This window comes from Microbacterium sp. B24 (genome assembly GCF_000333415.1).
Lineage (GTDB): Bacteria > Actinomycetota > Actinomycetes > Actinomycetales > Microbacteriaceae > Microbacterium.
Window position 1 is genome coordinate 1 of the sequence record NZ_BADB01000384.1, and the last position, 50227, is coordinate 50227.

A 50227-nucleotide genomic window follows, 5' to 3' on the forward strand; every position below is an offset into this window, starting at 1 on the left:
CCGCGCCGCGTTGCGGGTGGCACGCGCGAAGCTGGACCGTCTCCAGCCCGAGCGTGCGATCGGTCGCGCGAGCCCCGGAGACGTCGCCGCGGCGCGGCGGCAGCTCGACCGCGCCACCGACGAGGTCCGTGTGGCGAGCGCGACTGCACGGTCGCGGCGGGCGCATGTGGTCGCCGCGCGCGCGGCGCTGCCGGCGGCCGGAGACGACAGCCGCCTGCCGGTCACTCGCGTGATGGCCGCACACGACGAGATCATCGCGCGGTGGATGACCTATGAGACCGACCCGGCGCGGCTCATCGCCTTCCCCGCGATGACCGACGCGCGCCAACCGGCGACCGCCGCTTTCCTCGCGGCCGACAAGGCGGCCCGGGAGCTTCGTCCGAGCTCCCCGCACGCCCGCGTCACTCCCGCGCAGTTCACCGCATACCGAGATGCGGTGGCGGCAGCCGAACGAGCCTTCGCCGTCGCCGAGGCCGAGGCGTGGAAGCAGGCGCGCGCCGCGGGCGACGCTCCCCCGCGCCCCCAGCCCGGAGACCCGGATGCCGGGATCACGGGCACGCCGGTGCGGGACCAGTGGACGATCATCGCGCAGAGCCTGACGCAGACGGCCCTCGCGCGCGGAACCGAGGCGCTGGCCCGCGTGGTGTCGGCACGCACGCCGCCCGGCTCCCGGCATCCGGGTGAACCGCCGATGCCGGGGCGGGGAGAGCCGGGACCCGACGACGACGAGAGCGGGGGCGGGGCTCGTCGCGTGTGGCCCGTGCCCGGTCGACCCCGCGCGTAAGGTAAGCCCGTGGATCAGTTCTGGGAGTTCGCGCAGCACTACTGGTGGCTGGTGTTTCCCCTCATGGGCATCGCCGGCGGCTTCGTGCGCCGCTGGGACGTGCTGGCGCAGCGCCGCCACGCGCGCCGGCTCGAGGTCATGCGGGCGAAGGCCGAGCTGAAGACAATCACCGCGTCCACACGGGTCACGGGCGCCGGCGAACCACAACCGATCACGAAGCCGTCACCGCTGCCCGACCAGCTCGAGAAACTCTTCGCGGTGCACGACGACGTCACCGCGCGCTGGCTGGAGTACGAGCTCGACGTCGCTCGCATGATCGCCTTTCCCACCATGAGCGACGGGCGGCAGCCCCTGACCGCCGCGTTCCTGCGCGCCAAGAAGATCGCCGACCGGCTGCGCCCGGCGTCGGCGGATGCGCGGGTCAGCGCGGAACAGGTCGCCGAGTACCGCGGCGCCGTCACCGATTACGAGGTCGCGTTCGATCTCGCCGAGCGTGACGCCCGGCGCGTGCGTGACTCCCAGTTCAGCGATGCCGAGCGCAAGCGTCTGGCCACGGCGCAGCAACTGCTGGCCGTCGCGCTCGACCAGTCCGCGACCCCGGCGGAGCGTCAGGTCGCCTATCGCCGGGTGCGGGAGGAGGTCGACGGCCTGCTGGCCCTCTCCGACGAGGCCGTCGAGCGCCTCGAGACCAAGGTCGCCCTGCAGCTCGAGCGTCCGCAGCCCACCCCCGACGACGAACGGGGCCCGGCAGACGCCGGACCCCGTTCCTGACCGCGATCGTCAGGACGTGAGGCTGTCGACCCACTCCTGATTCTCGGCGATCCACTTCTTGATCACCGGCGCGTAGTCGTCACCGCTGTACTCGTTGAACATCGCGTTCTCGAGCGAGGCGAGCGTGTCGGTGGGCATCGTGAAGTTCGAGATCCAGCCGTGCACCTCGGGGTGGTCCTTCGCGAACGAGCTCGCCGCCACCGAGTGGATGCTCTCGGCATCGCCCAGCAGGCCCTTCGGGTCGGCGAGGTCCTTCACCGGGAACGCGTTGTACGCCCAGTGCGGCCGCCACAGCGTCACCGCGATGTTCTGCCCGGCATCCGTCGCCTTCTTGAGCTCGGCGAGCATGGCCGGCGTGGACGACTCCACGAGTTCCATCCCCTCGAGCCCGTAGCCGGGAACGACATCGTCGCCGGTGATGCGCATGAGCCCCGAGCCCGGTTCGATGCCGACGATGCGACCGCCGAACTGGTCGGATGCCGCGGCCAGCTGATCGAGCGAGTCGATCGGCGCGTCGGCGTTGACGGCGACGGTGAGTCGCGCGTCGTCGTTCCAGGCCCCGAGGTCGTCGACCTTGTCGCCGTAGCGCTCCATGTAGTCGGCGTGCGTGGTGGGCAGCCAGGTGTCCAGCACGAGGTCGAAGTCGCCGCGAGCGAGGCCCTGGTAGACGGGCGCGACGTCGGCGAACGTGAGCTTCACGTCATAGCCCTTGTCCTCGAGGATCGACTGCCACAGGTACGACGCGGCGATGCCCTCGTCCCACCCGTTGAACACGGCGATCTCGATCGACTTCGCGTCGGAACCGCCCGCGCCTCCCGTGCCGCCGGCACAGCCGCTCAGGGTGAGCGCTGCGGCGGCGCTCAGGGCGATACCGCCCAGGATGCTCTTGGTCTTGTTCATGCTGACGTCCTCTCCATCCGCGTGCTGTCCGCGGATCGGTCGGTGTCAGCCGCGGACTCTCCGCGGCTGGGGCGGGCCGTCGACCCGCCGTTGCGGGTGCGGCGAACCGCGCCCGCCCGGCGCGGGGCACGAGGCCGGCCCAGCGCCGAAGTCAGACGGTCGAGGATCATCGCGATCATGACGACCGACAGGCCGGCTTCGAAGCCCAGGCCCACGTTGATGCGCCCGATGGCGCGAACGATCTCGCCGCCGAGTCCGCCGGCGCCGACCATGCCCGCGATGACGACCATCGAGAGACTCAGCATGATCACCTGGTTGACGCCGGCCATGATCGACGGCAGCGCCAGCGGGATCTGAATCTGCCGCAGCACACGCGCCGGCGAAGCCCCGAACGCGTACCCCGCCTCCACGACCTCGCTGTCGACGCCCCGGATGCCGAGTTCGGTCAGCCGCACGCCGGGGGCGATCGCGAAGAGGATCGTCGCGATCATGCCCGGCACCGCCCCGACGCCGAAGAAGATGATCGCGGGGATGAGGTAGACGAAGGCGGGCATCGTCTGCAGGAAGTCGAGCACGGGGCGCACGATGCGCGAGACGGCGTCGCTGCGGGCGGCCCAGATGCCGACGGGGATCGCGATCACGATCGCGACGAGCGCCGCGACGATGACCAGGGCGAGGGTGTCCATCGCGTTGTCCCACTGATCGACGCCCACGATCACGAGCAGGCCGAGGGCGGTGCCCAGCGCCAGGCGCCAGCCGCTCACGGCGAACGCCGCCGCGGCGAGCACGACGATCAGCAGCCAGAACGGCGGCGCCATGAGCACGGCGTCCACCGCGTCGTAGACGGCGCCCAGAACGAGCGCCACCGCGTCGAACAGTCCGCGCAGCGCGTCGCCGACGACATCGACGACCGTCTCGGCCCACTGGCCCACCGGAATGCGGAACCCGTCCATCAGCGCTCTCCCTCCGTCGCGGCATCCACCAGCGGCGTGAACTCGGCCACCATCTCCAGCGGGGTCTGCACGACCGCCATCTCGCGCGTCGTCGCCGGAACGTTGCCGAGAGCGGCGAGCAGTGTGATGCGCGGGATCACTCCACGCAGGCGTCCCTGATCGTCGACGACGGCCAGGGGAACGGACGCCTCCACGGCGGTCTCGACGATGTCGGTGAGCAGGTCGTCGGGACCGACCGTCGGCACGCGGGTGTCGACGATGCGCCGCAGGTCGCTCTCGCCCGACTTCACCGCTCGGATCACGGCCCGGTCGGTGACCACGCCCACGAGGCGGCGGTTCTCGGTCGCGAACACGGCACCGGCCTGGTTCTCACGCATCGTGCGCAGTGCCCCGCGCACGCCCGCCGTGATCGGCGTCGACAGCGACGGCGGCTCCATGACGGCGGATGCCGTGAGCACGCGCGCCCGGTCGACGTCCTGAACGAACTGCGCCACGTAGTCGTTGGCGGGATCGGTCAGGATCTCTTCCGGTGTGCCGTTCTGCACGATGCGACCGTCACGCATCACGGCGATGCGGTCGCCGAGGAACATCGCCTCGTTGAGGTCGTGCGTGATGAACACGATCGTGCGGCCGAGCTCGCGCTGCAGCTCCACCAGCTGCTCCTGCATCTCGCGGCGGATGAGCGGGTCGAGCGCCGAGAAGGCCTCGTCCATCAGCAGGATGTCGGTGCCGGCCGTCAGGGCGCGCGCGATGCCGACCCGCTGACGCATGCCGCCGGAGAGCTGGTCGGGAAGCGCATCGGCGCGATCGCCGAGGCCCACGCGCCCGAGGATGTCACGCGCACGTTCGCGGCGCTCGGTCTTGCCGACGCCCTGGATCTCCAGCGCGTACGCCGCGTTGTCGAGCACGCTCAGGTGCGGCAGCAGGGCGAAGTGCTGGAACACCATCGACACCGACTCGCGGCGGATGGTGCGCAGCTGTGCCGGCGAGGCCGTGGTGACGTTGCGGCCGGCGATGGTCACCTCGCCGGCGGTGGGGGTCAGCAGGCCGTTGAGCATGCGGATGATCGTGGACTTGCCCGACCCGGACAACCCCATGATGACGAAGATCTCGCCACGGTTCACCGTGAAGCTCGCGTCCACCACGGCCGCGGTGCCGGCATCGGCCACGTCGGCGCGGGAGTGACCCGCGCGCAGGCGCGCCACGGCATCCTTCGGATCGCGCCCGAAGACTTTGAACAGATGCCGCGCCTCCAAGAGGGGCGCAGCGGAAACAGCGTCGGTCACAGAACACCTCGGCAGCCCGGTGCACAGGCTGCATCGGTCACGCCCGGGTGACGGCCACTCGCGCTCGGGCAGAGCGCTCGGCACCGGACATCGGATCCGGGCACAGGCCGCCGACCTTACGTCCGCCGGTGCCAACGGGCACGACAGCGGTCGCGGACTGGTCTGGGGGTCGACCCCGCGTGGGGCCGCCACCACCGTTTCATCCGGGTGAATGCGCACGCAAATTGGACGCGCCGCCGACTTCTCGCTATCGCGCGCACGCGGAGACCGCGGCGCTCCGGCAGCGCTTGACGTCGCCAGCGTTATGTGGTTACTTAGTCAAGTAACTAACCAATTCACTGGATGCCGGGAGGCCACGTGATCGATGAGGGACGAGCGCTCTTCGTGCAGATCGCCGAGAGCGTCGAGGACTCCATCGTGGACGGGAGCCTCCCCGAAGACACACGCGCGCCGTCGACCAACGAACTGGCGGCGTTCTACCGCATCAACCCGGCCACGGCCGCGAAAGGAGTGAACATGCTCGTGGAGAAGGGCGTGCTCGTCAAGCGCCGTGGAATCGGCATGTTCGTGGCCGTCGGTGCCCGCGAGAGCCTGCGGGCCGAGCGGCGTGCCGCCTTCGCCGCCCGGTTCATCGAGCCTCTGCTCGCAGAAGCTCACACGCTCGGCCTCAGTGCCGACGAACTCGCCACGATGGTCCGCGACCGCGCGGCCGCCCACATCACATCGACCACGGAAGGAGGCGCCCGATGACCGTCGTCCAGGTGACCGATCTCGTCAAGCGCTATAGGAACGCCGCCGCCCTGGATGGGGTGTCGCTGACGCTCGAAGCCAACGTCATCTACGGCCTGCTGGGCCGCAACGGCGCCGGCAAGACAACCCTGATGTCGATCCTGACCGCCCAGAACTTCGCGACGAGCGGCGAGGTCAGCGTCTTCGGCGAGAACCCGTACGAGAACAGCCGCGTGCTGGGCCGGATCTGCTTCGTGCGCGAGAGTCAGCGCTATCCCGACGACGCCCGACCCGTCCACGCCTTCCGGATGGCGGCGATGTTCTTCCCGCACTGGAATCAGGATCTCGCGGACGAGCTCATCGATGCGTTCCAGCTGCCCATGAAGACGCGGATCAAGAAGCTCTCCCGCGGGCAGCTGTCGGCGGTCGGTGTCATCATCGGACTCGCCTCGCGCGCCGAGCTGACGTTCTTCGACGAGCCCTACCTCGGACTGGATGCCGTCGCGCGCCAGATCTTCTACGACCGCCTCCTGGCCGACTACGCCGACCATCCCCGCACCATCGTGCTGTCCAGTCACCTCATCGACGAGGTCGCCGACCTCATCGAACGGGTGATCGTCATCGATCGCGGGCGCATCATCCTCGACGAGGAGACCGATGCCGTCCGCGGCCGGGCCTCGACGATCATCGGCGACGCCGTCGCCGTCGACGCCTTCACCGCGGGACGCGAGGTGCTGCACCGCGAGAGCCTCGGGCGCGTGGCCAGCGCGACGGTTCTCGGCGAACTCGGCATCCAGGACCGGGCGCAGCTCGCGGCATCCGGGCTCGAGGTGGGTGCGGTCTCTCTGCAGCAGCTGATCGTCCGCCTGACCCAGCACGATGCCGAATCCTCGGCCACGGCGAACGCCGCCGCAGCCACCACCGCCGAAGGAGCACGCCGATGAATCGGGTCTTCACCGTCACCCGGATGCAGTTCGTCAACAAGTACACGTTCGTATGGCTGCCGCTGCTCATCCTCGTCGTCAGCCTCGTGCTCTCGATCGCGATCTTCGCGCTCATCCCCTACGGCGGGGCGAAGTACGGCGGCGGAAGCCAGGCTCCGATCTGGTATTTCTTCGGCCTGGGCATCATGTCGCTGAGCTACACCTTCCCGTTCTCGCAGGCCCTCAGCATCACGCGCCGGGAGTTCTTCTTCGGCACGATGCTCGCGGCACTGGTGACGGCCGTCCTGCTGGGCGCCGTCTTCGCCGTCGGCGGCGCGATCGAACGCGCCACGGGCGGCTGGGGTGTCAACGGCTACTTCTTCTCGCTGGACTGGGTGTGGACCGCCGGCCCCGGGGGCGCCGGGCTCTTCTTCGCCGTAGTGGCGATGGTGCTCTTCGTGGCCGGGTTCTGGGGCGCGACGCTCTACCGCCGCTTCGGCGCTCTCGGGCTGACGCTCACGCTGTCGGGCGTGGGGGTGCTGCTGATCGCCGCCCTGTGGCTCGTCGGGCGGATGGATGCCTGGGCGACGGTGTGGACGTGGCTCGCCGACCTGGGGCCGATCGGGCTGACCGCGGTGCTGGCCGTGCTGACGTGCGTGCTGGGTGCCGCGTCGTTCCTCACGCTGCGCCGCGCCATCCCCTGACGCATCGAGGCCGCCGGACGGGCGCCGGAATCAGTCGGCGGCGGCCGCCGCGGTGTGGTGTCGGATGACCTCGGCGACGACGAAGTTGAACCACTTCTCGGCGAACTCGGGATCGAGGTCGGCCTCGAGAGCGAGGCGACGCAGACGCGCGATCTGCTGCTCTTCACGAGCGGGGTCGGATGCCGGCATCCGATGCTCCGCTTTGAGCACCCCGACCTGCTGCGTGCAGCGGAAGCGTTCGGCGAGCATGAAGATCAGCGCCGCGTCGATGTTGTCGATGCTGGCACGCAGGCGCTGCAGGTGAACGGCGGCGTCGGTCATGGGCTTCCTCTCGTCCTCGCCGACATTACCGCCTCTCCCAGCGACATCCGCTGACAGCCCTAGAGTGTGACCATGGCAGCAGCATCCAACGAGTCCCGGCCGCGTTCCCTCCGGCGTGGGGCGAAGACCGCGGCGGACTCCGACCGGGCGAGAACGACCGACGGTGCGGTGTCGGCCGAGGCTGCTGCGCATCGCTCACACACGGGACGCGCGGTGTGGACGACCCTGAACCGCCCCTTCGTCGTGGGCTTCTTCCTGACGCTCGGCGGCCTGGTGGCGATCCTGCTGGGCATGGCCGTCACCAGCTTGGTCACGGTGTGGATCTACGTCGCCTTCGCCCTGTTCGTCGCTCTCGGACTCAACCCCGTCGTGCAGCGCCTGCAGCGGCACGGCGTCGGCAGAGCCTGGGCGATCGTGATCGTGTACTTCGCCCTGGCGCTGCTGCTCGTGGCCGTGCTGTGGCTCATCGTGCCCACGGTGGTGCGCCAGATCGCCCAGTTCATCACGGACGTCCCGACTCTCGTGACGTCGTTCCAGCAGACCGACCTCTACCACTGGGCACGTGATCAGTTCGGCGACCAGGTGCCCGCGATCGTCGCCGAGGTGCAGAAGTTCCTCACCGATCCGGGCCATCTGGCGGCGATCGGCGGGGGCGTGCTGCAGATCGGCATCTCCATCGGCACGACGATCTCCGGGATGATCATCATCATCGTGCTGAGCCTGTACTTCCTCGCGTCATTGCCGGAGATCAAGCAGGCGTTCTACCGCATGGTGCCCGCCCGCAGTCGCGCACTCACGGCCGATCTGACCGAGCAGATCACGGAGTCGGTCGGCGGCTACCTGGGCGGCATGGTCGTGCTCGCCTTCTTCAACGCGGTCGTGAGCTTCATCCTGTACACGGTTCTCGGCCTCCCCTTCCCCGCACTGATGGCGGTCGTCGCCTTCTGCCTCACGATCATTCCGCTCGTCGGAACCGTGCTGTTCTGGGGCATCGCCTCGGTGGTCGCCCTCTTCGCCAGCCCCCTGTCGGCGCTCATCTTCGCCGTCGCGTATCTGGTCTACATGCAGCTCGAGGCATACGTGCTCACGCCGAAGGTGATGAACAAGGCCATCGCGGTGCCGGGAGCCCTCGTCGTGATCGGCGCGCTCGTCGGGGGGACGCTCATGGGCCTGCTCGGCGCGCTCGTCGCGATTCCCGTGACCGCCTCCATCCTGCTGATCATCAAGAAGGTCTTCATCCCCAAGCAGGACGCCGCACTCTGAGCCCCAGTAAGTGCTGGGCTTATTTTAAGTCCTTGACAAAGTAGACGTCGTCTCGCGATGCTGACCAGCGACGGAGCGCAGCCATGCTCCGCACTGATCAAGGAGGATCGTGAAACGACGTGTTCTCGCCGCGCTGGTGACAGCTGCGGCCGTGGCGGCCACTGCCGTCCTACCCGTGACGGCGGCGCATGCCGCCGCCCTCACCTCCGCCGACTTCCTCAAAGCCAGCGGCAACGTCCTGAAGAAATCGTCGGGGACCGGCGCCGCGGTGAACCTCCGCGGCACGAACATCGGCGGATGGCTCACCCAGGAGGACTGGATGTCGCCCCTCGGCGAGTTCGCCGCCGACCGCACCGGCTGGAGTGCAACCGCGTCCGCGGGAGCACCGGCCAACGCCCTCGACGGATCGGGAACCAGCCGGTGGACGACCGGCGCGAATCAGGCCGGCGGGGAGTGGATTCGTCTCGACCTGGGGGCGCCCACTCTCTTCAACCGGCTCACCATCGACAACACCGCCAACGCGGGCCAGTGGCCGCGAGCACTCAACATCGAGACATCGTCCAACGGCTCGACCTGGACCAGCGTGGCGACCCAGCCCGGCACGGACGGTCTCACGACGGTGAAGTTCGCCCCGCAGGTCGCGCGTTACGTGCGGGTGACACAGACCGGCGCCGCGGCCGCCCCGTGGTCGGTCGGTGAGATCAACCTCTACAGCGACCCGGTCCTGTTCAACGGCACGCATACCGCGACGGCGACCTCCAACGCCCCCGGCACGAACGCCCAGATGACGCTCGACGGCAACGTCTCCACGGTGTGGCAGAGCGGTGCCCCGCAGGTGCCCGGGCAGTCGTTGACGATCGATCTCGGGCGCAACGTGGACATGGACAAAGTCCTGTTCGATGCGGGCGCGACCACCGCGAACGACTACCCGCGGGTCTACGACGTCTTCACGTCATACGACAATGCGAACTGGACGAAGGTCGCGAGCGGCTACGGCGCGAATCGCGTCGTGCAGGCCGACTTCCAAGGGACCAAGAACGGTCGCTATCTTCGGATCACCTCGAACGGCACCTCGTCGCAGTGGTGGTCGGTGGCCGAGGTCGCGATCTCGAGCGGAACCTCCCTCGATCGCGGCGGATGGGTCGTCACCTCCTCGCTGGGCGCCTCCCCGTCGAACATGATCGACGGCACCACCTCGACGCGGTGGACCACCGGTGCGGCCCAGGCGCCGGGTCAGGCCGTCACCGTGGACATGGGCGCGCTCATCACGCTGAACAACGTCACGACCGACACCGCGAAGAACACCACCGACGAGGACGACTGGCCGCGCGGGTACACGCTCCAGCTCTCACGCGACGGGTCCTCCTGGAGCACTGTCGCAACCGGGGCGGGAACCAAGAAGGCGTCGACCATCGGGTTCACGGCTCAGGCAGCACGGTACTTCCGCCTCACCCAGACCGGCTCCGCAGGCAACTGGTGGTCGATCGGCGAGCTCACCGCCGGGCTCTACAACGACGACTACTCGCTGACGAACACGATGACCGCACGCTTCGGCGCGACGACGACCGCCTCGGTCGTCGGCACGCATCAGGACACATGGTTCACGGCGAACGACCTCGACGCGATCCAGGCCACGGGAATGAACTTCATCCGTGTGCCGATCGGGTGGAACGTGTTCCTCAATCTCGACGGCACCTGGAAGTCGAATCCGTGGTCGAAGATCGACTGGGTCGTGAACGAAGCCGCGGCGCGCGGAATCTATGTCCTCATCGACCTCCACACGGTGCCGGGCGGCGGCTGCCCGTGGGGCTCGTGCGGTCGCATCGGACCCAACCCCAACGGGTTCTGGGGCAGCGCGACCTATCAGAACTGGGTGGAGGACATCTGGAAGAAGATCGCGACGCGCTACAACGGCAATCCCGCGGTGGCCGGCTACGACCTCATCAACGAGCCCCTGATCGACTACAACGAAGACAGCGACGATGTGGCCCAGAAGAGCGACTACTACAACCGGCTGTACACCGCCGTACGTGCCATCGATGCGGACCACGCGATCTTCCTCGGCGCGTTCTTCGGCCTGGACAAGATCGCACCGCCGTCGACCTACGGGTGGACGAACGTCGTCTACGAATACCACCCGTACGACATGCCGAACTCGAAGGACTGGACGGCCCAGAACCAACTCGTCACGAACGAACTGGGCGGACTGGCTGCGAAGCTCTCGAATCCGGGGGTGCCGATCCTCTACGGCGAATACTCCCTGTACTACAACGACGACGTCTGGGCACGGTTCATGGCGGGACTCAACGCCTCGCAGGTGTCGTGGTCGAACTGGTCATACAAGGTCAAGGGCTCGGCCGAGGACGGCTTCGCCTACTGGGGCATGTACTACGACGACCGCAAGCCGGTGCCGGTCATCAACAGTGACGATGCGGCGACCTTCCAGTCGAAGCTGTCGCAGTTCGCAACCGCCAACTTCACGCAGAACGCGCGGTTCGTCGCCACCATCGCCAAGTACGCCGGCGGCTTGTCGACGTTCGCCCCGTCCGCGCTGAGCCACACCGGCTGGACGGCGACGGCGTCCACGACCGCGGCGGGCAGCTCGCCGAGTGCGGGCATCGATGGCGCCAACGGCACATCGTGGAAGAGCGGCCAGGCCATGGCGGGCGGGGAGTGGTACCGCATCGACATGGGCTCGACCCGCACGGTCGCGATGGTCACGGTGCAGACCGACAGCTCGTCGACGTGGGACTATCCGCGCGGATTCACCGTCGAGACCTCCCTCGACGGCTCGTCGTGGACGACAGCCACCACGGGCATCGCCTACGGATGGAAGCGTCCGATCTCGATCCCACCGGTCAGCGCGCGGTACATCCGCATCACTCAGACGGGCGTGGCGCCGCAGTGGTGGTCTATCGACGAGGTGACGGTCTACTCGTCGTACTGACAACGATCGGCGCAGGGGGTCGCGACGTGGCGGCCCCCTGCGCTCGTTTCGCCGCTCCGCCTCTTGCCAGACAATCGGACATGCCTTAATCTAAGTCGTAGAGAAAGGACGAGGGAGTCTCTTCCCGTCCTCTCGCCGCCGAATCCCGATTCGACACCGCACCTCCTGCACCCCGAAAGGACCTCTCGATGAAGAGAATGCGCTGGCTCGCGCTGGGCACCGCCGCCCTGACGGCCGCCACCCTCGCCGGATGCTCGTCATCCGCACCCGCCGACGGCGGCACCGCCGCCAAGGAACTGACCGTCTGGGTCATGGGCGACAGCTCTGCCCACTTCGATGCGCTGGTCAAGCCGTTCGAAGACAAGACGGGAATCGACGTGAAGACCGTCGCCATCCCCTGGGACAGCGTCGACCAGAAGTTCACGACAGCGGTCGCTTCGGGCGACGGCCCCGACGTGCTGCAGATCGGACTCTCCAAGCTGCGCACCTATGCCGACAGCGGCGCACTGCTCACCCTCGACGACGCGGCACTGTCGGGTCACGAGAACCTCGCGGCATCCAACTTCGTCGACGGCGTCGCCGGAGATGCGACCGCCATCGGGGGCAAGGTCGTCTCCGTGCCGTGGGTGTCGGACACGCGCGTCCTCTTCTACCGCAGCGACATCCTCCAGGCAGCGGGTATCAGCACTCCGCCGGCGACCTGGGATCAGCTGCGCGCCGACGCGAAGACACTGGCCGGCCGCGGTGACGGCTCGTACGGTTACTACATCCCCCAATGGGACAGCGCACTGCCCGTGATCATGACGTGGGACCAGGGCGGCGACATCGTCGACAGCCGGGGCAAGATCGACTTCGATACGCCCGCGTTCGGTAAGGCGGTCGACCTGTACACCGGCCTCTACGCCGACAAGAGCGTGCCCACCAACAGCGACTTCGACCAGGCGCAGGGCTTCATCACGGGAAGCACGCCGATGCTCGTCAGCGGTCCCTACCTTGCGGCCGCCATCTCGCAGTCGGCGCCGGAGCTGGCCGGGAAGTGGAACGTGACCACCGTGCCGTCCGGAGCGAAGGACACGTCGCTGCTCGCCGGGTCGAACCTCGGAGTCTGGGGCTCCACGAAGAACAAGGACGGCGCACTTCAGCTGCTCGATTACCTCTCGCAGCCCGACGTGCAGGTGAGCTGGTACCAGTCCGACGGGCAGCTGCCGACAGTGAAGAAGGCGCTCGCCGACAGCGCGCTGACGGGCGACCCCATGGTGTCGGTCTACACGAAGCAGCTCGCGTCCTCCCGCCTGCTGCCGCTCGTGCCGAACTGGGACGGCGAGACGGGCAAGGCGCTGCTCGACGCGCTCAACTCGATCGTGCTCACCGGCGCGAACCGCGACGACGCACTGAAGACGCTGTTCACGACCACCGCGGGGACCCCCGCGAACTGAGCTCCGGGGGTGCGCGGTGACCCGATCACCGCGCACCCCCGGCCACGAGGCCATGAAGAACCGCATCGTCCCCTATACGTTCATCGCCCCGGCGATGCTCCTGCTCATCGTCTTCGGCATCCTGCCCATCGCCGTGGCGCTCCTCGTGAGCTTCACCGACATGAATCTCGCAGGCCTGGGAAACTGGTCGCGGATCCAGTTCATCGGCGGCGACAACTACACGGCGCTGTTCGCCGACCCCGACTTCTGGCAGGCCCTCGGCAACACCGCTCTGTTCGCGGTCGTCGGCGTGCCCAGCGTGATCGTCCTCTCCCTGGCGATCGCGCTCGCGCTCAACAGCTCGCAGGGCCGCTTCTTCCGCGCGCTGCGCTCGTTCTACTTCGTCCCGGCCATCACCGCGATCGTGGCCGTGGCTCTCGTATGGGGCTACCTCTACAACACGCAGTTCGGCCTGTTCAACTACCTGCTCTCGCTCGTCGGGCTGCCGCCGGTTCCCTGGCTCTCCGACCCCACGGTCGTGAAGTTCTCCGTCGGGCTGGTCGCCGTATGGCGCGGCCTCGGGCTGAACGTCATCATCTTCCTCGCGGCCCTGCAAGGCGTGCCGAAGGAGTACCTGGAGGCGGCGGCGATCGACGGCGCATCGGGGCTGCGCCGCATCGTCTCGATCGTGCTCCCCCTGCTGCGCTTCGCCATCTTCTTCGTCACCATCACCACCGTCATCGCATGGCTGCAGTTCTTCGACGAACCCTTCGTGCTCACCAAGGGCGGACCACTGGGTTCGTCGACGTCGATCGCGCTCTTCCTGTATCAGAAGGGTTTCTCGTCGAGTCAGTTCGGCTACGCCAGTGCGGGCTCGGTCGTCCTCGTCGCGATCATCGCGACGATCACCATCGTCCAGCTGCGCCTGAGGAGGTCCGATGTCGACCACTGAGCTCATCACCCGCGGCGGACGGGGCCTCGCGAAGACGTCGGACGCACGACGGGGCACCCGAGCCGGACGGCGCCGCGGCCGCACCGGCACCATCGTGATCGGCGCGCTGCTGACCGTCGGCGCGCTGATCACCGCGTTCCCGTTCCTGTGGATGATCTTCGCCTCCGTCAAGCCGCGCAGCGAGTCCGTCGCGTTCCCCCCGCAGCTGCTGCCGCGCAATCCGACGCTCCAGTACTTCATCCAGCTCTTCACCGAGCTGGACTTCGGGCGCTACCTCCTGAACACCCTGCTGATCGTCGTCATCTGCATGGTGGGCCTGCTGCTGATGGCGGCGGCCGGCTACGGCTTCGCCAAGTTCGCCTTTCCCGGCAGAGATGCCCTGTTCTTCCTCGTGCTGGTGACGATGATGATCCCCGGCCAGGTCACGATGATCCCGAGCTACCTCATCCTCAACGGGATGAAGCTCACGAACACGCTCATCGGCATCGCCCTGCCGATGCTGGTGTCGGGTTTCGCCGTGTTCCTGTTCCGTCAGTTCATGGCGACGATCCCGACGGAGATCCTCGAGGCCGCACGGATGGACGGCGCGGGAGAGTGGCGCATCTTCTTCCGGATCATCCTGCCCATGTCGGGACCGATCCTGGCCGTGCAGGTGGTGCTCACCTTCATCGCGGGATGGAACAGCTTCCTGTGGCCGCTGATCATCGCCAACGACCAGGGGCTCTACACCCTCTCGGTGGGAATCTCGCTGCTCAATCAGCAGATCTCCACCAACCCGTCGCTGCAGATGGCGGCGTCGACGCTGATGGTCGTGCCCATCCTCATCGTCTTCGTCGTCTTCCAGCGCTACGTCGTCCAAGGCTTCGCCCTGTCCGGTCTGAAATGAGCATCCGTCCCGTGAGGAACACCATGACACCACCCCGTCGCCCCCGCGGTTTCGTCCGCGCCGTCGGCACAGAGCTCGTCGACGACGAGGGACCGCTGCTCCTTCGCGGCGTGGGACTCGGCAATTGGCTGCTCGCGGAAGGGTACATGTGGCTTTTCGGCGACGAGCTGGCCTCTCCGCGCCAGATCGAAGCGCGGATCGCCGAGCTGGTCGGCACCGCGCGGGCGGCCGAGTTCTGGCGCCGGTTCCGGGACGAGTTCGTCACCGAGAGGGACTTCGCGCTCATCGCGCAGCTGGGGTTCGATCACGTCCGCTTACCTCTCAACGCGCGCGGCGTGATCGCCGATGACGGGAGCTTCCAAGAGGACGGCTTCGCACTGATCGCCCGGGCGGTCGAGTGGGCGGAGCGCCACGGTCTGCGGGTACTGATCGATCTGCACGGCGCTCCCGGCGGGCAGACCGGAACGAACATCGACGATTCGCCGCGCGGCATCCCGGAGCTGTTCATGGCGGAGCACTACCGCGCGCAGACGGTGGCGCTATGGCGCGAGATCGCCCGTCGCTTCCGCGACAGCGAGACCGTGCTCGGCTACGACCTCCTCAACGAACCGCTGCCGAACGAGTGGCAGCACCGCTACCAGGACGAGCTCGTCGATCTCTACCGCGAGCTGACCGCGGCGATCCGCGAGATCGACCCCAACCACCTGCTCATGTACGAAGGCAGCCACTGGGCGACCAACCCCGACCCGGTGCGGGTGCGCTTCGACGAGAACCAGGCCGTGCAGTTCCACCGCTACTGGTGCGCCCCCGACGAGACGAGCATCGCCGACTTCCTCCAGTTGCGGCGCGACGCGGGACTGCCGATCTACATGGGCGAAGGCGGCGAGAACACGCCCGGGTGGATCTATGCGGCGACGCGCCTGTACGAGCGCCACGGGATCGGATGGAACTTCTGGCCCTGGAAGAAGCTCGACACTCTCACCTCGCCGCTGTCTGCGCGCGCGCCCGACAGCTGGGAGCTGATCGCCGACCCGACGGCGCAGCTCGACCCCGACCACGCGTGGCGGATTCTGCGGGAGTTCCTGGCGGCCGTCGCCGTCGAGCGCTGCGACGTGCGCACGGCCGTTCTCGATGCACTGTTCGCGCGCCCCGCTCTGCACCTGCCGGCGTGGGCCGGGGTGGGCGGCGAGGCGGAGACCTCGATCTCCGAGCAGGTGGCCGCCCCGCTGCCAGAGGGCCTCTGGCATCACACGGCAGGGGCGGCCTACGCTGCCGCCGAGTACGTTCCCGTGGAGATCACCCCCGGAGACCGCCTCGCGTTCGCGTTCTCGTCCCGCCCGGCATCCTGGCGGGTCGACGCCGACCGATCCCACGCCGTGACGGCGGACTGGCACGAGGGCAGCCTCCGACTCAGCGCCTCGGAGCGCGTGCGGGTGCGACGGCTCGAGGTGAGCATGTGACGGGCTATCGTCGAACCATGAGTGCACAGGCGCGGGGCGCCGCCTCCGCGGCGCCCGCCTCCGCGACCGTCACGACGCTGCGTCAGCAGAATCGTGCGGCCGCTCTGCGCTTCGTGCTGCAGCAGGGCGAGACGACCCGGGCCGATCTCGCGCGGCGTTGCGGATTCTCTTCGGCATCCGCCGCGAACATCACCTCCGAGCTCATCGATGACGGGTTGCTGGCCGAGGTCGGCTCGGTCTCCTCGCGCGGCGGACGACCGATCTCACTCATCGCGCCCCGCGCCGAAGGTGCCTACGCGATCGGCGTCGATGTCGGCGAGCGCGGCGTCGCCGTCGAGCTCTTCGACCTGTCGTTGACGATGGTCGATCGCGAGTTCCGCGGCGGAGGCCACGACGAGACCCCGCCGGACATCCACCGCGATCTCGTCGAAGCCATCGCCGCGCTGCGCGCGCGCAATCAGGAGCGGTGGCCGCGTGTCCTCGGCATCGGGCTCGGGCTTCCGGGTGTGGTCGAGACCGGACCCGACGGTGCCCAGGTGCTCTACGCCCAGAGTCTCGGTTGGGAGCCGTGGCCGATCCCGCGCGACCTGGACGCGGATCTGCCCGTCTTCGCGGAGAACGGTGCCAAGACGCAGGCGCGGGCCGAGCTCTGGTACGGCGCCGCCCGCGGAATCGACCATGCCGTCGTGGCCCTCCTCGGTCGCGGCGTCGGACTCGGCGTGATCAGCGACGGAGCCCTCGCGCACGGCGCGTTCAGCAGCGCCGGCGAGTGGGGTCACACGAAGATCGTGGTCGGCGGCGCGCGCTGCCGGTGCGGACAGAACGGCTGCGTCGAGGCCTACCTCGGCGCCGACGCGATCCTCGCCGAATGGCAGATCCGCGGCGGCTCCTTCGAGGGCTCGGGGTGGCAGGCGATCGGCGCGCTGCTGGCCGCGGCGGACAGCGACGCGGACGCGCGCGACGTCGTCGACGGGGTCGTGGAGGCGCTCGGCGCGGCGCTGGGAAGCGTCGTCAACCTGACCAACCCCGAACGCATCGTCGTCGGCGGATGGGTCGGGATGCGCTTGATGGAGCACGGAGCCGCACGGATCGCCGATGCGGTGCGGCGCAACTGCCTGACGCGCCTGGGCACCCAGTTCGAGATCGTCCCGGCGTCCTTCGGCGGCGACACGGTCGCGCTCGGATCGGCGCTGATGCCCATCACGGCACTGATCGACACTCCCCGCAGCGAGCTGTTCGCCGTCTGAGCCCGCCTCGGCATGGACGCGGCATCTTGACCCCCGCCACCCGACCTCAGCGAGAGCGCCGGCGACGCCTCACCATGAACGCGACGAGCACGCCTGTCGCGAGGAGACTCAGCCCCCCGATCAGCGCACCGCCCGCGAACGACCCGCCGGTCGTCGGCAGACTTGTCACGCCGGGGGCCACCGTCGATGTCGGCGCCGCAGGCGGAGAAGCCGGTGGCACCGGCGTGGGCGAGGCCACGGGCGGGGCCGTGCGGACGGGCAGTGTGATCGTGACGACGGACTGCTCGTTGCCGGCGAGGTCCTGCGAACGGACGTGCACGTAGCGCGGCTGGTCGGTGAGCACGACGGAGAACGGCTTCTCGTACGTGGCGTACATGTTGTTGGTCGCCCCCGCGGGGTCCTTGTCGGGGCCGTCCGACCACACGGTGCGGGAGACCCCCGACCCCGGTTCCGGGTCGGAAGGCTCCAGCGTGATCGTGGCGGACGCGCCGTCGACGATGTCGACGCGAGTCGCCGTGACCGGCGGTCGCGTATCGATCCGGACGGTCGCCGATGCGCTGCCCACCGCGCCGTCGACCGCGCTCGCGCGCGCCAGGATGCTGACCGTGCCCTGCGCCGTGACGGCGACGGGGGCGGTGTACGGCAACCACGTGGCTCCCCCGTCCGTGCTGACCTCGACGCGGGCGATGTCGGATGCCGTCTTCTGCACCGTGACGGCGGCCAGGGGCGCGCTCACGTACCATCCGGACCCTTCGGGGGCGGTGTCGAAGTCGATGCTGACGAGCGGTGCGCTGTCTTCGACCGCGGCGAGGACGAAGACGGTCGCGATGGCGCCGGGCGCGAAGCCGTCGACCGCTCCGACGACGTCGAACATCGCCTCGGGCTGCGCGTACTGCGCGGGGCTGACCGGCGCCCACATGACCGGGACCGCGCTCTCGGCGGTGTCGTCGTCGAAACGGACGCGCACCCGGTCAGGCAGCACGGGAGCGATACCCGGAGCGGTGACGACCGCGGAGTAGTCGACCGCCGTGATGGTCGCGGAGAGCCGATCGGCGACGAACACCGTGGCCGTGACGGGCTGATCGGGGTAGCCGGCCGGCGTCCCGTCGACGGTGAAGGTTCCTCCGGTGGCATAGGAGGTCGGCGCGACCGCGTCCCAGGCGACCTCGACATCGCGGAGTGGGCGGTTCTCCTCCGCGATCCAGACTCGCGACGGCAGGATCGGCGCGGTGCCGGTGACAGTGCGGACGGCGACATTCTCCGCCGCCAGGTAACCGTCGCCGTCGCCCGGCTCGGGGTCGGACGGTGCCACGACTCCCGCGACCTCCCACTCGATGACGCTCGTCGCACGCGCGATGCCGCCGAACTCCTGGCGGTGCAGACTCACGCGCAGCGCGCGCGTCGTCACGGCGTCGAACGATACGGAGACGGGCGCGAGCGAGGTGACGGGGGATGCGGGGTCGAAGGGCGGCAGAGGGTAGTCGGCGACACCCGTCACGGGTGCCCACTCCCCCGCTCCTGTGCGGTACTCGAGGGACCACGAGTCCGGGATCATGACCCCGCCGTCCTGGACGCCGTAGTTCTGCCACAGGTACAGCGTCGAACCGGACAGCGCGACCGGGACGTCCCAGGTGTAGGTGGCGAGATCGGCATCCGGAGCGGGATCGGCGCCCCAGGTGCCCCACATCGCCGCGAGGTCATCGGTGGGGCCCGTGCGTCCGTCGTTGAGTGCCGCGGCCGAGTTCCACGGCGGCACGTAGCTCACCGTCACCTCGGGGGCGTGCTCCGAGGCGGCGAGCGCGATGTTGCTGAGGGTCGATGGCTCGTCGGCCGCCGTCGCGACAGGGGTCGGTGCGGCCAGGGCGAGAACGCCGAGAACGAGCGCCAGGGCGGTGGCGGCCGGCAGCAGTCGGCCGATTCGTCGCGGGTTCTTCATGTTCGCTCTCGTCTGCTCACGCATCGATCGGGGCGCGGCCGGCTGCCAGCAGCACCTTCTGGCGGTCGCGCGCGGTCAGCAATCGGGCATCGGCGAATGACTGGGTGGCCGCGCGGACGACCTCCAGGAACGCCGCGCGGTCGGCGAATGGGGCGTGCGACCAGATCTCGTCGAGCAGAGTCCCCGAGCCGTGCGCGCGCGACGGGTTCTTGACGCCTGTGTCGACCCCGGCGAAGGCGACCGTCGGCTCGGAGCGCTGGAAGTACATGTGATACGCCGCATCCCTCCCGGTATAGGCCGGTTCGAACGTGCGCCCGTCGATGACGAACACGTTGTGCGGCTTCGTCGTCACGTTGCGCGCGATGGAGCCGTCGAGTCGCAGCCGCGAGGCGAGCGAGACCCGCGCGTACCGCGTCGAGTCATCGAGCGCGGTGAGGACGACGGGGCCGTAGACGAGTGCCTGGATGTCGGGACGATCCGGCGTCGACTCGGCGCGCAGTCGCAGCGGGAAGCGCACCGACACGGCGTCGCCCTGAGCCCACGTGCGGCTGAGCTGCGCGTACGTCCCCGGTGCGCGCGGCACGTCGACCGCCTCGCCGTTGACCGCGATCTCGACAGGACCGGTCACCCATCCGGGAATCCGGAGGTTCAGCGTGAGCGGTCCCGACGGCGTCGACGCGAAGGTGAGGATCGACGTGCCCGACTCGGGGTAGGACGATGTCTGCACGAGGGTGATGCCCTTGTCGGCCCAGTTGAGGGTCGAAGCGATGTAGAGGTTGACGAAGAGCGCATCGTCGTCACGCGAGCGCAGGTAGATCGTGTCCTGGTATTTGACGTGGCTCTCCAGCGCCGTGCCGCCGCAGCACGTGCCGATGTTGCCGTCGCCGTACTCCTTGTACGCACCCGGGTGCACGGGGAACATGTAGCAGTTCTCCGGACTCGTCGTCGACTCGGCGTCCCGTCGCCCCCCGAGGATGTGGTTCAGCACGGTGCGTTCGTAGTAGTCCATGTAGCGCGGGTCACGGTCGTGCAAGAAGAGCGAGCGTGCGACCTTGAGCATGTTGTAGGCGGCGCACGACTCGGCGTTGCGCTTGCCGATGTCGCCCGCCACGGCCCCCGCGGGGCCCCACAGCTCGCCCTCCCCGGTGCCGCCGTGGGCGTACGCCCTCCCCGGCACCACCATGTCGAACATCCCCTGCACCGCGTGGAGATAACGCTCCTGCCCGGTCGCGTCGAACAGTTTGAGGTAGCCGGAGAAGGTCGGGATGTACTGGTTGGCGTGCCGACCGTCGAGGGTGTCGCGCCCGTTCGCGCACGCGTCGACCAGGACGTCGTAGGTGAACAGACGTGCGGTGTCGAGGAACTCTGCGCGATCGGGATCGTTCGAGCGCCAGTAGAGCTCGGTCAGGACGTCGTTCATCCCGCCGCATTCGCCGGCGATGTACGACGACCACATGCGCTGGAGCTGCGCCGACGTGCACCGGCTCAGCCGCGAGTGCACCCAGTGTCCGATCCCCTCCGCGAGCGTCAGCGCCTGCGTGTTGCCGGTGTAGGCGTGCGCGTCGAGCAGCCCGGCGAGGATCTTGTGGAGCGTGTAGTACGGTGCCCAGATCTCCCCGTAGGGCGCGAACTGCTCCAGCGCCGAGAACTGCCACTCGCCGTAGGCCGACAGGAATCCCGGGTGGGAGTAGCGCGGGCGACCACCGATGGTCTGCGCGGCGAGCGCGGTGCGGCACTCCGCAAGCCCGGCGACGAACGCGGCGACCTTGTCGGCGAGCGCCGTCTCGCCGGTCGAAGCGTAGGCCATCGACAGACCGCTGAGGAAGTGGCCGCCGAAGTGGCCGCGCAGCAGCCCGCCGGCACCCGCCTTGTTCTGCCCGAGCGTGTACTCCGACGGCCCCCAGCGCTGTGCATCGGGAGCGGGTCCGTACTCCTCCCAGCCGCCGGGCGGGGTGGCGCCCTTCGTGTCGAGGCCCGCGTTGCGGCGGTACACCGCGAGGAGCTGATCGACGGATGCCGCGCGATTGAGGATCAGCGCCTGGCGCTGGGCACGCGTGAACACGCTCTCGCCCAGGGTAACGGCACTCAGCGGGAACGGCCGAAGGCTCCATGCGTCGGGATACACCTCGCGCGCGGCGGCACGGACGACGGAACCCGGATGCCGGGGCCCGCGCACTCGGAGGGCCGGCTCGACCGGGGCGCCGAGCGGGGCCGCGACGGCCGGGGCGCCGCCGGTGACGAGACCTCCGGCGGCGAGCAGCACGCCGCCCACGGCGGCACCGCCGAGCACGCTCCGTCGGGTCAGGGCGGAGATCGGGCGTTCGGTCATCGGAGGTTCCTCTCAGACGTGGAGCGCGGTCGCTCCTGTCCGCGGTGGGCGCGGAGTGTCAGCAGTCCTCCGGCGAGCAGCAGCAGGGCGAACCCGACGAGACCCGACGGGACGGTCGCGCCCGTCGAGGCGAGCACGCCGGAGGTGCCGCCGCCGACAGTGCCCGCGGCACCGACACCCGTCGTGGCACCCGGGGCCATCGCGGCGGCGCGCACGAGCACCTCGGCCGAGGCCTCGCGTCCACTCGTCGCTCCGCGAAGGGTCACCGTGTGGGCGCCGGCGGGAACCGTTGTCGGGATGCTGAGGGTGCCGCGCACCGCGCCGCTGCCGTCCGCGCGCAGCGCCCCGAGACGGAGCGGATCGGAGTGCAGGTCGACCTCGACGAGCTCGTCGGGCGCGAATCCAGAGCCGACGAGCGCGATCGCCCCACCGGCCGAGACCGCATCGACACCGAGCGACACCGACGCGGTGTCGGGATCGACCGGCGGCGTCCCCGTCGACACGGTGACGGTGTGCGGCGCAGACGTGTTGCCCGCGGCATCCGTCGCCCGCACGGCCAGTTCGACGTCGCCGCCCCCGTGCGGGAGGCGGATTCGGCCGCCCGTGAGCGGCGACCACACGTCGCCGACGCGGCGCTCGACGCTGACGACCCCCGACGACTGATCCGACGCCACGACCTCGACGAGGGAGCCCGATGCGTCGTCGGCGACCTGGGTCGACACCGACGGGGCCACCGTGTCGACACGGACCGTGAGGCCCTGGCGCACAGACACGTTTCCGGCGGCATCCACCGCCTCGGCCTCGACGAGGTGGGTACCGTCGGCGTCGATCGTGGCCGTGTCCGTGAACGGGGCCCACGCACCGCCGTCGACACGCACGCGCACGGTCGGCGCGTCATCGATGTCGTCGGTGGCGGTGGCCGTGAACCGCACGCCCTCGCGGTACCACCCGGCGGAGTTGGGTGGGGATGCCGGCTCGAAGGACAGCGTCGGCGCCGTGGTGTCCACCGGCGGCTGCTTCGTGGCAGCCCACACCTCGAACTCCGAGATGGCCGCCGACCCTTGCCCTTCAGCGGCGCCCCACGACTGCATCAGCGCGCGCACCGCCGTGGTGTCCACCGCGGTGAAGTGCACCTCGTTCGGAGCGTCCGACGAGCGTGCGTAGGAGTCGGAGGTGACGACGTCCTTCCAGGTTCCCGAACCGTCGCGATACTGCAGCACCCAGGAGCGGGGTGGGATGAGCCCGGCGTTGACGTCGTCGGCGGCGTCGCGCGCGAACTGCACGTTCGCGCGATCGACCGTCACCGACCGATCCCACGTGAGCTGCACCCACTGTTCACCGACGCGCGGCCACGTGCCCCACGGGGTTCCCGTGACGCTGCCGTCGTTCACGCCGCCGACGGGCGCCCATCCGGATGCCGACGACGCCGACGGCGTCGCATACGGGGCGATGTTGCCGGTCAACGGCGCGTCGGGCGAGCGCGGAATGGTCACCGTCGTCGGGTTCGAGACGTTGCCCGCGACGTCGGTGGCGCGCACGTATACGACGTGCCGCTCCAGGTCCGGTGCCGCGACGGCTGCCGTGTAGGGTCTCCACGTGAGCGGGGTGTCCAGCGCGTACTCGACGCCCCCCAGACCCGATCCGGCATCCGTCGCCGTCGCCGAAACCGATCGCGCACCCGCGTCCAGCGTCGTGGTGACTGCGGGAGCGGTCGCGTCGATGCGGAAGGACGCCGTCGCTTCTGTCGAGACGTTGCCGGCGGCGTCCGTGGCGCGGGCGGTGACCGTATGCGCACCGTCGACGCGCACGACGGTGTCGACGCGACGCGCATCGGACGTGGTCGCCGCCCCGCCGTCCACGGCGACGGTCACGGCGACACGCAGGTCGCGGTCGTCGCTCGCCTCCACCCGGGCCGTCACCGGACCCACGAACCACCCGTCGGCTCCCCGCGCGCCGCGTGCCTCGAGCGTGATCTCGGGGGCCGTGGCATCCGCCGGCTCACCGAGTACTTCGAGCTCCGAGAGCCCGACCGCGGCATGAGTGGTGCCATCGGACTGCCCGTCGAGCACGACACGGATGCCGGTGGTCGTCACCGGCGTGAACGACACGCGGCTGGGAGCCGAGGTCTCGACCGGATAGCCGCTGGCACCCGCGACCTCGGTCCACCTCCCGTCGACGAGGGCCTCGACATGCCATGAAGCGGGTACGGCGACGCCGTTGCCCGCCCCCGACGCTCCGGGGACGTCGCTCCAGAAGTGCGCGTTCACCGCGTCGACCGTGACGGGCTCATCCCACGTGTAGCCGACGTTGCGGCTCGCCGGACGGAGACCGTCCCACGTCGCCCACACCTGCGACGCCGAGCCGCCCTGGTAGAGGATGGTGCCGTCGTTGATCGACGCGAGCGCGTTCCAGCCGGCGGTGAAGTCGGCGACCGGCGTACCGGTCGCCGCGAGGTTGGTACGCCACGTGTCCGCACCGACCACCGTGACGGTGGCCTGGACGCGACCCGCGGCGTAGCCCTGCGCGGTGCCGTTCACCGTGAACGTGCCGGGGGCGACGTACGCGGCGGGGTCGATCGCGTCCCAGGTCACCGGCGCGGCGATGCGGTCGTCGCCGTAGACCAGCGCGACGGTGTCGGGCAGCTCGGGGGCCTCTCCGACGAGAGTGCTGGTGGCAGCAGAGTCCACGCCGGTCGGCGCGACGGCACCCGCGGTCCACTCCTCCACCGCGAGGGCGGAGTAGCTCGACGACGCCCCCGTGCCTGGGGAGGCGTTCAGAACCGCCCGCAGTCGCGTGGTGGCCACCGGCGAGAACGTCACCTCGCGCAGCTCGCCGGTCTTCGTGGGGTATCCGCTCGGGTTCTCGACGTCGGACCAACGTCCATCCGCCCAATACTGCAGCGTCCACGACGACGGTGCGGAGACCCCGTCACCGCTTCCGGGCTCGCGATCGGCCCAGAACTGGATCGATGAGTGGTCGATGCGCACGGGTTCCCGCCAGTCGTACTGGATCCACTGGGATGCCGGTCGGTCGGCGGCGTACGAGCCCCACATGTCCGGCGGAAGCGGGTTCGGGCGCACGATGCCGTCGTTCAGCGCCGCCTTCCAGTACTGCACGGGCACCGGTTCGTTCGACGTCGAGACCGTGGCCCACGGCGCGACGTTCGCCGAAGGCGTCGTCAGGATGTCACGGGGCGGGGTCGTGACGACGGGCTTCATCCGTGCGGGGGTGACCGAGTCGTCCCACTGCACCTCGTCGACCGCGACGGAGCGGCGGAAGTGATTGCCTCCGACCGCGTCAGCGGTGTGGTACGCGATGTACCACTTGTCGTGGTATTCGGTGATGGCCGGGTGGCTCGTCGTCGAAGAGACCGGGGCCAGCACGCGGCCCTGTGACGTCCAGGGGCCCATCGGCGTGGGTCCCGTGGAGTACGCGATGCAGGCGTGGTAGACGGCCGGCGTGCACCAGCTGTCGGGCCCCGCGGTGTTGGCGGCGTACGCGAGGTAATACGTGCCCTTGCGCTCGAACAGCCACGCCGCCTCGAAGAACCCGTCGACGCCGCTGTGGAACTCCGTCGGCGTGCCGATGAGGGTCTTCATGTCGGATGCCAGCTCGACGCCGAAGAGGCGGCCGAAGCTCCCCCAGTACATCCAGACGCGACCGTCGTCCGTGACGTACACGGTGGGGTCGATGTTGTGGGCGTTGTTGCCCAGGATCTTCTGCGACACGATCGGGCCCCCCGCGTAGTCCGTCCAGGGGCCCAGCGGGGTGTCGGACACGGCGATGCCGATGCCGAACGGGTCGGGCGAGCTGCTGCCGGCCTCGTGCACCGGGACGTACCAGTAGTAGCGGCCGTCTCCGCCCTGCACGACCTGGCCCGCATAGGCCCGCCCGGGGGTCGCCCACGAGAAGACCTGCTCGGGACGCATCAGGGACGGATAGTGCTTCCACGAGCCGCCCTCGACGTCCGTGGTCGAGAACGCCTGCCATTCGTTCATCACGAAGTCGTTCGTCGTTGCGTCGGCCTCATCGCGGCCCGCGTAGACGTACAGCGTGTCGTCGGCGACGAGCGTGGCCGGGTCGGCCGAGTAGCTCGACCCGTCGCCGAGGAGGGGATTGGGCAGCGCGGCTGCGGGACTCGCCGGCGTCAGCGCCAGTAATCCTCCCATCAGGCCCACGACGGTAGCGGCTGCCCACAGGCGCCGCGAGGCAGGACGGATCACAGTGGTCTCCTTCGACCCAGGGGAACGAGCGTGAGGGGCCGGGGCCACGCGCCCCGGCCCCGGGATGTCAGGCCGAGCGGCGCCGACGGTAGTGGGCGATCGCCAGAACGATCAGCCCGAGCAGCAGAACACTCACACCGATACCGATCACGACCTGCGCCGGTGCGGCATCCTGGCCGGTCGCCGCCAGCGGCGGCGTCTGCGGCGACGACGCGCCGGGGGCGACCACCGTCACCTGCGCGGTGATCTCCGCCCCGGGGACCATGAGCGCCACGGTGTGCACTCCGGACTCGGCATACGCCGGGACGGTGAACACCGCGCCGGCGGTGCCGTCGGCGCCGACCGTCAACGTGCCAAGCCGGATCGGGGTGGAACGGAACTCCACCGCGAACACGGTTCCGGGAGCCGCGCCGCTCACCGACACCGGGAGCCGACCGCCCGGGGCGACCTGCCCGACGCCGATCCGGATGACCTCGTGGCCCGTGAGCGAACCGCTCGGGTCGGTTCCGGTGCCTCCCCCGGGGTTCGTCCCCGGGTCGGTGCCCGGATCGGAGCCCGGATCGGTCGTCTTCGCCGGTACGGCGACCTCCAGGACATTCGAGACGTTGCCCGCGACATCGGTCACCCGCACGCGCACCGTCGTGGCGGCGTCGCCGACGGCGACGGCACCGGTGGCAGCCGTCCAGGCCGCGTCCCCGAGCCGGTACTCGACGACAGCCACACCCGAACCGGCATCGGTTCCGGTCGGAGTGACCGTGCGCGATGCGGCGTTCCACCCCGCATCCGCGGCCGGCCTGGTGGCATCCCGCTTCACCTCGACGCCGACGGGCGCGGAGGTGTTGCCGGCGGCATCCTTCGCCCGGAACGACACCGGGGTGGCTCCATCGGTCGCGAGCTCGACGGGCGCGGTGTAGGCCACCCAGGCCCCGTCGCCGACCCGCACCTCGACGACGGGCGCATCGTCGCGGTCGTCGATGGCGGATGCCGAGACGGTCACCGTGCCGGTGTACCACCCGCTGGCGGGAGCGACGGGGTCGACCGCGGTGGTGACGACGGGCGCCTGGGTGTCGGGGACCGGGGTCTCCGGCTGCTCCCACACCTGCCATTCCTTGATGCCGACGCTGCCCTTGCCCTGTTCGGTCCCGACCGGGTCGAGCAGGAGGCGGAGCTTCGTCGTGGTCACCGGGTCGAACGACACCGTGTTGTACGTGTCCTTCGCGGTGCCGTAGGCCCCCGCGTTCTTCACGGGCACCCACGCGCCGGCCGTGGCATCCCAGTACTGCGCCTCCCACGTCGCGGGGACGTCGATGCCCAGCCCCTGCGCGTCGATGTTCGACACGAAGTACACGCCCAGCTCGCCGATGGTCACGGGATCCGTCCAGTCGTACTGCACCCACTGGTCGGTCACCTGCGGCCAGATGCCCCAGACGTTCGCGTTGTCGTTGGGCGTGACATCGCCCGACGAGGTCGGCTGGACGTTGTCGTTCAGACCGGTGACCTTGTTCCATCCGGCGGTTCCCGAGGCGGTGGGCGTGGCGAGCAGAGCGACGTTGCGCTTCTGCGAGCCGTCGGCCTTCGGCACGGTCCTCTCGATGACCGAGGAGACGTTGCCGGCCGTGTCGGCGGAACGCACCTGCACCTTCGTCTCGTCGAGCCCGACGAGCACGGAGCCCGTCAGCGCGGTCCAGGCACCCGAGTCGCCCACGCGGTACTCGATCCAGGCGACGCCCGAGCCGGCGTCGGTCGCCGTGGCCTTGACCGTGCGCGAGACCGCGTCGGCCGTGACCTCGACGGCCGGTGCCGTGGTGTCGATGCGCACGGTCTGCTCCGCCACCGCCGACGTGTTGCCGGCTGCGTCGGTCGCTCGGGACTGCACCACGTGCGCGCCGTCGCCCGTCACCGAGACCGTGGCGGTGTACGCCGCCCAGGCGCCGGCATCCACGCGCACCTCGATGCGGGGGGACGCGTCCTGGTCATCGGTCGCGGTGACACCGACGGCCACCGCCTGCGTGTACCAGCCCGACGCCGGGGCCGCCGGCGAGACCTGGAAGGCCACCGTGGGCGCCTTCGTGTCCTCGCCGCCACCACCCACGGTCACCGCGGCCGAGGCGGCCTTCGTGCCGGGCAGGTCGCTCTGCACCGTGCCCGCAACGGTGAACCGTCCCGGCGCGGCGTACGACTCCGCGGCGACAGCGTCCCAGCTCACCGGCAGGTCCTGGCGCGAGCCGTCGTTGAACAGCACGCCCACGGCCTTCGGAAGCACGGGAGACACGCCCGGCTGGGTGCGCGTCGTCACGGCATCCACCTGGTTGATCTGACCGGGAGCCGTCGCGCGGACCCACACCGTCGCCTTCGCCGCCATGGGCGAACCGGGGACGATTCCCGACACCACGAAGCTGCCCTCGCCGGCGACCTGAGAATCGGTCACCTCGGCCCACGTGACGGGCATGTCGGCGTGGCTTCCGTCCGAGAAGGTCGCATCCACCGTCGTCGGCAGCGTCGGCTTCGTCCCCACCGCCGTGCGGACGTCGATCGGTTCGATCGAGGTGGGGGCGTCGGCGAAGACCTTCCACTCGCTCACGGCGACCGCGGCGTAGGGCCCGGTCCCCGCGGCCTGCAGGACGACGCGCATCTTCGTCGTGGTGACCGCGTCGAACGCCAGGGTGTTCACCGCGTCACGGTTCACCGTGTACGCGGATGCACCGGTGACGTCCGCCCAGGCCGCGCCGGTCCAGTACTGCGCCTTCCAGCCCTTCGGGATATTGACACCGTTCGCGGAAGCGGGATCCGTCTGGTCGCTCCAGAACCCGATCTCGGCGCCCGCGATGCGCTGCGGAGTCCTCCAGTCGTACTGCAGCCAGCGCGTGGCGGGGTGGTTGCCCGACCAGGTGCCCCAGATGTCGCTCTGGCTGCCGCCGTCGAAGAACACCTTGCCGTCGTTGACCGCGTTGACGTCGTTCCAGCCCGCGGTGTACTCCGCCGACGGCGTGGCATCGGGGGCGACGTTCGTCCCCGTCGTGACGGGATCGCCCTGCACCGTGACGTCGGTCTGCGAGGCCTTCTCGCCGTCTTCGGCCGTCAGCCGCAGCACGTACTGTCCCTTGTCGGAGAACCGCGCGGTCGTCGACGCCGCCGAGGCGTCATCGAACAGGACCGTCGCGCCCTCTGGCGCGCTCACGACGCTCCACCGCGACGACACGTCGCCGGACGGAAGTCCGTCGTCCTTGACCGTTCCGACGAGGACGGCGGCGCCACCGACCGAAGCCTCGCGATCCTGCCACGCGGTCACCAGCGGAGCCTGATTGGTGGATGCCGGTGCCTCCAGACCTGTGCGGAACACCTGCAGCTCCTTCACGCCGGTCTTCGCGCCGGACGTGTGCGTCACGGTCAAGCGCACCGCGTCTCCGGTCGCCTCGGGGAACTGGATGTGGTTGTAGTTGGCGCGCGGGTAGGCGGGCGTGCGCGCCTGCTGCGGGATCACCGACCACTGACCGCCGCGACGCACCTCGAGGGTGTACACGGACGGTTCCGCGTACCCCGGCGCGGTCGCCGACGAGGAGGTGTCGTAGAAGTACGTGCGGACGTCGTCGAACGTCTTCTCTCCACCGAGTTCGACGGTGAGCGAGTCCTTCGCGTTCGGGGATCCCACGGTCCCCCAGAAGGGTTCGTTGATGGTCGTTCCATCCACCGCTCCCGACGGTTCACGGCCCGCGGCCGAGAAAGTCGCGGCGGCGGATTCGGCCAGGTTCGCGCTGCCGGTGCTGGCGGAGCGCACGTCCGCGCCCGCCTTCGCGAAGAGGTCGACGACGCGGGCGTCGTCCGCGAAGCGCACGTCCTGCGGGGCCTTCACCGAGGATGTCGTGACGGCGGACACCCGCGCATCGCCCTTGACGACGTCGACCGCCCCTGTGGCGGGGTCGTAGACGACGTGCGACAGCTTGTCGACCGTGAAGGCGAGCTTCCCGTCGAGGAACACCGAGTACCCCTCGGGGACGTCGTCGCCGTAGTAGCGGGTGCCGCCCGGCGCGTCCCAGGTGATGGTCAGGTCGCGGTCACGGAAGCGGATGTTGTTCGCGGTGAAGTGGTCCCAGCCGATGTCGATCGGGTCGAGCTCGATCTTCGCGTCGCTGCGCGGCCGGAGACCCATCGTGTCTTCGATCATGGTGAAGTTCGTCGCGCCCAGGATCGTGTGATGGATCCACGAGCGGTAGTCGATCTTCTGCGGGTCGGCCGATCCGTTGGCCCAGAACTCGTTCTGGTCGGGCAGGCGGTTGTCGCCACCGTTCTGGTAGTGCGCCCACGCGTTCCAGTAGAGGAGCTTCTTGTACCACTCGGCGTTGATCGCGTCGGTCGGGTAGTCCCGCAGCACCGTCGACAGCATCCGGAAGGTCACCGTGGAGTTGATGACCGAGAAGTTGTTGCTGCCCTGTCCACCGGTGGCGTTGTAGGCGGCCTGATCGGCCTGATTCGCGGTGTAGAAGGGGAAGATCGGGTACTGCTTGTCGTCGGCGAAGAGCCGGAGGGCCTGGACGTAGTCGTCCTTGTAGTCGGCGTCACCAGGCTTGGGCACGAGGCCCACCGAGAAGGGGTAGTAGTTGTTGATCTCCTTCCACGGAACGTGCTCACCGGTGTTGGCCATGGCGTGCTCGATGAGCTTGTCCTGCGGGTTCCAGAGCACCTTCATGATCTGGGACTTGATGTTCTGCGCGAAGGCCTCCATCTCGTCGGCCTTGGCGTCGTTGCCGGCGGTCCGGTAGGCGGCTGCGGAGGCGAGGGCGTTGGAGTACAGGTAGGCGTTCTCGGCGCGGTCCTGGTAGCCGCCCTTCCAGTGGAACGACACGGCATCCGCGTCGTTCCCAGTCATCGCGCCCCAGTTGTACTCGATGAGGCCGTTCTTGTTGAAGTCGTACGCGTCCTGGAGTCCTTTGACGTCGTCCTCGGCATACTTCGCCAGATTCTGCGCGATCGCAGTCGGGCCACCGTGCAGCTCGTACGAACGCCACGCCGCTTCGGAGATGTATTGCGTGTAGCTGTTGGACCAGTTCGCGGGGTCGCCGGGGTTGTCGACGAACTTGTAGCTCTTGCTCGTCTCGCCCGTCGAGACCCAGGGTCCGTACGAGTAGATCGGGTCGCGGAAGTACTTCAGGTCGTCGATGAACATGCCGGTGGTCAACACGATCGAGTTGTTGTATCCGAGCACGCCCTCCATGGCGACCGGGAACTGGTAGGTGTTGCCCGGCATGTCGGCATCGAGGAAGTTGAACCGCATGAGCCACCAGCGATAGAACAACGTCTTGTCGATGTTGTCCTCGGGGGTATCCAGGTACGGGACGTTCTCAGCCCACCACCGGTTGTAGGCGGTCACGTGGGTGGTGTAGGCCGCGGCCGGCGATTGCGCGCGCGTGGCGTCGTAGTCGGCGCGCGACGGGGCGATCTCGTCGGTGATCAGTCCCAGCTGCACCTTGGTCGTCGCGCTGCCTCCGGCAGGGATCGACAGCGTGCGCGAGAGGGCCGCACCCGTCGGCGAGAAGCCGTCGCCCGAGAAACGAGGGGAGAGCGTCGTCAGGTCGTTCAGCGCCGAGACGTGACCGACCAGCTCGTCGCCCTCGACGAGAGTGGCAAAGGGCGAGGATGCCACGAGTTCGACGTCGACCGCCCCACCTGTGGAACGCACCTGCAGGTCGGTCACGAGAACGTTGGCGTCCGTGATGAACTTCGTCTGGACGACCTCGATGCCGCCACCGGTGTGGACGCTTCGCCAGTAGCTGGGCGTCTGCTTGCGCTGCGCGACGTCCTCCGTCAGGGTCACGTCGGCGCCACCGATGCGGGCCGAGATCGTGTAGCCCGGCCGACCGTCGATGGCCTCCCAATACGCCAGCTGCCCACCGAAGCCGAGAACCGAGGGGTCGTGCTCCTTCATGAACGCGGCACGCCCGCGTGTGAACAGCCACTGGTTGTTGTCGCCGAAGCTGCCCGCGTCGCCCGTGCGTGCGAGCATGCGGTCCATCCAGAAGTCGGTGTCCGAGTTCGAACCGGCGCCGGCGGAAACATCCGCGTCGAAGATGCGCTGCAGCTGATTTCCCGGGGTGTACGTCACGCCGGTGTCGGGCACGGGGTGGGGGTCCCCCGTAAAGGTCGGATAGCCGATGTCACTGTTGGCGGCGTGCGCGGGCGCGGCGCCGAGGGCGGTCACGATCAGTGCGGCGATCGCGGAAGCAGCGATGGCGGCACGACGGACGCGCAACGGGATCGTCGGATGGGAGTCCACGGTCTCTGAGTTCCTCTCCGCGCCGTTCACCGATGAGCCGCGCGTACGTGGGTCGCCACGCTACAGAGGATCCATAGACTTCCGCAATGGTTTTCGTAAATTTCGCTAGATAACGAAAAACCGACCGACTTGTGACGAAAAGTCAGCGCCTCGGGATCGTGGAGCCGCGAATGATCAACCGCACCGGGAGGTGATGTACGCCGGCTCCGAGGTCGCGCCCGTCGATCGCATCGAAGATGCGCTGAGCGGCCTGCCGCCCGAGTTGCTGCAGGTTCGCGTCGATGCTCGTCAGCCCCGGGCGAGCATTGTCGGCGAGCACCTCCCAGTTGTCGTAGCCGATCACAGCGAGGTCGCCGGGCACATCACGACCGAAGTCGCGCGCGGTGTCGAGCACTCCCCGTGCGATCTGATCGGAGCCGCAGAAGACGGCGTCGACGTCGGGGTGCCGCTGCAGCAGGATGGCCGCGGCATCCCGACCCCAGTGCTCGTTCCACGCGGCGAACATCGGCTCTCCCACCAGCTCGAGCCCCGCCGCCGCCAGCGCCGCCCGCGCGCCGGCCAGTCGGTCCTGCGCCGCAGCGTACGCCGGGTCGCCGGTGATGTGGGCGATGCGGGTACGGCCGCAGGCGATCAGGTGCTCGACGGCGAGACGTCCGCCCGAGTAGTTGTCGGGCGTCAACGAGAGATCTCCCTCGTCCTCGGACGGCGCGTAGGCATAAACCACCGGGACCGACAGATCCTGCCCGAGCGACGGGCGCGGATCGGTTTGGCGCCCCACCACGATGATGCCGTCGACGCGGCGGCTGATGAGGGCGCGGAGCTGATGCTGCTCCCGGATCGCGTCGCCGCGCGCATCGCAGAGGAAGACGTTGACCTGGCCAGCGCCGAATGCGTCCTCCGCACCCATGAGGATGGGGATGACGAAGCGACCTTCGAGGTCGCTGGTGAGAAGTCCGACGGTTCCCGTGCGGCCGGCGAGCAGGCCGCGTGCCATCGCGTTGGGCGTGAACGACAACTCATCAGCCGCCGCGACGACCCGCTTGCGAGTGGTCGGAGCCACATCACCCCGACCGTTCAGCGCTTTCGACGCCGTCGCGATCGACACTCCCGCGCGACGAGCCACGTCGCTCAGCGTCGCAGCGCGACCATGATCGCTACGCGTCATCTTGGCTCCCGTTCCTCGAGCGCCTCGACTCGATGATTCTTCGATCGTCGTTCTTGACGAGCAGACCCTTCCCAGGTTAGCGTCCCGAAAGGGATTTCGACATTTTCGACATTCCTCCCTGACAAGCGGTGTCTGATCCCGTTCGAGGCATCCGCTCAATGAAGAGCAAGAGGAGACAGCAATGACACGAATCCGGCACCGCTTCGCCCTGCGGGCAGCGACCGCCGTGGTGGCGATCGGGGCACTGGCCGGCACTCTCGCCGGCTGCGCCGCAGGCTCCACCCCGTCGGCACCCGCCGACATCCCCGCCGCCGGCACCGACGACGGCTCGACCCTGACGCTGTGGACGCGTGCGCCCTTGGAGCGGCAGGCGAAGCTTCTGGTCGAGGCGTACAACGCGAGCCACCAGAACAAGGTCGACCTCACTGTCGTACCCAACGACGACTACGTCGCGAAGGTCGGCGCCGCGGCCGGGTCCGGCGGGCTACCCGACCTGTTCGCCGCCGACATCGTGTACGTCCCGAACTGGGTGCAGCAGGGGCTGTTCCAGGACATCACGGCGCAGGTAGACGGCCTGTCGTACAAGAGCAGCATCAACAAGGGACACCTTTCCGCGGGCACGATGGACGGCAAAGAGCACGTGCTGCCATTCGTCCTCGATCTCTCGATGCTGATGTGGAACAAGGAGCTGTTCAAGGAGGCCGGGCTCGACCCGGAGAAGGCTCCGGAGACGCTCGCGGAGTTCGCCGCTGCGGCCAAGGCTGTTCAGGGCCTCAACAAGCCCGGCGTGTCCGGCACCTCGACCGGGCTCAACTGCGGCGGATGTCTGGTGTTCACCTGGTTCCCGTCCGTGTGGGCTTCGGGCCAGCAGGTGCTCAGCGACGACGGCAAGTCATCGCTGCTCGCCGGAGATGCTGCCAAGGATGTCTACGCGACGTGGAAGGACCTGTACTCGTCCGGCGCGGTCGCCCCCGGCTCGGCCGACGAGACCGGCGCGACCTGGGTGGCCGGGTTCCAGGAGGGCAAGGTCGGAGTGATGCCGTTCCCCGCCACGCTCCTTTCCGGTTTGTCGTTCGATGCCGGCGTCGCCGGCATCCCGGGTGTCAAGGGCGGCGCATCGACCTTCGTCGGCGGCGACGGCATCGGTGTCTCGAAGGACTCGAAGAAGGCCGCGCAGGCGTGGAACTTCCTGTCCTGGTTGATGTCCGAGGATGCCCAGGTCGGCGTGCTCGCGAAGGACGGCAACGCCGTCTCGCGCTCTGACCTCGCCGAGAACCAGTACGCGTCCAAGGATCCTCGTCTGGTGACGATCAACAAGGTCGCCGGACAGGGCGAGACGCCCGTCGCTCTCAACTTCCAGCAGGCGTTCAACGCACCCGGAAGCCCCTGGCTGTCCCTCGTCCGCAATGCGGTCATCCAGGGCACCTCGTCGGTGGATGCCGACAACGACGCGATCACGTCCGTTCTCGGTCAGTAGCCCCCCGGTGGGGGCCGCCCATGGCGGCCCCCACCCTCTCCGGAAGGAATGACGTGGCCCTCTCCACCACCGCGCGCCGCGCTCGGCATCGGCGCACCGCTCTCGGCGGCCCCCTCCAGGGGTGGCTCTATGCGACTCCGACGGCATTGTTCGTCGCGCTGTTGTTCATCATCCCCCTCCTGCTCGTCCTGCAGATGTCCGGCTCGGAGTGGCCCCTGCTGCGGGGAAACCTCGGACCGAACTTTCCGGAGAACTTCGTCAAGGCAGTCGACCACCGCCTCTTCTGGGACTCCATCCGTTTCACGCTCGTGTACACGGTCATCACGACCGTCCTGCTCATCGGTCTGGGGCTCGGCCTGGCGCTCCTGGTTCAGGAGTCGACGGCCTGGAAGGGGTTCCTGCGCACCGCGTTCCTCCTGCCCAGCGCGCTCGGGCTCGCCTCGGCATCCCTCCTCTTCTACGTGCTCTACTCTCCGATCGCAGGACCTTTCGCGGAACTGATGGAGTCGTGGGGCGTCACCTTCCTCGGCACACCGAGCGGCGCCCTGTGGTCGACCGTGTTCCTCATCGTGTGGCGCTTCGCCGGCTTCTACATGCTGCTGCTGCTCGTGGGGCTGCAGGGCATCCCGGAGGAGATCTACGAGGCGGCTCGCATCGACGGCGGCTCACGCTGGCAGATCTTCCGCGACATCACCGTTCCGCTGCTGCGTCCCACGTTCGCCCTCACGACCGTCATGTGTGTGACCGGATCGCTGCTCGCCTTCGACCAGTTCTACATCCTGACCAAGGGCGGGCCGGACAACAGCACGATGACAGTGGTCCAGCTCATCTACAACATCGCTTTCCAGGGGCAGAACAACCTCGGCATCGCGGCAGCGCTTTCGGTCATCGTGCTCCTCGCTCTCGTCGTCATCAACATCGTCCAGTTGCGAGCGTTCCGCCGCCCCGAGGAGGCCTGACATGGCACTGACCGAGACGTCGCCGCGCGCTGCGACGACCGCGACGCGCGCACTCGTCGCACCCGGAAGCGTCCACCGACGCCGACCCACGGGCCAGCTGCTGTGGGGCATCCCCTCAACGGTGTTCACGGGCGCCCTGGCGATCATCTTCCTCTTTCCCCTGGTCTGGACAGGGGTCGCCTCAGTGAGTCCGCAGGCCGGCACGAGTCAATCGCAGGGGTGGGGCTTCGGCAACTACGTAACGCTGGCCAACTTCCAGGCCGGCATATGGGTCTACCTCGGCAACTCTCTGTTCGTCTCGCTGCTGACCGTGGCGCTGACGTTGCTCGTATCGTTCCTGGGCGGATACGCCTTCGCTCGGTTCTCGTTCCCCGGCAAGAACCTCCTGTTCCTGCTGGTGCTGGCGATCCTGATGGTGCCCTATGCGACCCTGCTCATCCCGCTGTATGTCATCCTCAACGCGGTCGGTCTTCAGAACTCGCTCGTCGGTGTGGCCCTGGTGCTGACGATGTTCCAGTTGCCGTTCTCGATGTTCATGATGCGCATCTCGTTCGAGGCGGTCCCTCGGGAGCTGGACGAGGCGGCGCTCGTCGACGGCTGCACCAGCTTCAGCGCCCTGTGGCGCGTACTCCTCCCCGCCGTCAAGCCCGGGCTCATCACCGTCGGTCTGTTCGCCTTCCTCACCGCGTGGAACGACTTCATCGCCCCCCTGATCCTGATCAACGACTCGTCGCGGATGACGCTGCCCCTCGCGGTAGCCAACCTTCGAGGCCAGACGATGGGTGTCATCGACTACGGCGTGACCGAAGCCGGCGTCGTCGTCCTCGCGCTGCCGTGCATCGTTCTGTTCCTGATCCTCCAACGTCACTACGTGCGCGGTTTCATGTCCGGCGCCTTCAAAGGATGACCATGTCCACCACCCTTCCTCCCGCACCGCGGGAATCCGTGTCAGCGGGCGTGATCGTCGCGCCCGTCGTGCCCAACCAGTCCTCGCTGCGCCCTCTGGGGCTCGACGAGGTGCGCATCACCGGCGGCTTCTGGGGAACGCGTCAACGCGTCAACGCCGAGCACACGCTCGCGCACATCCACGACCGGCTGGAGTCCGAAGGCTGGCTGGCGAACTTCGACCTCGCCTCGACTGGCACACTGCCCGCCGGCCGACGAGGACGGGAGTTCTCTGACTCCGAGGTGTACAAGTACCTCGAAGCCCTCGCGTGGGAGATCGGCCGCAGCGGGAGCGCAGAGCTCGAAGAGCGTCTGCGCTCGACTGTCGGACGTGTCGCCAGAGCCCAGGCCGCCGACGGATACCTCAACACGAGGTTCGGTCGTGACGGGCAGCCGCCCCGCTGGTCAGATCTCGAATGGGGCCACGAACTTTACTGTCTGGGTCACCTGTTCCAGGCGGCAGTGGCCCGCGAGAGGACCCGACCGGGTGCCGACGACGGGCTGCTCACCGTGGCGACCGCCGCGGCCGATCTCGTCTGCGAGGTGTTCGGTGCCGACGGCATCCCTGCCTTCTGCGGTCACCCGGAGATCGAGACCGCCCTCGTGGAACTTGCGCGTGTGACAGGCCGCGAGCGCTATCGTGCACAGGCCGCTCTCTTCGTCTCCCGCCGTGGCCACGGCACTCTGCAGGACATCGAATGGGGGCGGCGCTACTTCCAGGATGATGTCCCGGTTCGTGAAGCGGATGCGCTCGGCGGACACGCCGTCCGCGCAAACTATCTCGCCGCAGGCGCGGTCGACGTCGCGGTCGACACCGCCGACGATGAGTTGCTGTCCTCGCTGCGCCGACAGTGGGCACACACACGCGGACGTCGTACGTACATCACGGGAGGTCAGGGCTCCCGTCACCAGGACGAGGCGTTCGGCGAAGACTGGGAGTTGCCGCCGGACCGCGCCTATTCGGAGACCTGCGCGGGCATCGCCTCCGTGATGTTCTCGTGGCGATTGCTGCTGAACGATGGCGACGCCGACTACGCCGACCTCATCGAGCGGACGCTCTACAACGTGATCGCGACATCGCCCGCACCCGACGGCCGCAGCTTCTTCTACGCCAACACGCTGCACCAGCGAGTACCCGGCGTGCCTGCCGACGCTGACGGCACGTCGCCGCGCGCCTCGTCCTCGCTCAGGGCACCGTGGTTCGATGTGTCATGCTGCCCCCCGAACGTCGCCCGCACGCTCGCAAGTCTCGATGCCTACCTGGCAACGGCGGATGCCGAGGGCATCCAGATCCACCAGTACGCTCCGGCGCAGATCCGCACACGGCTGGACGATGGCAGAACGGTGTCGGTCGATGTGAAGACCGAGTACCCGGCGCGGGGAACCATCCGTGTCATCGTGAACAGCGACGCCGTGTCGCCCTGGACGCTGTCGCTGCGCGTGCCGCACTGGGCCGAGGGCGCTCGCATCATGGTGCAGGAAGCAGGACAGCCGGAACCGGTGATCGAGCGGGCGGCCGAGGTCGGACGTGTCGATGTGCGTCGGGCGTTCCGCGCCGGCGACGTCATCTCGCTCGAGCTCCCTCTCGCGCCACGCGTCGTGCACCCCGACCCGCGCATCGACGCCGTCCGAGGCTGTGTGGCGATCGAACGCGGCCCCGAGGTTCTGGCGCTCGAGTCGGTCGATCTTCCGGGCGGCGAGAATGTGGGCCAGATGGCACTCATCGGCAGCGTGACACCACGCGAGCGGGATGGACGGGTCTGGGTGCGAATTGGGCGCCGACGCGAGCACCGCTCGATGTGGCCGTACGAACCGATCGAGCAACGCGGCTTCGGCGCGGTCGCTACAGTGCCGCTCGTCGCGTACCACGACTGGGGTCATCGTGCGCCGTCGACGATGCGGGTGTGGATCCCGGTGGACTGAATCCGAGCACCCGCTCAGGATGCCGGGAGCAGACAGGTCGGCGAGGGGGCGTCGACACGGCGTCGCGCTCGCCCCGGCACCCCGGTGCGCTCGTTCAGCGTGAGCGCGGCGATCTCGTCGGAGTGCTGACCGGCGACGAGGAGGGTGTCGCGCACGACGACGTGATGCCGCGGCCCCTCCACGCCCGCGTCGACGAGCGCGACGGGACGCAGCTGCGCCCCGTCACCGCGCACCTCCACGACGGCGATCGTGTTCGAACCGCGCAGCCCCGCGTAGACGAAGCGGCCGTCACGCGAGAAGGCGAGCTCGGCCGCAGCGTCTCCGGCGAGCGCGCCCGGCGACAACGCCACGCCGGCGGCGACGCGCCACTGCCCGCTCGCGTCGGGCGCCAGCGCGTAGAGCTCGTTCGACTGCTCGGTCACCACGAAGAGGTGCTCCGACGGATGCCATCGACTGTGGCGCGGCCCGGTCTGCCGCGGAAGCGCGACGTCGCGCGAGCCCTGCGTCCCCGTGCCCCGCCAGAAACGCACGAGATCGAGCCCGAGATCGGTCGTCGCCATCGTGTCGCGCGGCAGGAACCGCACGTGGTGCGCGCGCGACGGCCGCGGCTCCTGCGATATGCCGACCAGGGCATACGGGTCGGACGCGGCGGCGAGCACGCTCGGCTGGGACGGGCGTCCCTCGGCATCCAGCGACATGCGCACGAGGCGCCCATCACCCCAGCAGGCCGCGATCAATGCGTCGCCGGCGGGGGCGACGGCGAGATGGCAGACGGCATCGCCGGCCTCCACGGGGGCGCCGAGGGCGATGAAGCCCTCCTCGCCGGTGCGGCGATATGCCTGCACGACGCCGCGCCCCTCCAGCGCGGCGTAGACGACCGCACGCGTCGGATGCCACGCGATCCATGACGGCGACTCGGCGCCGACGGCGACCTCCGCGCGCCGGGCGAGCTCTCCCCCGGCCGATCCGTCATCGGGGTCTCCAGCCAGGAGCGTGCCGATGCCCTCCGCGCGGCCGCCCATGTCGGCGGAGTACCCGCCGAGGAAGAAGCGCACCTCAGTCGACGAGATCGTGGCGCACGATGACCGCGTCCCGGGCGGGACCCACACCGATCACCGAGATGCGCGTGCCGCTCATCGCTTCCAGAGCGAGCACGTACTCCTGCGCCGCGACGGGCAGATCCTCGAAGCTCCGCGCGCCGGAGATGTCGTCCTGCCAGCCCGGGAAGTACTCGAGGATCGGCGTGGCGTGGTGGAAGTCGCTCTGGTTGACCGGCACCTCCTCGAACCGCTCGCCGTCGACGTCGTACGCGACGCACACGGGGATCTGCTCGAGCCCGGTGAGGATGTCGAGCTTGGTGAGCACGAGGTCGGTGATGCCGTTGATGCGGGTCGCGTAGCGCGTGATCGGCGCGTCGTACCAGCCCACCCGGCGGGGCCGTCCCGTCGTCGTGCCGAACTCGAAGCCGCGCTTGCGGAGCCACTCGCCCTTGTCGTCGAACAGCTCGGTCGGGAAGGGTCCGGAACCGACGCGCGTCGTATAGGCCTTGACGATGCCGACGATGCGATCGAGGCGGTTGGGACCGACCCCCGACCCGGTCGACGCACCACCGGCGGTGGCAGAGGAGGAGGTCACGAACGGGTAGGTCCCGTGGTCCACGTCGAGCATGGTGGCCTGGCCGCCCTCGAAGACGACGACGTCGCCGGCATCCAGGGCACGGCTGAGCAGCAGCCCCGTGTCGCAGACCATCGGGCGCAGGCGCTCGACGTAGGAGAGCAGATCGTCGACGACCTCGTCGACGGTGATCGCGCGGCGGTTGAAGACCTTCACCAACAGGTGGTTCTTCTGATCGAGCGCGCCTTCGACCTTCTGGCGGAGGATGTTCTCGTCGAAGAGGTCCTGGATGCGGATGCCGACGCGGTTGATCTTGTCCGCGTACGTCGGGCCGATGCCGCGACCGGTCGTGCCGATCATGCGCTTGCCGAGGAAGCGCTCGGTGACCTTGTCGAGCGTGCGGTGGTACTGGGTGATGACGTGCGCGTTCGCGCTGATCTTCAAGCGCGACGTGTCGAGGCCGCGGGCGTTGAGCGCCTCGAGCTCGGCGAAGAGCACTTCGAGGTCGACGACGACGCCGTTGCCGATGACGGCGTTGACGCCGGGGGACAGGATGCCGGAGGGCAAGAGGTGCAGTGCATACTTCTCATCGCCGATGACGACGGTGTGACCGGCGTTGTTTCCGCCGTTGAACTTGACGACCCAGTCGGTGCGCTCACCGAGAAGATCGGTGGCCTTGCCCTTGCCCTCGTCTCCCCACTGGACGCCGACGATCACGATTCCTGGCATGGACTGCTCCCCCGTTTTCGGCCTTCTGGCGCATATCGGACGGTTGCACCGGGAATGCCGGTACACCCCATCCTATCGAGCGGCCCGTCCTGCGCTCCGACACCGCTGAGCGGGCGGGNGAGGGTCANCTCGCCCGCCCGCTCAGCGCATCCGTCAGATCTCGCGACGACGGCGGCGCGTCAACAGCACGATGCCGACGATCAGACCTGCGATCCCGAAGCCGGACACCCCGAGCACGAGCGCCGAGCTGCCACCGGTGGCCGGCAACGGCTTGTCGAAGCGGTTGTCGACGCCGATCGCGACCGTCCTGTCGGCGGTGATGACGACGCTCGCCGGATTGGCGGAGTGTCCACCGTCGACGGTCATGGTGACCTGCTTCGCCTCGCCGGTGCGCGTCTCGGTGAGCACGCACGCGGCATCCGTCGGCAGATCGGTGTAGACGACGGGCGTTCCCACGGTGAGATCGCGGACGGCGCCGCCCGGGATCGGCAGGTTCTCGCCGTACCAGGTGCACACGAGCGTCACACCGAAGGTGTCGCCGGTGTGGGCGGATGCCGCGGTGCCGCTGACCGTCTTCGTCACCGAGATCTGACCGGCGGTGAAGGTGTTGGCGATGGTCATGAGCTGCGGCTCGTCGCCCCCGTGAAGGTCGATCGTCGCGCTCGTCCCGGTCACGGGGTCGGCGTCGTCCACCGTGATGCTCGTGGAGGCCGCGTGACCGGTGACGGTCTCGGTGACCTCACACGTCGCGCCGACGGGAAGGTCGGTGTAGGCCGCCCGGTAGTCGTTCGCGGCGGTGAGCTGGCGCTCCGCTCCCCCGGGCACGGCGATGTCGGTGACGGTGCCGTCCACGACGTACATGCAGACCGCGCTGACCGTGAACGGTCCCGCCGCACCGGGATTGAGCATGTTGCCCTGGCGCTCCTTGACCACGTCGAACGAGGCGAGGTCGAAGCGGTTGGTGGCCGTGACCTTCACGTCGCCGATCGCGACCGGGTCGGTCGGCGCCACGATCGTGACCTGGCCGTCGGCCGGGTCGAGCGTCGCCGCGGTCGCACCCCCCGTCGTCAGCTCCTTCACGTCGCACACGGTGCCGGTCGGGTACACACCGAACGTCTCGGTGTCGCCGTGGCGCAGCGAGAAGCGCTGGTCGAGCAGGCTCTGACCCTGGTACGTGCAGACGGCGGAGAAGTCGAACGAACCCGTGCCGTAGAGGTCGGCGCCCGCACCGGTCACGACCTTGCCGACCGTGAGTCGACCCGCGTCGTACCCGTTGGTCACGGTGACCGCGGCGGCATCCACCCCGGGCGTGACCGTGGCCGAGCCGTCACCGGCGTCGACGACGTTCGTGCCCGTGAACACGATGTGGTTCGCGAAGAACGAGTCCGTCTCGGTCACCGTGCAGCTTGCCCGGGCGGGGATGCGGTCGGTCGGAGCGGTCCAGGTCTGGCCCGCCTCGAGCGTGAAGGTGAGCTTGTGGGAACCCTGATCGTCGAACGCCACCGGCATTCCCGTCGCACTCGTGCACGTCAGCGAGAACGTGAACGGTCCGAACTCGCCGGCCGTCGCCTCGGTCTGCACCTGCTTCGTGACCGACAGACCGCTGTACTGGTAGTCGTTCGTCAGCGTCGCGACCTGCAGCGCGGGCACGTCGCCCGCATCACCCTCCTGCGGGGCCGGCTCGGTGACGGCGATCGTCGTGGGCGATCCGCTGCGGGAGGTCTCACCGAACGCGCCGACGGCGCCCTGTTCGGTGACGGTGCACGTCGTGCCCTCGGCGCTGAGCGGGATGCCGTCGATGCGCGCCGTGTAGTCGTTGGCCGCACTGAGGGTGACGGTCGACGCCGCTCCGAGGTCGAGCGGTGACCCGCCGGCGGAGCAGACGACATCGGCGAGGAAGCTCGTCGGCGCGTACTGCGCCGCCGGTCCCGTGATCTTCTTGGTGACCGCGATCGAGCCGAAGCGCAGGTGGCTGCCGACGACGGCCGGAGCGATCTTGCGGAACGTGCTCTCGGTGGTCAGCTCGTACTTGACGCCGTACTGGTTCCAGGCGAACTGATCGCTCGCGGGGACGCTCGTCGACGCGCCGTCGGGACGGTCAGCGGCAGCCGGCTTGTTCACGGTGGAGAACGTGACGTCGGCAGCCTGACCCGGCGTGAGCGCCTTGGCCGGCGTCGTGCGGAAGTCGAGGTGCACGCGGATGCCGGTGACCTTCGACCAGTCGGTGCCGTCGGACGCGACGGTCCACTTCTCACCGTTCTGCTCGCAGACCGGCGCGGTCGTGAGCGTCGACCACGTGTTGACGCACACTCCCGTGCTGGTGGTGACCTCGACGGTCTGCGTCGTGCCGGCCGGAGCGGCGACCTTGAGCGAGCCCGCCAGGAGCTCGGGGCGCAGCGTCGAGCCGCGACCCGTGGCCGAGATGAGCAGCGTGTCACCCGGCGTCGGCAGCTGGTCGAACACGGTCATCTCGGCGACCGGGACGGTCCCCGCGTTGACGTTGTGCAGCACCCAGTCGTCCGTGCCGCCCACCTCGGAGTTCGCGACACACGGCGAGCGGAAGTAGCCCTTGTCGCCGACGACGAGATTCTGCTGGCAGATCGCATCCGAGGCGCCCGGCTGGTACGCACCGGGCAGCGCGCCCGAGACACCCTTGACGGTGTACAGGTTCGAGCCGGCGACCACGCCGACGTAGTCGGTGGTGCCGCACGTCGTGGGGTCGTTCGCGAACGCGCTGGTCGTCGATCCGCCGGGCACGGTGTTGCGACACGCGGTGAGCTGCTGCGCCGTCTTCACCGTCATCGTGTTGGTCGCGCGGTCGCCCTGCGACAGTCCGGGCTGCAGCTCGAGGAACAGCCGCACCTTGAACACCTCACCGGGCTTCATGCGGTTGCCGTCCGACGGCCACGTGAACGTGACCGTACGACCGTCGGGGCTGAGGCCCACCGTGACCTTGTCAGACAGGAGGCCGTCGGCCTGCTTGGTGAACGCGGGCGCCGGTGTCGTCAGGTAGTCCAGCTGCACCGGCAGCGTGTCGGTCAGCTCCGACACGGTGAGGAAGCCGGTGCCGGTGTTCTGGAAGGTGAGATCGAACGGCACGGGAGAGCCGACCGACACGAGGCGGTCGCCGTTGTTGCTCAGCTTGTTCACCGCGATCTGGTGCGTTCCCTGCGTGAGCGCGATCTGGGCGGACGCCTGCTTCAGGGCGGAGTCGTTGCCGTCGACGCGCGTCGACTGCGAGGACTGCGTGTTGGTCACGGTGTGATCGAAGATCACCGGGCCGCTCGCGTCGCGGTAGGCGTCGCGCACCTTCACAGTGAACGCGGCCGAGGCCGACCAGTTGCCCGCCGGGAGCGTGTTCGAGAACAGCCCGCCGTCGGCGCGCGTGAAGGTGAAGCGGATGCCGTCGACAGCGGTGACGTCGGTGCCCGTGGGCAGCGCGGCGGTGGCCGCGGCGGTTCCCTGGATCCAGCCTCCCCCGGCGTGCACATCCACCCGCACGCGGTCGGCGCCGGCCGGCAGGGTCACCGTGCCGAGCCCGACGAGGTCGAACGTGTTCCAGAAGGCGGTCGCATCGGCGAAGTCCTCGACGACGACGACGTTCGGAGAGAGGGTGCTGCGCGGGTTCGATCCCTGGTTCGCACCCAGGGTCACCGTGACGGGCGTGCTCTTGGCCGGCTCGGCGATGGAGGCCGCGCTCACCGACTTCGTCGGGGTGATGTTGACGACACCGCCGGTGAGGACGACCTTCGCGTCGGCGACGTCACCCGTCTTCGTGGTCGGCGCCAGCACCGGGTCGTACGACTGGGCGAACACGCGGTTCGAGACGTCGACCGTCTTTCCTGCCGGCAGCACCTGCGTACCGCCGCTGGATCGCAGCGTAGGTCGCAGTCGGCTGTCGATCGTGACCGTGAAGACGTTGCTCTGGTCGATCGTGCCCGTGTTCGCCGCGCTCACGCCGCGGAACGTGACGCTGACACCCACGACGTCGGAGAGCTGTTCGGCGGTGAACGCGTTCACCTGAGCGATGGTGTGCGAGGTCGTCGTGTACGTGCCGCCGGAGTAATGCAGGAGCCATACCGTGGAGCCCGACGCGTCGATCTGGGCAGGAATGCTCGAGGCGATCGTGATCTTGGTCGCGTCGAAGCGATCGAAGGGCGTCGGAGTGCCGCTGTCCGTGAGGTAGTTCTTCGACGTGTCGAACGGGTCGGCGAAGGCCGCGGAGACATCGGACTGACACCCGGCCAGTGCGGTCTGGCTGCAGGTGGCCGGATCGGTCATCCGCAGCGCGCTCGCCTTGGCCGTGGCGTCGTTGTGCGCGGTCATCGTCCACTGCGCCGTCGGATAGCTCTGCGCGGGCGTACCGGTGACGGGCGTGAAGATCTGGCTCGTCGGCGTGGCCGACTTGGTGACCTTCACTCCCGGCGGCTGATTGAGGATCTGGATCGTGTCGTGGTCGCCGTCGGTGACGTCCGCGCCGCCCGCGAGAGGGTGCGAGCTGATCTGGACGGCGTTGTCGACGACGCCCTTGGTGGAGGTGTTCAGCAGCGAGTCCGCCGTGATCGGGGTTCCCGAGGAGCGCGTGACGTCACGCAGCTGCCAGGTGAGGTCGAACTCTCGCTGCACGCTGCCGGAGCCGACTCCAGAGCCCGGGGCGGGCGCGAACGGATCGAAAGCGGGACCGGTCTGTCGCGCGGCCTGACGGGCCGCGGTGTCGGCCGCCGTCTCATCGATCACCAGGCGGACGCCGGTGGTCTTCGCCGCCTCCTCCGCGGTGAGCGTGTACCCGACGAAGCCGCGGCCTGCCGTCATCCAGCTGCCGCCGGGCGCGGCGACGGTGTGCCACGTGCCGTCGAAGAAGAGCTCGACCGCGGTCACGGTGTCGTACTTGAGGTACCAGCCGTTGCTGTACGGGTCGGAGCTCGGGGCGATCGCCGCCACCGAGACGAGGTCGAACGCGTCATAGGCCGTCGACGTCGGAGTGCCGGCGTCGGTGGCGGGGTCGGTGATGGTCACCGGCGCGAAGCCAGAGGAGACGTTCCAGCGCAGCGTCGTGTCGGCACGCTGCCCGGACTGGGCATCGAGGAAGTCGCGCGTCCACCGCTTCTGGATGTCGGGTCCGGGGCCCGGCGGGTTCTGCTCGGTCTGGATCGTTCCCGGTGCCGTGTCGGTCGCATCGTCGATCAGCGTCTTGCCGCCGTCGCTCTTACCGGTGACGCTCGAGACCGCGGTGTTCGTGTAGGTCGTGGGCTTGTCGGGGCCGGGAGTCGTCGCGCCGCCCGTGCGACGATCGGCGCGGGCGTCGAAGACGAGGTTCGGCGTGACGTTGGTGGTATCGGCGAACCCCGCGTCGCTGTGGAAGGTGAAACGGATGCCTTCCACGTCGGCGGCAGCCAGCGGCGCGAGGGCGGCCGCGGTGGCCGCGGCATCCATCTGGAAGACGAACGCCTGCGCCTGCGCGGGCGCGGTCGCCAGTGTCACCCACGTTCCGTCGTGACGACGCACCTGCACGGTGAGCGTCGTGTTGGCGGGCACCTGCGTGGGCGCGACGGAGGTGAAGCTGAAGGCGTTCCAGAACGCGTCCTGCGCGCCGTTCCAGGCGTCCTCCACGACGATGTCATTGATGCGGGCTCCGTCACCGGTGGCCGAGGCCACGGTGCGCAGAGAGGCGATGACGCTGTCACCGGGGGCGACGGGCGCACCCGGGCGCACCGTCTTGTCGATCGTGACGGAGACCGACGGGTCGATGACCGTCAGCGTGGCGTCGTCGGTCGCTTTCGCGGTCAGACCGTTGGGGGCGGTCACCGTCGAGGCGACGGTGTTGGTCAGCGTGACGCTCGGCTTTGCGCCGGTCGCGTTCTCGGTGGTGGCGATCGTGAAGGCGGCGTTGGCGGTCGCGTTCGCCTGGATCAGCGAGCCGGTGAAGACGAGCTCGAAGCCGGTCACAGGCCCTCCGGGCGCGGCCGGCACGGCGCCATTCGCGAAGGAGACATCCTGGGTTCCGCCGGCGGCGAGGTGGTAGACGACCGTCGCCGCGCTGGCACCGGCGGGCCACACGGGCGCGGCGGTGAACCCGCCGAAGGCCACGTCGGTCGAGAAGAAGTCGAGGTCGGCCACGCGCAGCTCGCTGACGGGGACGGCGCCGTTGGTGGCGGAGAGCGTCGACGACGCCTTCTGGCCGGCGGTGATCTGACCGGGAGCGATGTTCTTCGCGGTCTGCACCGTCGGCATCGAGGGTGCGACCGTGTAGCTGGCCGTGGCATCCTTCGTGGCCGTGCGCGTACCGACGGCCGCGATGCCGTTGGCCACGTTGTCGACGCGGTGCTCGGCCGTGGACAGATCGGCTCCGGTGTCGCGCTGGGTGGAGCGCTGGGCGAGGCCGAGCCCCAGTGCGACGCTGTCACCGGGCGCGATGGTGCCGACGCAGGTGAGGCGGATGCCGCCGACCTGCGCATTCGTGACGCCGTTCGGCAGGGTCGGGGTGGCGGCGGGCGGGCCCGTCTTCCACGTCCAGGTACCGCCCTGGAAGACGTACGCGTCGACCTGGACGGACGTGCACGACGCCGGCAGCGAGACGTTCTGCAACCCCGTGAAGTCGGTGATCGTGAAGGGGTTGCTCGCGTCGAGCGTGGACGCTCCGTCGACGGCGGCCTTGGGCTCCTGGATGACGAGCTTGTCGACGTTGACGTTCGAGGCGTTGGAGACGCCGAGGGCGATGGCCGACGCGGCTCCGGGCGCGTAGGACAGACGGTTCGGCGACCATGTCTTCGTCACGCCGACAGCGATGTTCTCGGGAACGTTGATGTTGATCGTCGCCGAGCTGTCGACGGGGTTCGCGTTGGTCGCCGTGACCTTCGCGGTGTTGACGATGTCGCCGCTCTGGCCGGGCGGGTAGTTGTCGGGCACGCGGAGGCTGACCAGCATCGAGAAGGTGGTGCCCGCCGACATACCGACGCCGACGGGGGTGTCGGTCGTCTCTTTGATGTCGACCGTCACGGCGGTGCCGGCGGCGACCTTCGCCGGCGGGGTGCTCGCTCCCCCGGTCCAGGTCACGGCGTACGGGGTGGTGTCGGGAGCGAATCGCACGCTCTCGATGTCGAAGCCCACGAGCGCGGCGGGGAAGGCATCGGTGAGCTGAGCGCCCAGGCAGTCCTGCTCCGAACACGTGACCTTGACCGTGTACGTGAACGTGTCACCCGGAAGCGGCGTCGGCTTGTCGACGCTCTTGTCGATCTGCAGGTAGTCGCCGGGACCGCCGGCGGCGGTCGCTGCCGGCGCGATGCCGCCGACGACTCCGCCCAGCGCCAGAAGAACGACGAGAAGCCCCGCGACGAACGGACGCTTCGCGGACACGACGGAAGAGCGCGCAGCGCGCATGCCAACTACCCCCAAGGTAGAGCGCCCCTGCCACCGACCCCACGTCGGCAGCCCCGATCCCACATCGGAGGGCGCACGTGGGTCCGACCCTAGGGCATACATGCACAGCTATGCGAATCCGGTGACCCCCGCGAGTGCGGGGGCCGCCTCCGCAGGTTGCACCGCCGCCGCTCAGTAGACTGAGGTTCCATGTCGAAGGTCCTTCAGTCCCTGCCCGTCGGCGAGCGCGTCGGCATCGCCTTCTCCGGGGGGCTCGATACGTCGGTCGCGGTCGCGTGGATGCGCGACAAGGGCGCCGTTCCGTACACGTACACCGGCGATCTGGGGCAGTACGACGAAGACGACATCGCATCGATCCCCGGTCGCGCGCTGCAGTACGGCGCCGAGAAGTCGCGCCTCATCGACTGCAAGCCGCTGATGGTCGAAGAGGGGCTCGTCGCCCTCTCGTGCGGCGCGTTCCACATCCGCTCCGGCGGCCGTACCTACTTCAACACGACACCGATCGGCCGCGCCGTCACCGGCACGCTGCTCGTGCGCGCGATGAAGGAGGACGGCGTCGACATCTGGGGCGACGGATCCACCTACAAGGGCAACGACATCGAGCGCTTCTACCGCTACGGCCTGCTCGCCAATCCCGCCCTGCGCATCTACAAGCCCTGGCTGGACGCCGATTTCGTCACCGAGCTGGGTGGTCGCAAGGAGATGAGCGAGTGGCTCGTCGCCCATGACTTCCCGTACCGCGATTCGGTCGAGAAGGCCTATTCCACCGATGCCAACATCTGGGGCGCCACACACGAGGCGAAGACCCTCGAGCACCTCGACGTCTCACTCGAGATCGTCGACCCGATCATGGGCGTGCGCTTCTGGGATCCGGCGGTCGAGATCGCGACCGAAGACGTGTCGATCACCTTCGAGGCCGGTCGTCCCGTCGCCATCAACGGCGCCGAGTTCACCGACACCGTCGCGCTCGTGAAGGAGGCCAACGCGATCGGCGGCCGTCACGGACTGGGCATGAGCGACCAGATCGAGAACCGCATCATCGAGGCGAAGTCCCGCGGCATCTACGAGGCGCCGGGCATGGCGCTGCTGTTCATCGCGTACGAGCGCCTGGTCAACGGCATCCTGAACGAAGACACGCTGGCGACCTATCACGAGCAGGGTCGCCGGCTCGGCCGCCTCATGTACGAGGGACGCTGGCTGGAGCCGCAGTCGTTCATGCTGCGCGAGTCGATCCAGCGGTGGGTGGGCTCCGCCATCAGCGGCACGGTCACCCTGCGTCTTCGCCGCGGCGAGGACTACACGATCCTCGACACCGTGTCGCCGAACCTGTCGTACGCGCCGGAGAAGCTCTCGATGGAGCGCGTCGGAGACGCCGCGTTCGGTCCGACCGACCGCATCGGCCAGCTCACGATGCGCAACCTCGACATCGCCGACTCGCGGGCCCGTCTCGAGCAGTACGCGGGTCTCGGGCTCATCGGCGGTGCGACCGCCGAACTGGTGGGCGAGCTCGCGTCGGGCGCGTCGGCGGAGATCACCGGGCATGCGGCTCCGTTCGACGAGGCGCGCGAACAGCTCGCCGAGGCGGTCGACGAGGCATCCGAGTCGGCGTCGTTCGACTTCGGTGCCGACTGAGCCGGCGCTCCGACTCGTCCGCATTTCGACTCGTCGCTGCGCTCCTCGCTCAGGAAACTTGCACACTGCTGTGCAAGGACTCTAGAGGATCCCCGGGACCGAGCTCAAT

The 50227-nt window shown here is 69.0% G+C and carries 29 protein-coding genes; 17 read left to right on the forward strand and 12 right to left on the reverse strand.

What is annotated here, in order from left to right; translation table 11 throughout:
• Positions 1 to 784: hypothetical protein (locus tag I5I_RS10625; RefSeq protein WP_036319325.1), on the forward strand; the 784-nt coding region annotated here is incomplete at its 5' end.
• Positions 785 to 793: 9 nt separating this feature from the next.
• The gene (locus tag I5I_RS10630) at positions 794 to 1555 is read left to right on the forward strand and encodes a hypothetical protein (protein ID WP_036319329.1); all 762 of its coding nucleotides are present in this window, start codon (positions 794 to 796) and stop codon (positions 1553 to 1555) included.
• A 9-nt stretch (positions 1556 to 1564) separates the two neighbouring features.
• On the opposite strand, the gene I5I_RS10635 is transcribed toward I5I_RS10630, so the two are convergent.
• Genes I5I_RS10635 through I5I_RS10645 form a run of 3 tightly spaced genes read right to left on the reverse strand, consistent with a single transcriptional unit; the run spans position 1565 to position 4694 of the window.
• Positions 1565 to 2455, reverse strand: a complete 891-nt coding sequence (locus I5I_RS10635; protein WP_036319332.1) for a glycine betaine ABC transporter substrate-binding protein — start codon at positions 2453 to 2455, stop codon at positions 1565 to 1567.
• The gene (locus tag I5I_RS10640) at positions 2452 to 3408 is read right to left on the reverse strand and encodes an ABC transporter permease (protein ID WP_036319335.1); all 957 of its coding nucleotides are present in this window, start codon (positions 3406 to 3408) and stop codon (positions 2452 to 2454) included. The genes I5I_RS10635 and I5I_RS10640 overlap by 4 nt, the downstream gene beginning before the upstream one ends.
• Positions 3408 to 4694: a quaternary amine ABC transporter ATP-binding protein gene (locus tag I5I_RS10645; RefSeq protein ID WP_051039582.1), complete on the reverse strand. Its 1287-nt coding sequence runs from the start codon at positions 4692 to 4694 to the stop codon at positions 3408 to 3410. The genes I5I_RS10640 and I5I_RS10645 overlap by 1 nt, the downstream gene beginning before the upstream one ends.
• Positions 4695 to 5051: 357 nt before the next feature.
• Between I5I_RS10645 and I5I_RS10650 the strand changes: the two genes are divergently transcribed.
• The 3 genes from I5I_RS10650 to I5I_RS10660 are packed head-to-tail and all read left to right on the forward strand — an operon-like array spanning position 5052 to position 7050.
• On the forward strand, positions 5052 to 5444 hold the full coding sequence (locus I5I_RS10650) for a GntR family transcriptional regulator (RefSeq protein ID WP_036319338.1): 393 nt from the start codon (positions 5052 to 5054) through the stop codon (positions 5442 to 5444).
• Positions 5441 to 6367, forward strand: coding sequence for an ABC transporter ATP-binding protein (locus I5I_RS10655; RefSeq protein ID WP_036319341.1), 927 nt, complete (start codon positions 5441 to 5443; stop codon positions 6365 to 6367). Before I5I_RS10650 ends, I5I_RS10655 begins: the two co-directional genes overlap by 4 nt.
• Positions 6364 to 7050, forward strand: coding sequence for a hypothetical protein (locus I5I_RS10660; RefSeq protein WP_036319343.1), 687 nt, complete (start codon positions 6364 to 6366; stop codon positions 7048 to 7050). Before I5I_RS10655 ends, I5I_RS10660 begins: the two co-directional genes overlap by 4 nt.
• 30 nt (positions 7051 to 7080) lie before the next feature.
• On the opposite strand, the gene I5I_RS10665 is transcribed toward I5I_RS10660, so the two are convergent.
• Positions 7081 to 7371, reverse strand: coding sequence for a chorismate mutase (locus I5I_RS10665; protein ID WP_036288797.1), 291 nt, complete (start codon positions 7369 to 7371; stop codon positions 7081 to 7083).
• Positions 7372 to 7443: 72 nt separating this feature from the next.
• Here I5I_RS10665 and I5I_RS10670 point away from each other — a divergent pair, with 72 nt between their 5' ends.
• The 7 genes from I5I_RS10670 (at position 7444) to I5I_RS10700 (ending at position 17541) form a co-directional block, all read left to right on the forward strand.
• A complete protein-coding gene (locus I5I_RS10670; RefSeq protein WP_036319346.1) occupies positions 7444 to 8634 on the forward strand; it encodes an AI-2E family transporter in 1191 nt (396 codons plus the stop codon).
• 109 nt (positions 8635 to 8743) lie between these two features.
• A complete protein-coding gene (locus tag I5I_RS10675) occupies positions 8744 to 11581 on the forward strand; it encodes a discoidin domain-containing protein (RefSeq protein ID WP_036319349.1) in 2838 nt (945 codons plus the stop codon).
• Positions 11582 to 11769: 188 nt separating this feature from the next.
• Positions 11770 to 13017: an extracellular solute-binding protein gene (locus I5I_RS10680; protein ID WP_239640091.1), complete on the forward strand. Its 1248-nt coding sequence runs from the start codon at positions 11770 to 11772 to the stop codon at positions 13015 to 13017.
• A 16-nt stretch (positions 13018 to 13033) separates the two neighbouring features.
• Positions 13034 to 13948, forward strand: a complete 915-nt coding sequence (locus tag I5I_RS10685) for a carbohydrate ABC transporter permease (RefSeq protein ID WP_239640092.1) — start codon at positions 13034 to 13036, stop codon at positions 13946 to 13948.
• Positions 13935 to 14834, forward strand: coding sequence for a carbohydrate ABC transporter permease (locus tag I5I_RS10690; protein WP_036319356.1), 900 nt, complete (start codon positions 13935 to 13937; stop codon positions 14832 to 14834). Before I5I_RS10685 ends, I5I_RS10690 begins: the two co-directional genes overlap by 14 nt.
• A gap of 23 nt (positions 14835 to 14857) precedes the next feature.
• The gene (locus I5I_RS10695) at positions 14858 to 16294 is read left to right on the forward strand and encodes a glycoside hydrolase family 5 protein (RefSeq protein WP_036319388.1); all 1437 of its coding nucleotides are present in this window, start codon (positions 14858 to 14860) and stop codon (positions 16292 to 16294) included.
• 17 nt (positions 16295 to 16311) lie between these two features.
• On the forward strand, positions 16312 to 17541 hold the full coding sequence (locus I5I_RS10700; protein ID WP_036319359.1) for an ROK family transcriptional regulator: 1230 nt from the start codon (positions 16312 to 16314) through the stop codon (positions 17539 to 17541).
• A 46-nt stretch (positions 17542 to 17587) separates the two neighbouring features.
• On the opposite strand, the gene I5I_RS10705 is transcribed toward I5I_RS10700, so the two are convergent.
• From I5I_RS10705 to I5I_RS10725, 5 genes are all read right to left on the reverse strand, one after another.
• Positions 17588 to 19477 (reverse strand): Ig-like domain-containing protein, encoded by a 1890-nt coding sequence (locus tag I5I_RS10705; RefSeq protein ID WP_187289939.1) that lies wholly within the window; start codon positions 19475 to 19477, stop codon positions 17588 to 17590.
• A gap of 16 nt (positions 19478 to 19493) precedes the next feature.
• Complete coding sequence (locus I5I_RS10710) at positions 19494 to 21806, reverse strand: beta-L-arabinofuranosidase domain-containing protein (RefSeq protein WP_036319365.1); 2313 nt, start codon at positions 21804 to 21806, stop codon at positions 19494 to 19496.
• On the reverse strand, positions 21803 to 26029 hold the full coding sequence (locus I5I_RS16450) for an OmpL47-type beta-barrel domain-containing protein (RefSeq protein WP_083868001.1): 4227 nt from the start codon (positions 26027 to 26029) through the stop codon (positions 21803 to 21805). The genes I5I_RS10710 and I5I_RS16450 overlap by 4 nt, the downstream gene beginning before the upstream one ends.
• Before the next feature lie 67 nt (positions 26030 to 26096).
• Positions 26097 to 32297, reverse strand: a complete 6201-nt coding sequence (locus tag I5I_RS10720) for an OmpL47-type beta-barrel domain-containing protein (protein WP_051039583.1) — start codon at positions 32295 to 32297, stop codon at positions 26097 to 26099.
• Between the two features lie 142 nt (positions 32298 to 32439).
• Complete coding sequence (locus tag I5I_RS10725; RefSeq protein WP_036319368.1) at positions 32440 to 33462, reverse strand: LacI family DNA-binding transcriptional regulator; 1023 nt, start codon at positions 33460 to 33462, stop codon at positions 32440 to 32442.
• A gap of 181 nt (positions 33463 to 33643) precedes the next feature.
• Here I5I_RS10725 and I5I_RS10730 point away from each other — a divergent pair, with 181 nt between their 5' ends.
• From I5I_RS10730 to I5I_RS10745, 4 genes are read left to right on the forward strand one after another with little or no spacing between them, the layout of a single operon-like run.
• Positions 33644 to 34939: an ABC transporter substrate-binding protein gene (locus I5I_RS10730; protein ID WP_036319371.1), complete on the forward strand. Its 1296-nt coding sequence runs from the start codon at positions 33644 to 33646 to the stop codon at positions 34937 to 34939.
• 53 nt (positions 34940 to 34992) lie between these two features.
• Positions 34993 to 35898 (forward strand): carbohydrate ABC transporter permease, encoded by a 906-nt coding sequence (locus tag I5I_RS10735; RefSeq protein ID WP_051039584.1) that lies wholly within the window; start codon positions 34993 to 34995, stop codon positions 35896 to 35898.
• 1 nt (position 35899) lies between these two features.
• Complete coding sequence (locus I5I_RS10740; RefSeq protein WP_204365824.1) at positions 35900 to 36805, forward strand: carbohydrate ABC transporter permease; 906 nt, start codon at positions 35900 to 35902, stop codon at positions 36803 to 36805.
• Between the two features lie 2 nt (positions 36806 to 36807).
• Positions 36808 to 38766: a glycoside hydrolase family 127 protein gene (locus I5I_RS10745; RefSeq protein WP_036319377.1), complete on the forward strand. Its 1959-nt coding sequence runs from the start codon at positions 36808 to 36810 to the stop codon at positions 38764 to 38766.
• A 14-nt stretch (positions 38767 to 38780) separates the two neighbouring features.
• Here I5I_RS10745 and I5I_RS10750 read toward each other — a convergent pair whose 3' ends face one another.
• The 3 genes from I5I_RS10750 to I5I_RS10760 form a co-directional block, all read right to left on the reverse strand.
• Positions 38781 to 39821, reverse strand: coding sequence for a lactonase family protein (locus I5I_RS10750; RefSeq protein WP_036319380.1), 1041 nt, complete (start codon positions 39819 to 39821; stop codon positions 38781 to 38783).
• A gap of 1 nt (position 39822) precedes the next feature.
• Positions 39823 to 41109 (reverse strand): adenylosuccinate synthase, encoded by a 1287-nt coding sequence (locus tag I5I_RS10755; RefSeq protein ID WP_036319383.1) that lies wholly within the window; start codon positions 41107 to 41109, stop codon positions 39823 to 39825.
• 153 nt (positions 41110 to 41262) lie between these two features.
• Positions 41263 to 48486, reverse strand: coding sequence for a DUF5979 domain-containing protein (locus I5I_RS10760; RefSeq protein ID WP_036319385.1), 7224 nt, complete (start codon positions 48484 to 48486; stop codon positions 41263 to 41265).
• Positions 48487 to 48675: 189 nt separating this feature from the next.
• Between I5I_RS10760 and argG the strand changes: the two genes are divergently transcribed.
• Entirely contained in the window at positions 48676 to 50118 is a 1443-nt protein-coding gene (argG, locus tag I5I_RS10765; protein WP_036286841.1) for an argininosuccinate synthase, read from the forward strand.
• The last annotated feature ends 109 nt before the right edge of the window (positions 50119 to 50227 follow it).

Excerpts from the sequence above, each read along its gene's own strand:
- I5I_RS10635 (WP_036319332.1), bottom strand. The coding sequence starts at position 2,455 with ATGAACAAGACCAAGAGCATCCTGGGCGGTATCGCCCTGAGCGCCGCC.
- I5I_RS10640 (WP_036319335.1), bottom strand. The coding sequence starts at position 3,408 with ATGGACGGGTTCCGCATTCCGGTGGGCCAGTGGGCCGAGACGGTCGTC.
- I5I_RS10655 (WP_036319341.1), top strand. The coding sequence starts at position 5,441 with ATGACCGTCGTCCAGGTGACCGATCTCGTCAAGCGCTATAGGAACGCC.
- I5I_RS10660 (WP_036319343.1), top strand. The coding sequence starts at position 6,364 with ATGAATCGGGTCTTCACCGTCACCCGGATGCAGTTCGTCAACAAGTAC.
- I5I_RS10665 (WP_036288797.1), bottom strand. The coding sequence starts at position 7,371 with ATGACCGACGCCGCCGTTCACCTGCAGCGCCTGCGTGCCAGCATCGAC.
- I5I_RS10670 (WP_036319346.1), top strand. The coding sequence starts at position 7,444 with ATGGCAGCAGCATCCAACGAGTCCCGGCCGCGTTCCCTCCGGCGTGGG.
- I5I_RS10680 (WP_239640091.1), top strand. The coding sequence starts at position 11,770 with ATGAAGAGAATGCGCTGGCTCGCGCTGGGCACCGCCGCCCTGACGGCC.
- I5I_RS10690 (WP_036319356.1), top strand. The coding sequence starts at position 13,935 with ATGTCGACCACTGAGCTCATCACCCGCGGCGGACGGGGCCTCGCGAAG.
- I5I_RS10695 (WP_036319388.1), top strand. The coding sequence starts at position 14,858 with ATGACACCACCCCGTCGCCCCCGCGGTTTCGTCCGCGCCGTCGGCACA.
- I5I_RS10700 (WP_036319359.1), top strand. The coding sequence starts at position 16,312 with ATGAGTGCACAGGCGCGGGGCGCCGCCTCCGCGGCGCCCGCCTCCGCG.
- I5I_RS10705 (WP_187289939.1), bottom strand. The coding sequence starts at position 19,477 with ATGAAGAACCCGCGACGAATCGGCCGACTGCTGCCGGCCGCCACCGCC.
- I5I_RS10710 (WP_036319365.1), bottom strand. The coding sequence starts at position 21,806 with ATGACCGAACGCCCGATCTCCGCCCTGACCCGACGGAGCGTGCTCGGC.
- I5I_RS10725 (WP_036319368.1), bottom strand. The coding sequence starts at position 33,462 with ATGACGCGTAGCGATCATGGTCGCGCTGCGACGCTGAGCGACGTGGCT.
- I5I_RS10730 (WP_036319371.1), top strand. The coding sequence starts at position 33,644 with ATGACACGAATCCGGCACCGCTTCGCCCTGCGGGCAGCGACCGCCGTG.
- I5I_RS10740 (WP_204365824.1), top strand. The coding sequence starts at position 35,900 with ATGGCACTGACCGAGACGTCGCCGCGCGCTGCGACGACCGCGACGCGC.
- I5I_RS10745 (WP_036319377.1), top strand. The coding sequence starts at position 36,808 with ATGTCCACCACCCTTCCTCCCGCACCGCGGGAATCCGTGTCAGCGGGC.
- I5I_RS10755 (WP_036319383.1), bottom strand. The coding sequence starts at position 41,109 with ATGCCAGGAATCGTGATCGTCGGCGTCCAGTGGGGAGACGAGGGCAAG.
- I5I_RS10760 (WP_036319385.1), bottom strand. The coding sequence starts at position 48,486 with ATGCGCGCTGCGCGCTCTTCCGTCGTGTCCGCGAAGCGTCCGTTCGTC.
- argG (WP_036286841.1), top strand. The coding sequence starts at position 48,676 with ATGTCGAAGGTCCTTCAGTCCCTGCCCGTCGGCGAGCGCGTCGGCATC.